The sequence below is a fragment of the Porphyromonas gulae DSM 15663 genome (genome assembly GCF_000378065.1).
Classification (GTDB): domain Bacteria; phylum Bacteroidota; class Bacteroidia; order Bacteroidales; family Porphyromonadaceae; genus Porphyromonas; species Porphyromonas gulae.
Genome location: NZ_KB899157.1, coordinates 1 through 57,671, shown reverse-complemented (window position 1 = coordinate 57,671; position 57,671 = coordinate 1). Strand labels below are relative to the sequence as shown.

Below are 57,671 nucleotides of genomic sequence, written 5' to 3'. Positions count from 1 at the left end.
ACTCCTCATAGAATACCCCCCCTTGTCCGCATGCTGCGATGGCATATGCTTATACAGGCAGGACACGATAGACCTACGACCAAAGGTGTAATATAGGAATCGGAGTACATATCTGTTTTCATTGAGTTGCGAGTAAAGTTTTTTCGTTGATAAATTAGCTTTCTCCAATATATGGACATACATTCATGAGGGTTTTCTCATCGCTCTGCAAAAGTAGCAAAAAAGCTCCATCCCGGCGAATCCGATTCGGATACTCAATCAAGTGTACAAATAAAAACGAACCAATGGCTTTCGCTCTTGGTTCGTATTTTAATGAATTGAGGTCGGTTATATAGCCCGACTACGTCGTTTCGTTTGCTGAAAATATGCCGAGATATGACTCAGCCGATGTCTTCAAATGTTAGCCAAGTCTCGGTTTGTTTCCTGCTATTAGGGCCTGATTCGGCATCAGTAGTGGAATGTGCTTCCTCCGAGGAATTCACGCATCAGAGAGTTGTTCGGGAGCAGACGTGCCGGTATCATGCGGAAACTGCTCAAAAAGCGTAGTAATCTGCGGGCTTCAGCATATTCCGGTTCGTTACGAGGGATTGCCTGTAAGATCGGCTCCGCATAAGCTCGCAAAACAGCTAACTCGTAGAGCATAGCACTATTGAACATGACATGTGCATTCTCTTGGAACGGGAATACCCATTTTTCCTCTCCTCGCCGGACACTCTGCCAACGACGCAATGTATCCAGACCGGAGTAATTGCGATAGCGATAGTCACGCACCAATCGCCTGATCAGTCGGTTGTCTGTACTGGGGATTCGATTGTGTGCATCCAATCCTATTGCTGTGAGAGCACTCACATAGATCTTATACGTACTTGATTCTGGCACACCGGGTATCAGTTCCGGATTCAGTGCATGAATGCCTTCGAGGATTAGGATGTCTCCGTCTTTCAGCTGTATGGTATTTCCTTTGTACACCCTCATGCCGGTTGTGAAGTCATAGGTGGGCAGACTCACTTCCTCGCCGGCGATCATCTGCTTCAGATCCTTATTGAAAAGAGGTAGATCCAATGCGTAGAGCGATTCGAAATCATAGTCTCCGGATTCATCCCGTGGCGTATCCTCGCGGTTGATGAAATAGTCATCAAGCGAAAGTCCGTAGGGGCGAATATAATTGGTCAGGAGCTGCGTTTGCAGTCTTTTGCAGAAAGTGGTTTTACCCGAGGAAGAAGGTCCCGATATCAGTACTACCCTGACGCCTTCCTTATATTTATGTGCTATATCATCAGCTATAGCGGCGATCTGCTTCTCCTGCATAGCTTCCGACACTTGTACCATCGTGGATATGTCGTTTCGGTCGATAGCCTTGTTCAGGCTGCCCACGTGGGTCACTTGCAGAATATCCAAAAGCCGATCGTGGTCGGCGAATACCTGCCTCATCATCGGTTGGGGTACGAATGGAGCCAGCTCCTCCGGCTTGTCTCGTCTCGGAATACGCAGAAGGGCTCCGTCCAAATAAGGCTCCAAGCCGAACAGCCCGATATAGCCGGTCGAGGGAGTGAGGCTACCATAATAATGATCGGGGTAGCCATCCAAATCATAATAACGCGAATAAGGCATACCGCCGGTCTCCAGCAAATCGGCTTTGTCCTGATAACCCATCGAACGGAACATGGCCGCCACCTCTTCGGTGCGCTCGCAATGTGCTTGGAAGGGTATGTCTGCGGCTATAAGCGACTCCATTCGCTCCTTGATCCGCACGATCTCTCCGGGTGTGATGATGTGGGCATTTTTGATCTGACAATAGTAGCCGTTGGACAATGAATGCTCGATGAAGAGCTTACTCCCGGGCAATATGTCTGCAACAGCCTTGCTTAGTATGAAGCTGAGCGTTCGGACGTAAGTTCGCATACCCGATTCGTCCGAAAAAGAGGCGAACAGGACATCGGACGGTTCGTATAGTCTGAAGCCGAGATCTCGGGTACAATGATTGACTTGTGCATTGAAGGGACGAAAGCCCAAATCGTCTTGAAAGTGCTCTGCCACTCGCTCTAAAGATATGCCATGGGGAAACTCTTCGTAGCGATCGAGATTGTCACAGTAGATGCGGATTTTATCCATAATGATTAACTATTTCAGTTATATTTGTGCGTGAAAGGTACGAAATCTGGCGTAACCTTCGACTACTTAGGTAAACCAAACACAAGTTTTATGGCTGTAGAAATAAGAGAAGTATTGGACAAAGCCGAACTGAAGAAATTCGTTCAGTTCAATATAGATCTCTATAGAAATAATCCCTACCACGTGCCGGGGCTGATCGATGATGAGATGATGACCTTGGACAAAGATCGCAATCCGGCTTTTGAGTTCTGCGAAGCCATCTATTTCTTGGCTTATCGTGAAGGGCGGATCGTGGGACGCATCGCCGGTATGATCAATCACCGTGCGAATGAAACTTGGAATCAGAACAACGCTCGCTTCGGATTCGTCGATTTTATCAACGACAATGAGGTCGTAGATGCCCTTTTCCATGCCGTATCCGAGTGGGCGCGCTCCAAGGGAATGGATATGCTGCAAGGGCCAATGGGATTCACTGATATGGACCACCAAGGGATGCTTATCGAAGGCTTTGACCAGCTGGGTACGATGGCTACCATTTACAACTACGCTTATTACCCCAAACAGCTTGAGCGTCTGGGATTCATCAAAGATCAGGATTGGAAGGAGTATAAGATCTTCGTACCATCGGAAATTCCGGAAAAGCACCGTCGCATTTCCGAGATCGTACGCCAAAAGTACGGACTCAAGACACTCAAATTCCGGACACGCAAAGAGGTCATGCCCTATGCCCACCGCATATTCCGCACCCTCAATAAGGCTTATAGTCAGCTTTACGGCTTCTCCGAATTGTCCGAAGCTCAAATAGACTACTATGTCAATATCTATATCCCGATGGTGCGGCTCGACTTCGTGACGGTGATCGTCCGTGAAGAAGACGACGAAGTGATTGCTTTCTCCATCACCATGCCCAATCTCAGCCGAGCACTCAAGAAAGCGAAAGGAAGTCTCTGGCCTTTCGGATTCGTCCATCTGCTCAAAGCTCTCAAGGGTAGACCTCGTGTGGTCGACCTGTACTTGATCGGCGTATTGCCGGAATATCAAAACAAAGGTGTGAATGCCCTTATCTTCGATGATATGATCCCTATCTTCCAAAAGAACGGAGTGGAGTATGCAGAGAGCAATCCCGAATTGGAAACCAATATGGCCGTACAGATGCAGTGGAACTACTTCGAACGTAAACACCACAAAACGCGTCGGGCATTTATCAAACGGCTCTGAAAACACAGGCTGATATGGTGTCGGCAGTTGCCGATGGCAGTATTTTTTGAGGAAGCGGCCGGAAAGGAAATGAACTTTTTGGCTGCTTTTTCGTTTTTATAAGCAAGTAGAACAAGAACAAACTCAAACGAAACAAGATGAAAAAGAACATTTGCACAAAAGCCATCCTCTTGGCTTCTCTGCTGCTCCTCTCAGTCGGGACAATGACTGCATCCTGTACTTCCAAGAATGACACTCGTCAAGAAGAAACCGTCTCTGCCGATAGCAAGGGAGAGAAAGGAGGCAAAATCATCCATATCACGGCTGAATACATGCGCGAACATATATATGATTACACAGCCAATCCCCAAGAATGGGTCTATAAAGGTGATAAGCCTGCTATTATAGACTTCTATGCCGACTGGTGTGGCCCGTGCCGCAGCCTTTCGCCCAAATTGGAAGAGGTGGCCAAGAAATATGCCGGTAAGCTCACCGTCTATAAAATCAATGTGGACAAAGAAAAAGAGTTGGCAGGGATTTTCGGTGTCAGAAGCATTCCGATGGTTCTTTTCGTACCGGTAAAAGGAATACCGACACAAACGATGGGCAATCTGCCGATGGAGAACATCGAAGAGGCTATTGCCAAGATCATGCAATAATCAGAGTCTCACCACAAAGAGACCATAAAGACAAAAGCCTGTCCGTGTATGCCCTATCGGCAAAGCATGGACAGGCTTTTTCGTGGCTAGTCCTCAGCCACCGTTATATGAGATTTATATTCGCAGCTTCTATCTACCCGCCAAAAAGATATATTTTTGCCGATGAAATAATTGTCTCCCCTTTCTTATCTTTTACCACTATGCGTTGGTTCATACTTTGTCTCCGCAAATATGTCGACTTCAAGGGCCGTGCCCGTCGGAAAGAGTTCTGGTTCTTTACCCTGTTTTATCTCATTGCTTTGATTATACCGCTGGCAGTGGCCATCCCTCTTGCTGTCATTTTTCGTCATACGATCGATACAAATCTTGCTGTAAGAATATTCACGGTCGTGGAGGTCTTGGTGTATCTTTCCCTCTTGTTACCGGCTTATGCCGTAACGGTCAGACGTCTGCATGACACGAATAGAAGCGGTCTATGGGTACTGGCATCGATTGCCCCAAGGGTTTTAGCAGAAGGTTTAACTGCAATTTTCGGTCAGCGATGGCTTCTTCAGATTATCGATGGAGAGTTTCCGACCTTGTTGATGATCAACATGTTCCTGGGCCTTACCAATCTTTGCGTCTCTATCCTTATTCTGATCATGATGTGCGAAAAAGGTACAAAAGGTGAAAATCGCTTCGGCCCCGATCCCCTATCGGACGGAAGCGAAGTGCTTATGGAGGCTGAGTCGGGGAAATAGGCCTGCCCCCAATGCAAGAGTATGGCGTTGAAGCTCTTGCAAAGAACAGCCGATACACTCAGCTGCCTCATAATACCATTCCCGAATATCCTTTATATTCTCATCGGTTTCCAGCAGAGCGATACCGGATTCATAAGACAGACGAAGAGCTTCGGGACTGAACCGGCAACCAAAGCTCAGAAATAGACCCGCATGAATAAGCTGCCGGGCCTGTTCTTCTCCTCCCCGAAAACCATGAACGATCCACGGCTGTGAAGGCTTTACCTGCTTTTTGATCGCCAAAAGATCATCCCATGCTCGTACTATGTGCAGTAACACCGGTATGCCAAACTCTTCGCTCAGATCGATTTGATCGAGGAAAGCCTTTCGTTGCCTTTCGTACGGTGTACTGCACACCTTATCCAGCCCACATTCTCCCAGAGCAACAACCTCGCTGCAGCCCAATCCTTCACGAACAGCAACCAACTCTCCGCTATAATCCTCGGATACACTCCACGGATGAATGCCGATGGAGCAAAAAGTATTCGGAGATATGGTTTCATTCGGTTGTAGATTCCGAATTCGAATGATCTCGTTATCATTGCGAGCCGACGAATGGGTATGAATGTCGAGAAATACCATATACCAGAGATTAAGTGAAGAAAACTTTTTACGGAACGGGGTCATAGCCGCTTCCACCCCACGGATGACAGCGGAGAATACGCTTGATGCTCAGCCATAGCCCTTTGCCCGGGCCATATTTGCGTAAGGCTTCGATGGCATAGGACGAACATGAGGGGGTAAACCGGCATGAAGGCGGTGTAAGTGGCGATATAAATCGCTTGTAGAAGAAAATGGGGAGTAGTAAGAGTTGTACGAGCAAAGCCTTGATCAGTCGCATGGTATTTATTCGCTTTTCAATGCCGATGAAGGTATATTTCCGGCAATTCTGATCAGACTCTTTTGCATCGCTCTCTCCACTGTACGAAAGTCGGGAAGCTCATTCGATACTACCATAAATGCAATAGTAGCATAGATCTGTCTCTCCTGGAGGGCATCGTTCAGGAGGTGTTTGTTGAGCCGATACGCCTCCCTGACCAAACGCTTGGCCCTATTGCGCTTCACGGCTCGCTTAAACCTTTTCTTCGCTACGCTTACCAGCATGGAGGAATATGCAGCCCGATACTCCGATCCCAGGCGGTAGACTACGCGTAGGGGATAAACGACAAACGCCTTGCCTTCGCCAAAGACCGTATTGATCTCATCGCGAAGATAGAGGCGTTCGCTTTTGGATAGGCCGAATGTAGCCGGAGAGGTCATTTCCCGTTGAGGTAATCCTCCAATGCCATAGCCATAGAAGGATATTGCTCGGTCGGCGCAGACAGATCGAGCCGCAGACCTGCTTCTTCGACGGCCTTGGCTGTCGTGGGACCGAAAGCTCCGATCTTGGTCTTACCCTGCTCGAATTTGGGGAAGTTTTTCAGCAGGGCCGTAATACCCGAAGGACTGAAAAATAATATCATATCGTGATCCAATGCCTCATCCGGTCCGAAATCATTGCTGACCGTACGATACATAATGGCCGGACTGAAACTTACCTTTTTGGCCGTAAGCATATCCAGCAAGTCGTGCTTATGCTCCTCAGCCAAGGGGACGAAGTAGGTTTCTTTGTTATGTTTGCTGATAACCGTCAGGAGATCTTCCAATTTGCCCGTTGCTCCGAAAAAAATCTTCCTTTTGCGATAGACGATATGCTTCTGCAGATACACTGCTACCGATTCGCTTACGCAGAAGTACTTCATCGTCTCAGGTACGGTGACTCTCAATTCTTCGCACAAACTGAAAAAATGGTCGATAGCTGTACGTGCAGTGAAGATGATGGCCGAATGGTCCAAAATATTCACTTTCTGATTGCGAAATTCTCTGGTACTGACGGATTCTACTTGGATGAAAGGACGAAACACGACCTCACAGCCATGTTTCTGAGCAATATCGTAATAAGGCGACCTACCCGCTACGGGTTGTGGCTGTGAAACGAGTATCTTCTTTACTTTTACTGCCATAGAGCCATTATCTCTTTATTGTTTACCGACCACTCCAATAGGGCAATCAAGTAAACCAACGGTAAAATTTCGTGGGCACAAAGGTACAAAGAAAGGTGGAAAAAACCTACTTCCCTGATCGAGAAGAATCGTATCGTTTTAGCGATAAGCACCAATCTCCACAGTATAAAAATGACTGGTAATAAGTAGCTTAGCCAGTATAATTGTGGCATATAAAGATAGATGACCGCAACGGGAAAAAGGAGTATCCCCCACATCCATTCGAGCAATGTGTAGCCCCCTCTCCAGATCATCTTAGTCTCACGATCTGCAAAGAAATAGCACCACAAGGCATAAAACATCCTCCACAGCCAAAAGAAAAAACAGAACAGGAAGAAGAGCAAAGCCAAGAAAAAAAGACTTTCCCACAAATCTAAATCGGTGAGTTGCCCCTTGTCGTCCAATATAAGGAAACAACAGATCGAGAGCAACAACGTGCTTTGGATACGGCCGATAAAGACGAAAAGTCGATAACTGATATACCGTGGCATACGAGCCAGAAAGACTCGCTCCTGACCATACAAAACGGCATTGGACAAGCGGAGGAAAAAGTGTGGAATACGGGTTGCGACCACGCCCAGAGCACTGAACAGCAAGAGTATCAGGCTGATCAATACGTCGTATATGATCTGTCCGGTCCAAAAAGGTAGTCCTGTCATTGCCTTCTCCTCATTGATTACTCTCCGGCTCAGCTGCCACTCCCTACCGGTTAGGATTCGCCCGCAGCATCGTTGCGATTGTTCCTCTTCCGGATCAGCTCTCCTATAAGACTGGCACCTACGGCTCCGATAGCGATCCAGAGAGCCTCCATCTTGCTGCTCAAAAGGCCTGCCCAAATCAGGATGAGGCCAATGAAAAAGACAAACAATCCAAGGATCAAGGATGCAATCGCATGCGCCAGTATCTTACGTCTTTTGTTCCTGTCCATCTGTTTTTCCGATTTATCCTGTCTCAATCATCCTAAAACTCGGATGTGAAGTGGAAACGTATATCGGGAAAATCCTGCTGTGCCATGTTCAGCACATAGCCCGAGTCCGCCAAATATACATCTCGTCCGGCAATATCTTTCGCCATATACTGCGATTTTCGCTTCTTGAAAGCCTCCAAAGCCTCCGGTTTGTCACTGTCTATCCAGCAGGCTTTGTACAGGCTGATCGGTTCCCAACGACACTGCGCTCCGTATTCATGCAGCAGACGGTATTGGATCACTTCGAACTGCAGCTGCCCCACGGTCCCGATAATCTTGCGTCCGTTGAACTGGTTGGTGAATAGCTGTGCCACGCCTTCGCCCATGAGCTGGTCGATCCCTTTGGCCAACTGCTTGGCTTTCATCGGATCCTGATTTTCAATGTACTTGAATAGCTCCGGCGAGAAGCTTGGCAAACCGCGGAAATGAAGCTCTTCGCCGGCTGTCAGCGTATCCCCAATCTGAAAATTGCCGGTATCGGGCAGACCGATAATATCACCGGCATAGGCTTCGTCCACTGTCTCCTTGCGCTGCGCCATAAAAGCTGTAGGACTGCTGAATCGAAATTGTTTGGCGAGACGGATGTGCTTGTAGTTCGTATTTCGTTCGAACCGACCGGAACAAATCTTCACGAAAGCAATACAGCTGCGATGGTTGGGATCCATGTTGGCATGTATCTTGAAGACAAAACCCGTAAATCCCTCCTCATGCGGATCCACTTTCCTCTCCACGGCAGTCACCGGCTGGGGGGAAGGAGCAATCTCGACGAAACAGTTCAGCAGCTCCTGTACACCGAAGTTGTTGAGTGCTGAGCCGAAGAACACCGGAGCAAGCTGTCCAGCCAGATATTCCTCTTTGTCGAAAGGTGGATAAACGCCATCGATCAATTCGATGTCCGCACGCAACTTATAGGCCTGACTCTCACCGATATATTGTTCCAACTCGGACGAACTCAGATCCTTGAAAGCCACGCTCTCCGTGATGCGCTGCTTGTCCGGGGTAAAGAGATTCAGCTCCTCCTCGTATATGTTGTACACGCCTTTGAATCGGGCACCCATATCGATAGGCCAGGAGAGGGGCCGCACACGGATCTGAAGCTCTTCCTCCACCTCGTCCAGCAGATCGAAGGGATCCTGTCCCTCACGGTCCAGCTTATTGAAGAAGACGATAACGGGAGTCTTGCGCATGCGGCAAACCTCCATCAGCTTGCGCGTCTGCGTCTCGACCCCCTTGGCGCAGTCGATGACGATGATCACACTATCCACAGCAGTAAGCGTACGGAAAGTATCTTCCGCAAAATCTTGGTGGCCGGGCGTATCGAGGATGTTGATTTTGTAGTCCTTGTAGTTGAATCCCATGACGGAAGTTGCCACCGATATACCACGCTGACGCTCTATCTCCATCCAGTCGCTGGTAGCCGTTTTCTTTATCTTGTTGCTTTTGACCGCTCCTGCCACATGGATAGCACCTCCGAAGAGCAAGAGTTTTTCCGTCAGAGTCGTTTTCCCCGCATCCGGATGACTGATAATGGCGAAAGTACGCCGAGCGTTTATTTCTTCCGAGTAAGCACTCATATTTCGGCTGATTCTATATTTAGGTCGCAAAGGTAGTCAAACTTGTCCGTAGGGCAGGAAACGGCTTTTTTATTTTCTCGCAAGGGATGATACCCAAATAGGAAGGGAGGCATCCGAATTGTTCGGTATACCTCCCTTTATTATTATTTTAGGTGTCATAGCCGGTAGTGCATAATTATTTTAGCTTCCCATTTGCGAATTTCATTGATACTCTTTCCATTCTTTCGGTATTTGCAAGTCATAGTTGGATAGTGTAAGGTGAACGGTATCAGGGAAAAGGCTGTTGCGGAACCGGCTTTCGTAGCGTTTCAATTGAGTCGGTTGTCCAATTCCCATTGAAGCTAAATTGCTTGAGTACTGATTGGGTGGAAAATAAACAAACACTTTTTGTCGCGCCTGTGTTGCAAGCTCTATAGCCGGAATCATATCACTGTCGGCGGAAACAACGATAGCCACATTGCAAATCTTTTCATAGGCATCTGCAACAATCTGTGTCGCAATTCTCACATCCGTTTCTTTCTCTTCATACGTATGAATAATGTTCCCACACTTAAAACAGGTGATCTCTTTCTTCAGATATTTACCTAAGATTAAACGGAATTTCGGATTCTCTTTATTTGCTTGAAAGAAAGCATTCTGACGGCGACTCTGTTCCAGATCATCAGGCTTGGCTGAAAAATATTTGACTGCGATCAATTCCTGATTAGGGCGCATGAAACTTTCAAATAACTTGACTATATCAAGCCAATAGTATTTCCGCCACCGTTTGGTGGATTTCAATCCATAGTAAAAGTTGAAACCGTCAATGTAGACAATAACCTTTTGTTTTTCTTCTGTTTCCACAACTATCATAAAAGATAAGCCACCCCATTACTGAGGTGGCGAGCCTTAGTATTTTCCACCTAAGGGCGATAATCTAATGCAAACTTAAACATTTCTTTTTGTTCGGCAAAACTTTACACATGCTATGCAATTTTGCGCAAGTTTAAGAGACATGAGCAAACCTCCGATCTGTTTTGGATTCCCTCGAATGGAGCTTTTTGCTACATTTGTATGCCGATAGCCACTTGCATGCAGCAAGCAGTTATATACACGAATAGAGACTTCGGCTCCCTTGTAAAACTCTTTGATAAATGATTAAATGACAATGAATATCTACACTCAACTCCCATACTCATCCATCACCGGATCCGCTTCCCTGTATAGTTCTGTACGGTCTTGTACTCCTCGTCTCTCATACTTCCAAGAAGGCGATGCTTACCCCCATGATGAATAGCATGGAATAACGTCACTATCATACTCTAAAAGCATAAGGCACGCGCCCAATTCGGCCACGAATCGGGTGCGTGCCTCTTTTATTTCAGCTCCTACATTGGCCCTTCTCAAGCTACAATTTCTATATAAATCATTTCCGATTCATATATTTATTGAAAATAATTTATATATAAAACGAAAAAGATATATATACAAAACGAAAACACTTAATATATAGATTGCTATTCGAACTAATGAAAAAGGCTTTTCGATCTGAAAAAATCTGTTTCCCTTTCTTTTTTGTCTTGCTTTCGGCTTCCTTACGGGTGCTTATTTAGAACCATTCCAAACACTTCTTCGTTGTTGAAAACTTTTTTTGCGCGTGTTTTTGGGGGCAAAACTTATGGCTTTTGAGACCGCCGGATTGTGAACGTAATCCTTGACTTTGACGCTTTTGGGCTTATTCATTATCTTTGGCGGCTCCAATTCCTCCTTATATATAGCAAAAACTGAAAGTAAGGGGGAGTCAATTGCAGAGGTCAGACCTTGCTGTACATCAGTGAAAATACGGATGAGGTAGTTGCCCCTGTCGGTTCGCAAGGCCTTTTTGATGCTTACCGCTTCGATGGGAAAGAGTTTGTCCTCTCCGATAGCAGTTTTAATTAGATACTGTATTATTTTCGTAACAGGTAGTAAAGCGTATTGCTTCATACCGAAAGAGATACTCGTTTTTTCAATACAACATCATATAAAGAGATCAGAGAGATGGTAAGGAATCCGAAAGAAGTACTCGAACAGACCTACAGCATGGCTGCAGGCAAATATGCCAAGACATGGTATCAGATATTTTGGTTGGGCATCATGGCCGGAGCATACATTGCTATCGGAGGTTTTTTGTCCCTGTTGGTAGGCAAAGGTTTTCCCGAGATGGCCGAAGCCAATCCGGGAGTGGCCAAACTGCTGAGTGGGGCGATGTTCCCCGTCGGCTTGATTCTTGTGGTGCTCACCGGAGCCGAGTTGTTCACCAGCAATAATGCCGTACTGATTCCTGCCGCCGTCAAAGGTCGCATCCCACGTCTCTTCCCACTCAAGCTCTGGACGGTGGTCTATGTGGCCAACTTTATCGGTGCTTTCTTTTTCACCTATTTCCTTGTCCATTTGGCCGGCTTCGTCGATGCGGATCCTTGGCATAGTGCCATTGTCCATCTGTCGGAAGACAAAACCTCTCTGCCTTTTCATGTAGCATTTCTTAGAGGAATCGGTGCTAACTGGTTAGTTTGTCTGGCCGTTTGGCTGGGGCTTTCGGCTCATGACTTTACGGGCAAAATGTTCGGTATCTGGTGGCCGGTGATGGCATTCGTGGCTATGGGATTCGAACACTCCATTGCCAATATGTTCTATATTCCGCTCGGCATACTGCAAGGGGCATCCATCAGCTGGGGTAGCTTCGTAATCGACAATCTACTGCCCGTCACCATCGGAAATATTGTCGGCGGTGCACTCTTTGTGGGCTTCTTCCATGTCCATATATTCGATAGAGGAGGAAAGTAGAAAAAAGGCTTTGCTCCAAGTGACATATCAGACAACCATCTTACCTGATGTCTCAAGAGAGGATTGGCTGAAAAAAGCTGATGGCTTACCGGAGCTGTTCTCCTCCGACACGAAAACGAATCGCCCCGGATTCATCGATCAGCAGGAGTTCGAATTCGGCCGATGGTACCGATGGGCGGCAAGTCTCCCAAGATCGTTCGGCAATCTTTCGTAGCAGTCGATCGCTGTCTTCCGCACTCGGCAGTGTCCATAGCTCACGAGCCAAATTCAGACCGTCTATGATGGCATGGATGTCTTCCGAACAACCGGCCTGACGAGCCAGTTCGTGCAGGAAATCCCGATTCATCACCACCTTTTTACTGTGCGTATCCAGATAGCCTTCGGCGAGTTTCACCGCTTTGCCGAGCATGATTCCTACCGTTACCGAGCGGACGGAGGGGAAGGAGGCTACACAGCTGAGTGATTCGCCGACAAAATTGCCATACTGCACAAAGGCCTGTGGAATGAGTGCCGGATAGGCTCCTTTTACATAACGCTCACTCTTGGCTCCCGAATTGAGGACGATATGATCGGCTCCCAAGGCGGTGGCAATGCCCACTTGCTTACGGATGGCACCAACGAATGCTTCGGCCGAAAAAGGTTTCACTACTCCCGATGTTCCTATAATAGAGATGCCGTCCCGTATGCCGAGTCGGGGATTGAATGTCTGGGTGGCAGCCTCTCGGCCTTCGGGTACGCTGATCGTAATATCCACACCTCCCTGTGGATAGAGTCTGCGTACCTCTGCTGTCATCATTTGTCGTGGTACGAGGTTGATAGCCGGACCTCCGACCTCCAGACCGAGGCCGGGGAGCGTCACTACTCCTACACCTTCGCCCTGCAGGAAGCGGACTTCCTCATGTTCGGGATTGAGCCTGACCGTAGTGCATACCGCCATACCATTGGTCACGTCCGGATCATCGCCCGCGTCTTTCAGTACTGTGGCTACGACAGCATCTTCTTCCTCCCGAATTTCCGCTATAGGCAGACTGACTACTTCGCCTAAAGGCAATTCTACGGGAGCTTCGGCGAGAGAGCCGAGCCCCATCAGTCGATGCATGGCTGCTACTACTGCGGCGGTAGCTGTGGTGCCGGTAGTGAATCCGCTTCGGAGTGAAAAGAATCCCGGCACGAGGCGTTCTACCGCCCGTCTCAAACCGACAGGCCCGCCTACGGGAATGAATGAGGGAGGCAAAGCCGGGCGGATGACTGCATATATACGGATACCCACCCGTCGGGCAGCTTCGATCTTTTCTCGGAAGTAGCCACTCTCTCCGCTTTCTTTTGTGATAATGGCATCGGGGCGAACGGCTTGCATCAGCTCTTCGTCCGCATGCGGTTCGAAGAAAACGATGCGCTCCGGAGGAAAGCCGTTCTTCTCTGCCAAAGCGAGCGATTCGTCTCGCTTCAATATGCGGCAAAAGGTGGTGCGTTCTTTCCAAAATGCAGCCAGCTTGGGGATCGTATTCACCCCCGTGAGCATCAGCAGACGCTGCACTCCATCGCCAAGCATCCGTTCGGCAGCCGTATCGTAGTTTGCACACCAGACGATCCCTTCTTCGCGTGGAGGGTATTGTCTCTCGTATCTTACTACGGGGATACCTGTTCGTTCAGCGGCCTCTGCCACTGAAGTGTGCAATTCTTCGGCGAAAGGATGAGCGGCGTCCACGATCAGCCGGATCTCTTCTTTCCGACAAAACGAAACCATGTCGGCAACCGTCATGGCACCCGTCAGACGATGGCCGTGGCTGCACCGGATCTCTTGCAGATTACCTTTGGTGGAGTAGAAAAACGGACTTCCCGCTTCATCCAGCACGCGAGCTGCCGCACGGCCTTCCGTGGTACCGCCGAAGAGTAGGATCATGTGCGGAATAGGTGTTTGAATTCATCGGCATACAGCCGTGACAGCCCTTCGCGGTTGTTTATGGCTTCTCCCACGACTATCATCGTTGTCAGGGTCAGGTTGTTTCCTTTTACGATCTCCGCCAAGTTCCGGAGCGCGCCTCGGAAGATTTTTTCATCCGGCCAGGTCAGTCGATAGCAGGCCGCTACCGGCGTGTCGGGTGGATAATGCATCATCAGTTCGCGCTGTACATCGTCCACTATGCCGGCACTAAGGAAGATGCACATGGTGCTTTGGGACTGTGCCAGCAGATGGAGTTTTTCTTTCTCTGGCATGGGAGTGCGCCCTTCGCCACGGGTGAGGATAATGGTTTGTGTACGTTCGGGAATGGTAAACTGTGAGCGCAGAGCTGCAGCCGCCGCCTGGAACGAGGAGATACCCGGCGTGATATGATAGCGCATACCGTAGTGGTCGAAGAGTGCCATTTGCTCTTGGATAGCTCCGTAGATGCAGGGGTCGCCCGTATGCAGGCGTACCACTAATTTGCCTCGGCGGTAAAAGTCCGACATGATCTCGAACTGCTGTTGCAGATTCATCGCAGCCGAACTTCTGACCGTGGCACCGGCTTTGGCACAAGCAGTCAGTTCGCGAGGGACAAGGCTGCCGGCATAGAGAATCAGATCGGCCTTTTCCAAGAACTGCCTGCCCCGCACCGATACCAGATCGGGATCGCCCGGACCTGCTCCCACTATTTCGATATGGCCGGTACGGGCGGAGTCGGCTGACTGTGCTACTGCAAAGGTAAAATCGTTGCCCTCCGATAGCTGTCCTTTCTGCTTCTCTATCACAAGGCTTCCCATATCCGCTGCTTTCCGTGCCGAGGCTTCGGCTACTCCGTAGCAACCCGTAACGGCAAATACCTTTTCCGATGGGTTGGTCACTTCCACCGGCTGTAGATCCTGTCCCGTATATATATGTAGCGGTATCCCTCCGAGACGATGTACAAGATCGGCCACAAGCGGCTCTTCGGCTTTGATGTCGATCGTGGCTATCCGACCGATGGCTTCGGGAGCATAACCTGACTGCCGTATTTCGGAGAAGACGTGCTCGGCAATACCTTCGGGGGCGCATAGCCTGCGACAACCTACTCCGATCGTAAGAACAGGAGGATAGTAGCAGATCATCGGCAACCGGCTCTCCAAGTACCGGGCAGAAACAACCAAAAGGAGGTCGAACTCCGCCTGATCGACCGCTTCGAATGAGTAGAAAAGGCTGACATGAGGCGGACAAGACCTTTCCAAAAAATCTTCTCCTCGTCCCGAAGTCTCCAATACCAATGCCGTACGTGCTCCCCCCACGAAGAGCGAAATGGGACGATTCATGTCGCCTGTATTGGAAACGGCTTTCCATCCATAGGTCGAAGCCAGCGTGTCCAATGCCCAGAATCCCGTTCGGTCGCTTTGGGTGGTAACCACCGGTTCGCCACCGATAGCAGAGGCGATCAGCCGCGTCAGATCGTTAGCTCCACCCACATGACCGCTCAGGACGGAAACCACGTACCTGCCCGTGCTATCTACGTTCACCACGGCCGGATCGTGATGTTTGTCCGCCACGTAGGGAGCGATGCTCCTTATACAGATTCCCATGGCACCGATGAAAACCCAAGCATCGTATCGGGCAAAAGATTCGGCCATCAGCTCCGCAATGGAAGAGATGCAGGAAACATCCTCCGTGCAGTCGGTAAAATTCGTGCCGATGGCAAAAATCTCTTTCTCTCCCGAAAGTTCGGATGCAATGATCCGCGCCAATGCCAGACCGGCAGCGGATACACAGATTATGGCAGTATGATTCGGTTTCGACATGATTGGGTAGTGTCTATTCTTTTTTTCTTGCTTGGAGTATGTCGATAGGGTTGTTGCCGTCAGCCGTCAGTCGGACGGATGAGAGCAGCTCCATCCCGCAGGCTTCTATTCCGGTGAGGAAGAGGTGTCGACTCTCTTCCGATACAGAGTTGAATACCAGCAGGCCGCCCTTTGTCATAACGCTGTGCACCTTGGCAATCATTTCTACAAGACGGCCTCCGTGGCCACCGATAAAAACGGCATCAGGCGGAGTGAGGGAAGAGAGGTCCTCTTCCATAAAATCTCCGATCCGGTAGGCTATACCGGGTGCACCGAAGCGGCGGCTGTTCACAGACATCAGTTCGGCACCTTCGGGACGGATCTCGAATGCAGTGATATGCAAATGAGGAAAGTTCAATTTGGCTTCGATGGAAACAGATCCTGTACAAAAGCCTATATCCCAGAAGGAAGTAGCGCGGTGCAGCTCCAGACAGCTGAGAGAAACGAGCCGGAACGGCATCTTCGTAATCATCTTCGTTCGCCCATTGAGCGGCATGAAAGCACTTTCGGACAGTCCGAGCGGAGCACGACTGCAAGCGAATGGCCGAGTAGCCGAGAGTATCACGCAGTTGGGGCGTTCGAAGTCGCGAGCGGCTGCCTCCTGTAGGGAGAGCGTGTCCAAGCGTTGCTCTTTGGGGTTTCCCATCCGAGTGCCTATGGACATGGTATAGTCCTCGTAGCCATAATCGAGCATTCGCATTGCGATAGCCGAAGGGGTATGCTCGTGGTCGGTCAGAATACCGATCTTCTCCGTCCGCTCGATCAGTGCGCGGTCGAACTCATGCCACGGCCTGCCCGTAAGCGATACGATCCGCATATCGTGGTACGGCATACGAAGAGTATGGGCAAGCATCTGCAAACTGTTGAACGTAGGGTAGACCGTAACCTCGGCATCGGGCAGCCGATTCATCACCGTATTGGCAAAGCCGAAGAAGAGCGGATCCCCCGAAGCGAAAACGACTATCTCCTCAAACGCCCGATAACGGGCAAATACATCGTCCAGCGGTACTGTAATATCTATCCACTCGGCATCCGCAGGGAGTAGCTCGCGCACGATCTCATGATGCCGTTTGCCTCCGCTGAATACCTTGCCGGAAGCAATAGCCGCCATCGCTGCAGGTGGGAAAAACGGATGAGGGTCATCGCTCATCCCGAGTATGACGAATCGCTGTCGCCGTATCTGAGGAGACACTCCTCCGTAAGTAGCTTCACACATCGCGTCCCGGTCTGAGTTGTTCGGCATCGTTATAGCAGAGTATGGCATTGACCAGCGTGGCGGCCAGATTGCTACCGCCTTTGCGGCCTTCGACGATAATCTTCGGAATGGAGCGGAACGGCTTCACGGCATGTTTGGATTCCTGTACGTGGACGAATCCGACCGGTGCCGCAATGATCCCGGCCGGAGAGGCTTTGCCCCGACGGATCAGATCGGCCAGTTCCTGTAAGGCTGTGGGAGCGTTGCCGAAGGCGAAAAGAGCATCGGGGTGCTCCTCCACGGCCAGGCGTATGCCTGCCTGCGTCCGGGTGATGCTGTGACGAGCGGCCGGTTCTGCCACGCGCGGATCATGCAGATAGCATTTGGCCTCCACGCCCAGACGCTCCAGTGCCCCCTTGCGAATACCGGAGGTAACCATGGTCACATCTGTGACAATCGTGCGCAGCCGTCCGGCTTCGATCATTTCATGCAGGGAAGCCACCGCACCGGCATCCGTGTAGAGTATATTCTCCATGTCGAAGTCTGCTGTGGTATGAATGGCATGGAGCAAAGCCCACTTATGGTCTAATGGCCAGTCCTGACGGCGCAGCTCTTTCTCGATCGTGCGGAAACTCTTGATCATAATCTCCTGTCCGATGCCTTTGGCTTCGATCTCTTCTTCGGGGTAGTAGCCACGAGGGGTGATAAAGTGCCCTTCGTAGCAGTAAGACTGCGAATTGCCTACGAGTACGACGGTGAACATATCCACCACTTCGGGATCGAACTCGCCGAGAGTCGTCACCGTCGCCTGCTCTTCCTCCCGGCCTGCCTGACGGACAAGTCCGACAGGTGTATCGGCCGAACGATACTGCATGAAGATCTCTACGAAACGATAGAGCTGCCAGTATCGGCCCTCGCTCTTAGGATTGTATATAGCTGTGACGAAGTCCGCGGAGGCTGCTGCCACTATGCGCTTTTCGATGATCGGCCAGGGGGTCATCAGATCGCTCAGCGAGATCAGGCAGAGGTCGTGACCGATGGGAGCACCCAGTAGCGAAGCCGCTTTCTGAAAAGCACTGATGCCAGGCAGCACTTCGATGTCCATCTCCACGCCTTTGGCTCGTTTCATTTCGTATATAAGAGGAGCCATGCCGTAGATGCCGGCATCGCCGGAGCTGATCACGCAGACCGTCTTGCCACTGAGGGCATACCCGAACGCTTCTTCGGCACGCTGCCGCTCCTTCTTCATGCCGGTGTCCACGCAGTGGGTCTCCGGACGGAGATAAGGCGCGATAAAACGAAAATAGTATTTATAGCCGACGACTACGTCGGACCGGCCGATGGCCGACAGTACGGCAGGAGTAATATCCGATGCTCCTCCCGGGCCTATGCCGGCTACGATGATTCGTGCTCGATTCATTTTGCTGAAAGCGGATAAAGGTATTGGATGAATGGAGATAGCGAGCGAATGGTGTTCGCCTGCGCTCCCTACAAAAGTAAAGAAATAAGACATGCAGCCATAACGCCCCGACATCGATCCGATCGCACCCATGTCTGTAACCTGCTGGCATGGAAACACGAACCAAAAATGCTCCGATTGTGGCGCGCGTTTTCTCAGAAAATGGCGCGAGAAATTTTTCGTTGTGGCGCGAGAATTTTTCAGTTCCCGAACCAAAAGCGAAAAGTTTACGCGCCACGTTTTGAGGAACGACGAATACAAAAAATCCGGCGCGTAAACCGATCCCTGTATAAGCCGATGTGCCAATGTTTTGCAGTTTGAGTTCGATAGCGGAAGGAAGTAATAGCTGTATTGGATGAGGTGTCGCTTCGGATCGGCGATGGGTGGGTTGAAAGGATGAGATTCAGGGGAACGGCAAAAAAAATGTGCCATCGGATGACAGATTTCGGTTTGTTCTGCGTCTCGTAAATAAAGACCTTTGCAACGGAGGTTTTGTCCCGATTACTTAGCATGGAAGTAGAAGCATTCGCCCATAGCGTAGCCCCTTTGGCTCCTCGGCTCAAACGAGTGGCATATAGCATCCTCGACGACGAGGAAGCTGCGGCCGATGTGTCGCAAGAGGCTCTGATGCGTCTGTGGATCAACCGAGAGCGGCTGGGCGAATACGACAGCATCGAAGCAGTGGCTGTGACCACTGCTCGGCGAATAGCCTTGGATATGCTCCGCAAAGAAGGACGGATGGAACCGCTGCCGGACAATCTGCCTTTCTCCGATCATGCCCCTACGCCCCAGGGCGTACTGGAGCAGTCCGAGACCATGCGTCTGGTGGAAGCCGCCATCGAAGCGTTGCCTCCGTTGCAGCGAATGACTTTCCGGCTGAAAGAGATCGATGGCTACGAAAGCGAGGTAATCGCCCGGCTCGTGGGCGTGAAGGTCGAAGCCGTTTATACCAACTTGAGCCGTGCCCGACGTGCACTGCGTACAGCTCTGGCTCTCCAACTCAAACGATGATGAAACGAATAGGGTTCAATAGAAAAGCTATCCCGACCGAAGCGGAAATAGGCCGGTTGTTAGATAAGTACTTCGACGGGCTTACCTCCGGTGCAGAAGAGGATCGCCTCCGTCGCTACTTCGCGACGGCCCGGCTGCCCGAGCAGTGGGAGCACTTGCGCCCCCTCTTCGGTTATGTCAGTTGCAGGCGTGCCGTGGATGGACGTTTCCTTTCCGACACTCCGAAATCTACCGGTCGGAGCCTGCCGGCAAAGCACTTCCTGTGGAGTGTGGGAGGAGCTTCCGTAGCAGCGGCTATCGCTCTGACGATCGCTCTCCGATCGCCTCATGTGGCGGATCAGCCACTGCCGACTACCGGCTCCTTCGCCATGGTGAACGGCGAGCGCGTGAACGATCCCGATCTGGTACGGCAGTATGCACAGGAAGCCTTCGAAGCCGTATCCATCGATAGAGAGGAGCTGGCACAGGAGCTTTTCGACCTTTGACGGATGTACAAGCGAACACACAATCGGAATAAAACAGTATCAGCAAAAAAAGATAATGAAACAGTACAAACTATATCTGCTCACCCTGCTCCTGTGCCTGACGGCCCTTGCTTCGGCATACGGACAGAGTCCGGCGCAGCCCCATGTACAGGGGGTATTCGACCGCTACGGCCGAGCCAAAGATGTGACGATGGTAGTAATGAACAGGGAGATGTTGGTCGAATACGACATCCATCTGTACAAGAGTCTGACCATGCGCGATCCGGGCAAACGCCTGCAGAAGATACAGGATGCGGTATCCGCTGATCGAAAGTCTGCCAAAAGTATCAAGGAGGTGATAGACTCCGGTATCCTGACTTCGGGCTACTATGAATTGCCTCCGGCCAACGGTCTGAACCGATATATACTCTATCGCTACAATCCTAAACGCGGTATCACACTCATCTACATCGAGGGTAAGATCGGTTCCGAGGATCTGGTATCGCTCCTGATGCAAAACAAGAATTGATAAACAACTAACACATAAAATACAGAATCACTCATGAAAAAAGCATTTCTCTTTGGCCTCGCCGGTATCTTCTTCGTGCAGATGGCTATTGCCGGCAAGCCCGCGCAGGTTTCTCTCGACACGACTGTCCGAATCGATGACAAGGTAGTCGTCATCAACGAAACCGAGGACGACATCGACATCACGCTCTACCGCTACAATGCCGACGGCACGCGCGGACGGAGCGAACAGGTATTCAAAGGAGTGTATCTCAAAGGGCGGAGCATCGAGCAGCGTTTCCGCAATACGATCTTCGATGTACCTCTCAACCTTACGAGAAGCAGCAAGTGCACCGGCGACAAACGGATTCGTTCCATTGGGTTGGGTTCTTTCAAACTCGGATTTGTAAACCTCACGGGCTCTGCAGGCGAGCATGTCAATGCCAGCTCTTCGCTCCGCTATACGCTGGGTTTGATGAGCGTCTCGTACCGACTCAATGACTGGCTGGTGATCGCCCCCAATCTGGACATCGAGTTCAACTCCATTCACCTGAAGAACAATCATTCATTTCAGGATGTAGAGGGGCTTACCCAAGTGCTCCCGGCTGCCGAAGGAATCACTTACGACAACAGCCGACTGCACATTACCTATATGAACGTCGCCGTACCGTTTATGATGAAGAAGTGCCGCAGCTCCTTTTCTCTCTATGCCGCTCCGGTGCTGAAGTTCAAGACGGCTTCCAGCTCTAAGGTGTGGTTGCCGGACAACAAGAGTCATCAGAAACACGGTCGCGATCTGAACCTGAATCCTATCGTCCTCGAAGCCCGTGTCGGTATCAATTACAGTGCTTTCAATCTCTATGGTTCTTATACGCTTACACCCCTGTTCCGCAGCGGAAAAGGGCCTGATACACGCATGTTCGCCATCGGCTTCGGTTTTGGCTTCTAAAAACAAAAAAGCAATGAAACGTTTCTTTTTGACCACCGCTATACTGCTGTCCTCCGTGCTTGCCTCTTACGCCGACAGCCTTCCTTCGGCCGTTCGCGATACGGTGATTCGTGCCGGGGAGAAAACCATTATGATCAAGGATGGTGAGGACGATTTCGAGGTAATTATACAGGAGTCCATGCCTTCGGGAGATACGATCCGAAACGAAAAGATATTCAGAGGTGTCTATCGCAATGGTCGCAGCATCGAACAACGCTTTCGGAATACTTTGATCAATCGGCCGAACAGGGATAAGGAAATGCCCGTTTGGGGTACCTACGGTTTCGGCTCTTTCGAATGGGGTGAGTTGAAGGTCGATGACTCTCATTCCGACATAGGTCGGAGTCATTCCTACCGTGGTTCGATTCAGTTCTTCGGAGACATCTACCGTCTGAACAAGTATCTGGTGCTTACTTATGCCCTCGGTTGGGATGCCGACATTTACCGCATCACCGACTCCAAAACGCTGAAGAATATCGACGGAGTGACTACCGTAGTGGACGTGCCCGGCCGAGCCGAATGTACACTCACTGCTGCATATCTGAAAGCCATGCCGGCATTGGCATTCAATGGGGTAGGTTCTAACTTGACTGTCTATATAGCTCCTGTATTGAGAGCCAAAGTATATTCTGCTGCTACGACCGATGGCCCCGATGGCCGGCTGGAAAAGTTGAGGAGGGTCAATCTGAACACCTTCTCGGTCGAAGCCCGTGCCGGTATCAACTATCGCAACGCAGGGATTTTCTTCACCTACTCGCTGACACCGCTTTTCCGAAGCGGCAAAGGCCCCAAGCTGCATCCTTACACAATCGGTTTCTCCTTGAGCTTGTAAATACTCGCCCATATCTATTCGGACAAACCGTCTCAAAAACGGATGCGGGACAGAATAAGGTTTTTAATACCTCATCTGTCCCGCATGTTATCTATTGATACACAGGTATCCAATAAAAATAGATCGAAAGCTCTACGCTTTTCGGACACCGATCATACCGGAATGATCAAAACGCACTCATCATCCTGCCCTGATAACGAAAGGGCCGTACCGCGTGAAAGAATCCCACAAGTACAGCCCTTTTTCGTCGTTTCTATGTTTTTAGATAGTTTTTCTCATTATCATTTTTATTCGCTTTTACTTTGTCTTGATTGTGTCTTAGTAGAATCTTGTCCTGGAGAGCTAAGTGTATCTCCAATTATTTTGAGCACTGCTCCTGCTATCTTTACAATGGTCGCTTTGGTTTCTTGTTTCATGAAAATTCGATTGCTTTTATTTTGTTTTCTTCTCTTCTTTCTTTTTCCCGAAATATTTTCTTGCTGCTCCCCAAATATCAGGAGCTTTTTCTATGAGAATTGGAATAGCTATTTTAGCTGCAGTTTTTCCAGCGGATATTAATGTCTTGGGATTCATTTTTATGCTTATTATTTGTTTAGTGGCTTGATTTTTAACCTATTATCTCCACATCGAGGTCTACGGTGTTCAGCGCACCGGCTCGTTTGAGGTCTACTCCGTAGATACGCATGAAGGCATCAGCTACCATCTGTCCGCCATTGGTGGTTAGGGGATTGTAGAAGTATTTGCTTAGCACTTCGACGCTCATACCGGCTTCGAGCAGTATGCCATTGGAGTTTTTTCTGCGTCTGACCGAAATTTTATAGAGCGGCATGATGATTGTCCTTCATTGAAAGAATAGACTCAAATACAATCTATTTACTTGTAAGTAACTTTTACAATAGTCTTTCCTTCACTACCTATTCCCGTTTTGATGTTTACACCTTTTATCGGCACATCGAGATGCAATCCTGTGCGATCCTCCATAATGATTTCCATTTCTTTTACTCCGTTCAATTTTCCTTGTTTGATAAGTTCTTCCGCGGTTTGTTTCTGCTTTTTTCTGCTTGGATTGAATTTGGCCAAAATGTATAGTAACACAGCCGTGAGAGTAATTAACTGAAAGTCTTGGATCGCAATTTTGTATCCCTCTTTATTCGTCAAATCATATTTTTTCATCAGATAATTTTTCATGAGATAATCGGATTGTTATTTCTTATTGATTTTATTCTTTACTGATAATGGGTAGGGATCACTCCCCCGAAGTCCATGGCCGGGCTTCGAGGGAGTGGTGGTACGGACATCAGAGGCCGCCGCCTCCGCTGTCTTGTTCGCCGCCGCCTTCGCTCGGAGTGGAGGGAGAGGTGGTGTCATCTACTTTCTGACCGTTGCGATAGACGGCGAAGCGGATGTTCTCGGCTACGGCCGAGAGCGTGCGATTGATGTAAAACTGTATTTTGGGCTTTTTGAGGATGGAGGCATTGACCTCTTTCTCCGTCTCCACGTACTTGGAGGGAACGGCCACGCGGAAGGTGCCGATCTGTCCGAGCTTGACGGTATTACCCTCGGTGAGTTCGCGCTGGAGGTAGTAGGCGAGTCGGTCGATGGCATTGCGCACATCGCCTGTGGTCAGGGAGGACATCTCTGCAATGTCTTTGATGACGTCCTCGTACTCGATTACTCGGGGTTTGTCCACTTGGGCATAGTACATGGTCTTGCCTTTGTGCTTGCCGATCTTCATGATCTGGCTCTTGACTGATAAGTTCAGCATAGGAATAATTGTTAAAGGATTAATATGATAATGAAATGTTGTCAGTCGAAGAAGACCCCCGAGGGATCCCTCCCGAGACCCCTGAGGAGTCTCCTATGGGATCTCTAAGGAGTATCTGGTGGGACCCCTTAGGGGTCTCAGGAGGGATCCCTGAGGGGTCTTGGAGGAGATCCCTCAGGGGTGTGCATCCCGAAAGAAAGGAGAAGGGGTATGAGGTATGCCGCAAGACTTCCCGATGGAGACCTTGCAAAGGTTGTAACAGACTGTTTGTCAGTTGTTTACAAATGTAAAATGGGGGGGGGGGGGGTAAAATGCCTTTATTCGGCACTCCGACGGCCGCTACGGGGCTATCGTCAGTAGTAAGGATTTGAGGGGATTTCAAACGGAAAAAGCGCAGGGAGCGACTTGGTATGCAGTCGCCCACGAAGGTGGTTTTCTTTGCTTTTATGTCCCGATACATGGTTCCCGATAAATGTGATTGAGAGAGCACCAAAGGTAGAAAATATATTCATACGATTGAGTTCTTTTCGGTCTTTTTTTGTGTAAAGTGGGAGTATCGGCTCTTTTGGATTGTGAAAAAACATGGGCACTCGCATACAAGCCGGTCTTTATATTATAGAAATGCTTGTAGCGCGCAATGGATAAAAGAGGGGCATGAGGCTTCATGCCGGTTTTCTACAAGAGCTTCAGGGCGATGGCGGCACAGGCTTCTGCATCTGCCAGGGCTTGGTGGTGTTGTGCCAATATATATCCGCAGCATTGGGCTACGGTGGGCAGACGATGATCGCTGAGGTGTCGCAGTTGGCGGCGTGCTGCTTGGAGCGTGCAGAAGAACGGGTAGTCGGGGTAGTCCATTCGGTACATCCTGAATACCGCCTTGAGGCAACCTTCGTCGAACGGCTTGTTGTGTGCCACGAGCGGAAGCCCTGCGATCAGAGGCTCCACCTCGGCCCACACGTCCGGAAAGATCCGTGCCGACTCGGTGTCGGCAGCGGTCAGTCCGTGTACGCGTGTATTGTGGTAATTGTAATAGTCCGGTTCGGGGCGAATCAGGCTGTAATAACGGTGTACGATCTCGCCACCTCGTACAACGATGATGCCCACGCTGCAGACGCTCGTCCGCTCGGCATTGGCCGTCTCGAAGTCTATGGCAGCAAAGTCCAGCATCGCTTACTTCTGCAAGGCTTCGTTCATCGTCTCGATGATCTTGACGATATTGCCGGTGAAGAACTTCACCGAGATGGCAAGCAGAATGACACCGAAGAATTTGCGCAGGATGTATATACCGCCCTTGCCGAAGAAACGCTCCAGCTGGTTTACGAAACGGAGCATCAGGTAGATCATAGCCACGTTGATCAGGATGGCAATGGCGATGTTGGTCATCGCTATACCATCGGCACGCAGCGTGAGGATGGTGGTAAACGTTGCCGCACCGGCAAAGAGAGGAAATACCAGCGGCACGATGGTGGCACTGCCGGCAGGCCCGTCGTCCTTGAATATCTGCACGCCGAATATCATCTCCACGGCCATTACGAAGAGGACGATAGCCCCTGCTACAGCGAAGGAAGAGACGTCCACGCCGAAGAAGTTCAGCATAGGCTCTCCGATGAAGAGGAAAGCGAGCATCATGACGCAGGAGAAAGTGGTGGCCTTGCCGCTATGGAAGGACTGGCCTCTGTCCTTGAGGCTAAGCACCACGGGAATAGCACCGATAATATCGATTGCCACGAATAGAATCACGAAGGAGCCTATGATCTCTTTCAGGTCGATAAGGCTCAAGTCCTGTAACACTTTGTCTAAAAAATCCATCGTTTCTAATTTGTTTAAGTAGTTAAGGTTCGAAGGTCAGGTTGGTTGTCACGATCTTGACAGTCGCAAAATTAACGTTTTTCACCCTATCGAAAGATAACCATCGGCGAAAAAGATACTGCCGGCACAGTATCGCGAAGGATGACTGTACCGGCAGCAAACACCGAGTAATGGTGTGGAGGATCAGAGGCGGCGGATCACCTGCATCATCTGCTCGCCCAGACCGATCGTATAGCCCTGACGGACGAATACGACCCGACCGAACGAATCGGCGATAATGACGATCGGCAGGTTGGTCGCATTAGGCAGGTTCGCAGCCTCCCGTATCATGGCAGCATTGCGGCCTTGTATATCGAGTCCGAATACGGCTGTCTCAGGCAGGGAGGGGAAGTCTGCCGGTTTGTAGCGTTTATATCCGTCGGCATCGGGGAAGAGGAGGATCAGCTTGCGTCCCCACTGCTCGAAGTCGGCTTTCACCTTCTCCAAGTCTTTCAGGGCGTGGTTGGTAGGCTCCTGACCGGCTCCGAGTATGGCCATCGCGAAGTAGCCGCGTCCTGTGGTAGAGAGGAGCGAGCGGTCTTCCGCATGGGAGAGATCGTGATAGAGCTGTTCGGCATTGATGGAGCCGATCACCTGAATGTCAGTCGAGTCGTGTAGCAGTTCGAGTGGCTGGCGAGCAGTCTTGCCGGCTTCTACCGTGAACTTCCTCATGCGGCACAATACGCTACCGCTGGCCATACGCGTACCGGTAACGAGGAAGTAATGACCTGCATTCATCTCCTTGGGGCGGTCGAAGAGCGTCTTCAGGTCTGTCGGCTCGTTTTCATCATAATAGAGCGTGCGGATGATACCCGAGGGTTGCATCTCGGCCACTGTGAAGCGGCTGTAGTAGTTGGGGTTGGGAGCCAGTGCTGTCGGCGTATAATCCAGTGCGAGCGAACCTTGCTCCTTGAGGGCCGTCTTGCTCTCACGCAGATTCACGTCGCTCCAACGCAGCGGCATCAGCTGCTTGCTGTATTGGATCTTGCCCGTCACCTCGTCGTACCGGGCCGGTATGCCGAGTGTGCGTGCCATGGCTACGAAGAAGATCCCCATCGAGCGGAGGTCTGCTCGTTTGGCTCGCCATACACCGGCCGGAGTGATGGTGGTGTACTGCGTATTGTAGAGGGTATCCAGACGGATGTTCGAGCTTACCCAGCGAACCAGTTCGGCCGGATCTTGGCGCATGGCTTCCTGCTCCTCTGTGGAGAGGATGCCGCGAAGTGCAGGGACGAATGAGCTGAGCATCTCCGTATAGATACGAGGCGATGCCACATAGCGCAGGTGGTGCCGGTACGCTTCGCCGCTTGCCGCTTCGGGAGCCGGCTCGGCCATGTCGCGGAAGAGTGCTTTGAGGAGCGACTCCGGCGTGTCGGTCAGGTCCTTGGGCGAAACGGTCTGTAGCAGATCCATTGCTCTTTGGCGTGCTTTTCCGGCTTCTATGGAGCGCAAGAAACCTTCGATGTCGGCATGGTTGCCGCGGCTCGTTTGCAAGATGCCTGTCAGTGCAGATGCATCCACACCCAACTCGGCAGACAGTGCTGCGGACTGCTCGGCTGTGGCGAATGTGGCTTCGTAGGCTGCGCGAATGGAATCCTCACGCAGGAGACGGGCATCGTTCGTGCTGATCTGCTGCGGAGAGCAGGTCGTGGGGATGGGATCCCCTTCAGGTGGCACGATTTTGAAATCGGCCCATTCGGGCTGTGCTTCGAAGCTGTCCAGTGCGATGGTCAGCGGTTTGCGATCGTCGGCCTTGGACAGGGCATAACCGAAGAGTCCGTCCTTGGCAGCCCAGATGAACATGTCGCCTTTGCCTACGCGCAGGGAAGCCTGCCCTTGGGCATCGGATTGCTTCGTCACCACGGGATAGAACTCCGAATAGTTATAGATGCAGAAACGAATATCGGCCCCTTCCACCACGGCACCGGAGCGGTCGGTGACTTTGACTTCGATCATTTCCGTCGGGGCATAGTTGTCGATACAGTTGATCTCCGTGTAGTTGGCCGTGCGGAGCAATTTCTCCTCCGGACCTTCGTAACGGCCGAAGACTCGCGTATGCGTTAGCATGGCGCGGACAACGGAGCTGTTGAACCAAGCATCGTTCAGCTCGGCTGCCGGTTCGCAGGCTCCGATGAAGTACCATTTGCCGTCTACCCATACCTCCACCCATGCGTGGTTGTCGTCCGTATGTGCCCAACGCGGCGTATAAACCTGTCTGGCCGGAATACCTACCGATCGCAGGGCAGCCACCGTGAAAGTGGATTCCTCTCCGCAGCGTCCGAGGGCATTCTTCACCGTTGCAAGCGGAGAGCGAGTACGCGGGTCGCTGGGGCTGTAGGTAGCCTTCTCGTGGCACCAGTGGTTCACCTCCAGAGCGGCCTCCTTCATGCTCATACCTTTCACTCGCTCTTTCAGTTCGGCATAGAACACCATGCGGCTGCTGTCGAGGTTCTCATTGTTCACGCGTATAGGCAGCACGAAGTGGCGGAAGAGCAGTTCGGGCACTTCCTTACCCCACGACATTTCCTCCCTTGCGCGGAAGCTCTCGCGTACATTCTGCAAGTAGAAGTCGCCCGAGTAGTCCACGATGTCCGGCAGTGTCATGTAGGCATACAGGAACTCCAGTGCTTCGCGCTCTTCGGTACGGAGCGAATCGCGCTCCAGCACTTCGAAGAGATTGCCTTCGGATAGAGCTTCTCGTTTTACTCTCAGATCTTCCTGCACCTGTTTGCGGAAGTCTGCATCGGTGATAAAATGGGTGTCGCTCCCCTTGCATCCTGTGAGCATGAGGGCGACGATCGCAAGTATCCCGATGCGGAATAGTTTGTTCTCTTTCATATTACTTATATGTTTTTGGAAATTGTAGCTCTCCTTGGCATGTATTCTCTCCGATCTTTCTATTCTCTTCCTTTGGAAAATAGATGGCGAAAGGCTTCCTCCACCTTTCTGACCGGCACGAGTCGAATACCGAAGCGACCGGCATCCTCCTGCCGGAAGTTATCGGCCGGCACCAATATCTCTTTGAACCCTATGCGCCGTGCTTCCGTAATGCGCTGTTCGATGCGACTCACGGGCCGTATCTCTCCGGAGAGTCCGACCTCGCCCGTCATGCATACGGCCGGTGGGATAACGATGTCCAGACTCGATGCCAACACCGCTGAGATGACGGCCAGATCGGTAGCCGGATCCGCTATTTTGATACCTCCGGCAATGTTCAGAAACACATCTTTCTGTATGAGCTTGAAGCCGGCACGTTTCTCCAGTACGGCTAAGAGCATATTCATCCGCCGAATGTCGAAGCCCGTGGCCGAACGCTGCGGATTGGCATAAATGGCCGAGCTGACCAAAGCCTGCGCCTCGATGAGTATCGGGCGAATGCCCTCCATCGCTACGGCTATGGCTATGCCGCTGAGGTCTTCCCTGTTGCGTGTGATGAGGTGCTCGCTCGGATTCTCCACGCCACGCAGACCGTCTTGCCGCATCTCGTATATCCCCAGCTCGGAAGTGCTGCCATAGCGGTTCTTTTGTCCCCGAAGTATCCGGTAGAGATGATGCTTGTCCCCATCGAAAAGGAGCACCGTATCCACTATATGCTCCAGCACCTTCGGTCCGGCTATGCTACCTTCTTTGGTGATGTGTCCGATGACGATAACGGGGATACCCGTAGTCTTGCAGTATTTGAGTAGCAAGGCAGCACATTCGCGGATCTGCCCCACGCTGCCGGCCGAGCTTTCCATTTCCTCGGTATAGACCGTCTGTATAGAGTCTATCACGAGGAGATCGGGTGTGAGTTCTTCTGCACGGGAGAGTATCCTCTCTATATTCGTTTCGCAGTATACGTAGCACTCATTCATGGCTTGCCCCAGTCGTTCGGCGCGCATCTTCAGCTGTCGGGCACTTTCTTCGCCCGACACATAGAGCGTGCGCAACCGGGGCAGACGCAGCACCGTCTGGAGGATAAGCGTGGACTTGCCGATCCCCGGCTCACCGCCAAGCAGGACAAATGCTCCCTTGACGATTCCTCCTCCCAATACGCGGTCGAACTCCTCATCGCCGAGGCGGATGCGCTCTTCATCGCCGGACTGCACGTCCTGTAAGAGTCTTGGCCGGTTGTCCTGCTCCCGTGGCATGAAGCTCTTGGCTGCATGCTTGCCCGATACAGGTGCCGACACCTTTTCCTCGTCGATGCAGTTCCATTCTCCACAGGCATTGCAGTTGCCTTGCCATTTGGCGTATTTGGTTCCGCACGAACGGCAGACGTAGATCGTTTTCTCCTTAGCCATGCTTCAGTTGCTGTCGTAGGGTGTGCTATATAGAGAAGAGGTCGATTTATTCGCGCACCAGTGGCATCGTGGAGCAGCGGAGCAGTCCGCCCTGCTTGGAGATCTCCGCGTAGGGCACTTCCTCTACGGTCATCCCCCATGCCTCACGCAGGTGGTTGTTCAGACGGACGAAGTTCCGTTCGCTTATTACTGTGTCGGGACTGATGGAGAATATATTGGTATTCATCATATAGGCTTCTTCGGGCGTAATCTCGAACAGGTTGTCCCGGCCGCCGAATATCTCCGTGATCAGACCGAAGCTCTCAGGGTGCAGGAATCCTTGCCGATAGACTATGGCACGGCCACGACCTATGGGCTGGAAGGCGCAGTCGAGGTGGAGCACCGAGCGCATAGGATCGGTGTCGTGCTTGATCAGCTCTATCGGTATGATGGTTTTGTGAGGAAAAAATTCGCGGAAGAAGTCCACAGCCCGTGCATTGGTTCGGGCCGTCTTGAAGGAAGGATAATCCTTCTGAAGGTAGGTGCCTATGAAAAGAATATCATCATATAGCAGGATGTCTCCTCCTTCGGCATGAATATCTTCGCTAAGGCGTACCAGATGGCTCTCCCCGACGCAATCCCAAATAGGCGAAAAGGCTTCGGACTCACGGGCACGATCGGCTATCAGGTTCGAGACGAAGAGTTTGTCATCGATGGTAAAAGCCACATCGCGGGCAAATATCTGGTTGTAGTTTTCTATCGGCTCGGGACGGAGCACCTCTATGCCTTGACGTACCAATACATCGAGTACGGCATCCATCTCTATCTTGATATTCTCGTCCGAAGGATAAGTGCCCCGTAGCACGGATTCATAGCTCTTGGCATCGTAAGTATCGGCGAGAGCAGGTGCTCCGCCGGTCGAATCCGGCAACCCCAGTACGACGGTGCGCAAGGGAGCCGTTTCGTTGGTAACGTGTGGTAGTATCTTCATTATTAGGATTGCCTGCAAGGATTAAAAAGGTCAGGCTTCCGACAAAGATAATAAAGAGAACAGAGTATTCCGCGCCGGAATTGCTAATAAACTCGAATCCGGCTATACTATCGGGCATAGACTTTTTTCTCCTAAAGGTCGACCTAAAACGATTGGAACGACTTCTTTCGGTCGGAAAATTATGAACCAAAAATGCTCCGATTATGGCGCGTGTTTCCTGCAAAAGTGGCGCAGGAATTTTTTCGCTGCGGCGCGTAAAAATTTTACTTCCCGAACCAAAACGAAAATTTTCTCGCGCCACGTTTTTGGGAGCCATATCCCTGTTTTTTCCCGAACGACATAGAGAAAAGCTGTATACCTGCCATCGGTAACTACAGACACACGGCGGACACCTCGGCGTGTAGACCAAAAATGCCTACCTTTGGGGCAGTTGTAAAAACTAAATATCAATATCTAACAAAGAGGATACAGCGATGAAATTCTTTATCGACACAGCTAATTTGGATCAGATTCGCGAGGCGAACGACATGGGTGTCTTGGACGGCGTTACTACCAATCCGTCTCTGATGGCGAAAGAGGGTATTAGTGGGAAGGATAATTGCATGAGGCACTACTTGGCTATCTGTGAGATCGTCGATGGAGATGTGAGTGCCGAAGTGATAGCTACGGACTACGAAGGTATGATTCGCGAGGGCGAGGAGTTGGCCGCTCTGCATCCGCAGATCGTGGTTAAGGTGCCTTGCACGGCCGAAGGTATCAAGGCTATCAAATACTTCAGCGATAAGGGTATCCGTACCAACTGTACGCTCGTCTTTACCGTAGGCCAGGCCCTGCTCGCCGCCAAAGCCGGAGCTTCGTATGTGTCGCCGTTCGTGGGCCGATTGGACGACATCGCCAGCGATGGCGTCAAGCTGGTGGAGAATATCGTAGCGATGTTCGGATTCTATCGTTACGAGACGGAGGTACTTGCTGCCAGCATCCGCCATACGCAGCACATTATTCAGTGCCTCGAAGCCGGTGCCGATGTGGCTACCTGCCCACTCAACGCCATAAAGGGTCTGCTCAAGCACCCTCTTACGGATAGTGGATTGAAAGCTTTCTTGGAAGATCATCGACGAGTAAACGAAGGCAAATGATCGCTCGCTTTTCCCGGAAATATTCTATCGCATTAGCCTGCATCAGCGGGCTAATGTCGTTTTCAGCCCATACCGGTTGCCAAGTTGCAGGGGCAGCGCATTCATCGAGGAGTGAGGAGGTCAGGAGTCAGACTGCTGATTCGGAGCCGGAGATTTCAGCGCCGACTCCGAGAGAGGAGGTGCGAGTAGTTGTCGGCGCGGAGAGGACAGAGCTGCTCCTGCCTCTTCTCAGAGGCAAGCGCGTGGCACTGGTGGCTAATGCTACGAGCGTGGTGGGCACAGAACGGGAACATCTTCTTGACAATCTGCTTCGGCAGGGAGTCAATATCGTCAAGGTCTTAGGGCCTGAACACGGCTTCCGTGGAGATGCCGACGCCGGGGCAGCGGTCAAGGATGAACGGGATGTCAAGACAGGGATTCCTATCGTTTCGCTCTACGGCAAAAATAAGAAGCCTACTCCTCGCATGTTGGCCGACGTCGATGTGCTGCTATTCGATATGCAGGATGTCGGGACTCGCTTCTTTACTTATATCAGTACGCTGCACTATGTGATGGAGGCTTGTGCCGAGGAGCGGAAAAAGCTGATCGTCACAGATCGGCCGAACCCGAACGACTATGTGGATGGCCCCATCTTACAAGATAATTGCCGTTCGTTTGTCGGAGTGGATCCGCTGCCTATTCTTCATGGACTGACGATAGGAGAGCTGGCCGATATGATCAACGGCGAGGGCTGGCTGGGCAGGAAGGGAATGAAGTGCGATCTGACAGTGGTTCCGATGCTGGGCTGGAAGCATGGACAGGAGTACACCTTGCCGGTGAAGCCGAGTCCCAATCTGCCGACGGCCAATGCCATAGCTTGGTATCCTTCGCTCTGCCTGTTCGAGGCTACGATCATGAGTGTCGGGCGAGGTACGGATTTCCCTTTTGAAGTTTTGGGTTATCCGAATAAAAGGTTCGGGTCTTTTGTTTTCGTCCCACGACCTATTCGCGGTATGGATAGCAATCCTCTCTATAAAGGAAGAAGCTGTTACGGAGTGGATCTCCGGAGTGAAAAAGCTCCGCAGGGCTTGTCTCTACAGCTGCTGATCCGTTACTATCGGACTGCTCAGCAGGATGGGATAAAATTGGTAAACAGGAGACAGATGTTCAACCTCCTGGCCGGAACGAAGGAGTTGGCCGCACAGATCGAAAAAGGCTGGACAGAGGAGCGGATCAGAGCTTCATGGCAACCGGATCTCGACAAATACCGCAAAATGCGAAAGAAGTATCTGCTCTACCCTACATCGGCCGAATAATGCCGGATTTGTTCACACGAAGACAAAAGAAAAGGGATGCCCGGCCGGGCATCCCTTTCTTGTATGGAGGCTTTTCGGATTATCCGATATGGATCTTTTCCGTGCGAGTCGCTTTCTTCGTCTTGATGCTGATGGTGTAGATACCTTCAGACAGTGCTGACAGATCTATCGTCGAGCGAAGCTCGTTGGGGTTGGTTTTGAGCACAGTTCGTCCGTTAATATCGTAGAGAACAATCGCTTTGATAGGAGTGTTAGCCTCTATGACGATTTGCTTCGTTCCGTTTTGCGGACGGATGATGATACCGGTTTTCGCCACTACGTCCTGAATGGCGTCGTTAACGATAACCTCGATGTAGTCTTCTGCTTTCTTTACATTGCTTCCGCCCTCGTTGGTAGCCGTCAGCTGTACATCGTACTTACCTGTTTCATTGTAGGTGATCACCGGATTTTGCTCTGTACTGGTGGCAGGAGAACCCCCTTCGAACACCCAAAGCCACGATGTGGGATTGTTCGTGGAAAGGTCTTTGAAAGAAACTGTCTCTCCTTTCTTTATTTTTCGAGGCGTTCCTTCGAAGTTGGCTACCGGAGCAGGGACCGGAGCTTTCTTGACCTTGATGTATTTGGGCTTCTTCTTCACTGTTTCACCGGAAGGATTGATGGCCTTGAGGGTTACATCATATTGGCCGGCTTTGCTGTAAAGCACAGTCGGGTTTTCTTCTTCACTGGTAGCGGGAGTGCCGCCATCGAATATCCATACGTAGTTGGTGGCGTTGGTGGATTGGTTTTGGAAAGATACCGTCTGACCCTCTTCTATTTCCGTCGGGGTACCGACGAATTCAGCTACAGGCATAACGACATTGACAGTAATGAATTTTTCTTTCGTAATCGTGTTGGAACCATTTGTATTCCACACTTTGAGCGTAACATCGTACTGACCGGGATGATTATAGGACACGAGCGGATTTTGCTCTGTACTCATGGCAGGCTGTCCGCCTTCAAACGTCCACTCCCAATTCGTGGGGTTATTTGTCGTTAGATCCTGGAATTGGACGGTTTCGCCTACCGAGATGGTCATAGGAGAAGCAGTGAAATCAGGTACGGGCAGAGGAGCCGAGTTACCCAATGCAACGTCCATGATGACGGTCTCTTTGTCTTTGATAGTAATGGTACGGGTCGCTTCAGGATAACCCTCGGCTTTGTATTTCACCGTATAAGTACCGGCTTTGATAGGACGTGCGTAGTAGCCCGTGGTAGCGTCCGAATATACATCGGAGTTGCGCTTGTCATGGTTTTCTATCATGATCTGGCATTTGAGAGGCTGTCCGTTCACGGCGGAAGTCACTGTACCATGTATCCCGTACATAGCCTCTTCGATCAATGCGAGCAGTGCTTCCTTGTTGTAGTTCCAATACTTTGGAAGTTGAGAGGCCGGCACCAATTTGGTGTTGCTGATTTCAAGGGTAATTTCTCGCAGGCGATGGAAATAGTTCGCATTGTCCTGACGGCTTCCTCGAATCATATACCAGTCTGAACCGTTGATGATTCCCGAATTGGTTTCGGAGGTCATGTAGCCGGGGGAAATACTCTGACAAGCGGCTGCGTAGTTGCGACTGATCAGTTTGTACCACTCATCGTCTGCATGTCTTTCTTTTTTATTATCCCATGGATAGTTTACCACCTCGGTACCGCCATGTATATTGGTGCCAAGAACAAAAGGAACCCTCGCTTCCAAATCCATGAATGCGATTGCCTCCGGCTGCCAGGGTTTTCCATCGGGGTGATCGCCGGCTACATCATCCTTGAAGTTACGGTTCAAATCGACATTGTTTGCATTGTAGCGAGTAGCACCCTGGACTGTATGATTTCCTTTTCTGTATGCTCCGTCGGGGTTGGTCAAAGGGCAGATCCATACTTCCGTTTTATCCAGAATGTTCTTAATCCTCGGATCGGATTCGTAGTTCGACAGCAGATGGTCTATGAGTCGGAGCAGTACCACATATCCGGTCGTTTCGTCTCCGTGCATCGTAGAAGTATAGAGCACGCGAGGCTTTTTCCCTGTATTGGCAGAGGACGTCAGCTTGCAAATCATCAGTTTACGATCCTTTACGGACTTGCCAATGACGGAAGTAGTACAAAGTGATGGATACTTTGTTTGGAACTCTTCCATCATGCTGATATAGGCTTCATAGGTGGGGTAAGCATTCCATTCGTATTTTTCTCCTGAGCGGTAGTCGAACATCTCGACAGCGCGCTGCATGGATGGAGGAGTCAAGAATGTAGGCTTGAGCCCATAGCGCAGGAATGCTTCGAACTCCTCTTCGCTGGCATAGGCAATGGCTTCATTGGTTACGGGGTCAAACTCGTCGATGGACATGATCAGAGCCAGCTCTTGTAGAACGGCCCTATCAGGCACTTTGAATGAGAAGTAGGCTTCGCCCCGTTCGTCAAAGTTGAAATAATCTTTGGCCTGTTGTGCCTGCATGCTGCCGATGAAAGTCAGCAAAGCAACGAAAATGCCAAGAAGCAAAAAATTCTTTTTCTTCATAAATAGGATAATTATAGTTGTTGTTTATATGCACCCAGTATCCTTTTGCGGGAAAAAGGTGCTTATATTTAGCACAAAGCTATGGCATTGCGGAGCATTTTTTCTGGCTAAGTTGAGTCGCAAAGATAAAAATATTCTTATCCCATTATCCTTTTAAGTCCTAAAATCGATCGCTATCCTGTCCGAATGAAGCAAGGGCGAGAATACTCTCCGAAGGAGTACCTCGCCCTATTGCTGCTCGCGTCTATGAAAAGTTCTAAACTATGGTGCTATTATTTCCTTCAAGGGACTGTGCTAAAAGAGGAAGAGCGACTGACCCGGTACACACCGATCGCAGGCCGACCATAGCATACGAAACCGGCCGATCCTGACAGGTTGATATCCAATTTTTCGGCAACTGCGAGTTTACCATCGCCACTACCATGGATCCTCACGTCGGCTTGGCGAGCAAGGAGATGGCGACACTCGAGGTCTCCGCTTCCATTGCATTGGAGTGCAGCATAAGCCGTCTCCCCTTTTATCTTGATATCTCCGCTTCCGCTGAGATTGGCCCGAACACTTTGAGGAAGGCCCAGCGAAACGTCTATGTCACCCGAACCGGTCAGAGAAAGGACAGCATTCCTACCGGCAAAGATTTTGCCCCGCACATCGCCGCTTCCCCTAAGACTGATGTCTAGATCGTTAGCTATCGTAGCATTGGCAAAAGTGATGTCGCCGCTTCCGAACAGTCCGATTCGCAGGGATCGCTGGCGGAACAAACCGGAGAAAATAATGTCGCCGCTTCCGTGCAACTCTGCTTCTGTGAGATGTGGAGTAGTCACTCTGATTCGGACACCCTTATTAATGGAGATAGATGCCGTCGATTTCATTTTGATGATGAGCACACCATCTTCTACCGCGGTCACTACCAGCGGTAGGATGTTGGACTCTGCTTCTACTGTCAGGGGCTGCGCCGATGGCCCTTGCTGTACCTTTACCTCCATGCTACCCTTGACAATAAGCCGATCGAATCGGTCTATATGCCGCTCTTCTATCTGTACTTTTTTATTACCCTTGATGCGTTTCCATGACAGGAACTGAGCAGAAGCAAAGTTGAAGCTTGCTGCCGTCATCAGAAGAAAGAGAAGTCTTTTTGTCCACATGATCAATTAGTTTTTAGTTAGTCGTTCTATGAGTAAGACGAACAAGTCCCCGAAATGTTACATCCCGGGCCGCTTTTTCTCAATCTCTCATCCGAACACAAGCAAAAAGATTACGTCCAAAAGGGGAAAATCATTCCTTCTTCATTCTCATCATGAACTAAACACAAAAAGAAGAGTCAGGAAGCAAAAACTGCAACCTGACTCTTTCCGGCTCTTCGTCCTTACCCTAATCTAGCGAGGGCGTAAGTAGCTATTGAGCTAAGAGGTAACGACTTACGGTTGCATCCTGAATGAAGAGGAGCGCCCGATTTTGTAAGAGCCAATCTTGGCCTTTCCATGGCAGGTGAAGCCGGCGGATCCTGATAGATTGACGCTGATTTTCTTCGTCACACTAAGGCGGCCACCGCCGCTTCCGCTCATTTTTATATCGGCATGGTCTGTCGTCAGGCTCTGGCAGTCGAACATTCCGCTTCCTGAACTCCTAAGCGTCGTGTTCGAAGCTTTTCCGGTGAGCTGAATACCTCCGCTACCTTTCATATTAGCCCGAATCGTCTTGGTGTCACCGACGGAAAGGATGATATTACCGGATCCTTTCAGGTTCATGCGTATGTCCTTATAGGCAAAAATGCTGCCGCGAAGGTCGCCACTGCCATTGACCGTGATGTCCAACTGCTCCACTTTTGTGTCGATGAAGTTTATGCTTCCGCTTCCATTAAGGGTCGCTTCGAGGGAGGATTGGTCAAAGCCCGATCCGAAAATCAAATTGCCGCTACCGTCCAGCGTAATCGTTTTTAGCTCCGGCACGCTGATAATGACCCGTACTGGTCCATTGGGCGATATGGAACGTCTTTTCTCGAATTCGATGTATAGGATCCCTTTCTTTACACTCGTTTTGATCAGGGGAACGATATTCGATTCGGCTTCTATGCGGAGGGGTGCTTGTATCGAAGAGTATTTGATCTGAATGTCGATACTGCCCGATGCGAAAAGGCCGTTGAAAGCTTCTGCCAAACGATCTTCCGTTACGACTTGCTCGTTCCCTTTGACACGCTTTTGAAGGTCAAGTCCCAGCGAGGCCTGCATGGCGCATAGCGCAATGATCGCCAATAGAAAAAATCTTTTTGTCTTCATAATTGACTGTTTTAAGTTAATGATTCTGTTCGATCGGCACACATAATGATTACATATTCGCACCATCCGACAGATTCTCGTCTCTTGCATTTAAACAGAATTCACCGGATTAAGTTCCCATTCGGATACGTCCGATACGAAAGCTCTACGCCCCTTCGGTGTCCTCTGATAGACGAAAAAGAGCAAAGGGGAAAGGGAACAGTTCATTTTTCCTTTTCATGCGCCGAAAAACAATCGAAATACATCCCTAAAAATATGGCTTGGTAGTTTTTTGAAAGTCGCGCCAAAAGGAAAAAATTCCCGAGCGTAAACGTTTTTGTTTTGGTTCGATTTTTCAGATTTTTTGGAACCATATTTCACTTGATTTTGCCTCCACTTTCTAGCTGCCTCATCTTGCCTTCCGGACTTTTCCGGACGATCATTAAGTTCCACCTCGAGTACGGAGATAGGGATATTTCCTACCTTTGTTAGGAAACTAACACTAAGAACATAGCGTATTAGAATATGAAAACTTGGAAAATCGGAGCGGCATTACTTGCCGCTGCCCTCATGGCCGGCTGTTCTTCCTCCGGCCCGAAAGATGCTGTAAAGAACTTTTCGGAGAACATGGCCAAACAGAAATATGAAGAGGCCAAGAAGTATTGTACGGAACGCACAAATAAACTTGTCGATCTGTATAGTGCTTTGGGCGGAGAAGCCAAACCGAACTACAAATTCACCTTCATCAAGGATAGCATTGTTAACAAGGAAGCTTGGGTCACCTATCTGGATTTCGAAGATGATACAACCACGGTGCATGTGGTGAATATCGACAACAAATGGCTTGTCGATGAAGCGATCGGGAAATAAGCCTCCCTTCGGATTTACAGTTTTGCATCTTAACGCATTCGTTACCCGATGCATTCTCTCCCTTTCTTTCCTGCTCTGTCTGAGTGCATGCTCACAGGGCAGGAAGGAAAGGCTTTTTGTACCTGCCTTCCCCGAGGAAACGGATTTGCGCGATGGCGACCTCATTTGTCGCTTAGGCACTTCGTGGTATTCCGGTCTTTTCAGGAAAAAGGCTTCTTCGGCACAAGAATATAGCCATATCGGCATCATTCTTTATGCCGGTACGGATAGTTGTTCGGTAATCCATACCGAAGAAGATCCGAGCAGTGGACATGGGGGAGTCGCCTTGGAATCCCTTTCGTCATTCCTTGCACATTCGCGGCGTGCAGGTATCTATCGTCTCCATCTTCCTGATTCCGTCCTGTTGCACTTTGTCAGAGCTGCTCTCGACTATCGCGAACGTCAAGTTCCTTTCGATTTTGCTTTTGACTCGGCCTCCGATGCCGAGCTGTACTGTAGCGAATTAGTGGCTGCCGCTTTGCTCAAAGCGGATTCTCTGCTGCCGATTCGTCCTTCCACCTCTGTAGCAGGGCGGCGTGTCTATTCTTTGGACGATCTTCTTCTGTTCCCCGGTACGGAGTGCATTGCTCTCACGAATTGAGAGGCAGTGGGCTTTGCCAATATCCTTTTTTTGACCTTATTCTACCTGCTGTTCGCTGTACCGGCGGAAGTATTTTTCGAAAAATAAGATCTGATAATCTATGGCATTGTGCCAATAGGCTCTGTTGTGCCCTCCCGGGCGGATGGTAAAATCATGATCGATTTGCCTTGTCAAAAGCGAAGCGTGCAGCTCTTTGTTGACATCCAGAAAGAAATCCTCCACTCCGCAATCTATTAGGATAGCAAGTGCTTCGCTTCTCAAACTGTCGAGGTTGTTGATCACAGTGTACTCATCCCATAGCTTCGGATTCTCGGCCAAAGAGCCAAGCCGTCTGCTTATCTCCCAGTTTTTCGGGAAAGGACGAATATCCGTACAACCGCTCATGCTGCCACAGGCTCCGAATGTCTCCTGATGCCGAAAGGCAATCCATAAGGCACCGTGCCCACCCATGCTGAGTCCGGTGATGGCACGACCCTCTCTGTCGGTAACGGTCTTGTAATGGAGGTCTACATATTCGACCAGCTCGGAAGCGACAAACGTCTCGTAACGGAATGCCGGATCGATCGGACTATCCCAATACCAGCTGTTCCGGGCATCGGGACAAACGAAGATGATTCCTTTTTGATCTGCTATCTGCGGTAGGTCCGGCTTAATGGTTAGCCACGTTTCGGCATTTCCTCCATAACCATGCAGCAGGTACACCACGGGGCAATCTCCGCCCTCGCTCGCCAAGGCTATATCCGGAAGCACTATGAGTACAGGGATCTCCTTATTCATCGACGCACTTGGCACCGACAGTCTTTCCACACCGGCAGCAAATCCCTGAACCGCCAATGCCAAAAGCAATAGGGCTATCTGTAGTGTTCTCTTTTTCATTCCTCGGTATCGTTTAGGATGTTTCATACAGGCTATCTTTTCTTTGTTGCAAAGGTATCTATTTGCCAATCCTCTTGTCAGAAAATACGAGGCCGTACCAATTTCAAAGAATTTGGTGTATACGTTTTCTTATCTTTGTCTCTGTTCAACATTTTTAATTTATGAAAAGAGCTCTCATCCTTCTTTTTCTTTTGAGTTCCATCGTTTCCACTCTTGTGGCACAGCAAGTGCATCAGTTACGGGGAACTGTGATCGACAAATCGAGTAGAAAACCGCTGGAGTATGTCAATGTGATTATTTTAGGCCTGAGCAAAGGTGCCATCACCGATGCCGAGGGCAAGTTTACGATCGAGAATGTTCCTCCCGGCATTTATTCTCTGCAGGTTACGGCCGTAGGCTACATTTCAGTTGTTACGCCGGAATACATGTTGTCCAACAAAGATCTGAATATCTCTGTGGAGATGGAGGAGGATTTGACCGAGCTTAAGAGTATCACCGTGACGGCATCGACTTTCCGACGCAGTGCGGAAAGCCCTGTCAGCCTGCGAGTCATCGGATTGCAGGAGATCGAGAAAAGCCCCGGAGCCAACAGGGATATTTCCCGTGTGGTACAGTCGTATCCCGGCGTTGCCTTCTCTCCCATAGGTTATCGCAACGATCTCATTGTTCGTGGAGGTGCTCCTTCGGAAAATCGCTACTACCTCGACGGAGTGGAAATTCCCAATATCAATCACTTCAGCACGCAGGGAGCTTCCGGAGGACCGGTCGGAATCCTGAATGCAGACCTGATTCGGGAAGTGAAATTCTATACCGGCTCCTTCCCGGCAGACAGGAGCAATGCTCTCAGCTCGGTTCTGGACTTCAGGCTTCGCGATGGAGAGCTGGATGCCAATTCCATCAAAGCCACAGTCGGAGCATCGGAGGTTTCTCTGGCTTCCACCGGATATATCGGACAGAAGACATCCTATCTCGTTTCTGTTCGGCAATCCTACCTCCAGTTCCTGTTCGATGCGCTCGGCCTGCCTTTCTTGCCGACCTTTACCGATGCTCAATTCAAACTCAAAACCCGCTTTGATGCTACACACGAGCTTACTGTATTGGGACTGGGAGGCTTGGATAATATGAAGCTCAATACCGATGCCGATAGCGAGCAGAATGAGTATATCCTGAGCTATTTCCCTAAAATCCAGCAAAAAACATTCACCTTGGGTGCCGTCTATCGCCACTATGCAGGGGTGCACATCCGATCTGCGATTCTCAGCCACAGCTACATGAACAATCGGAATACGAAATACTGGCAGAACAACGAAAGCTCTCCGGAGAATCTGATGCTTCGTCTGCGCTCCTCCGAGCAGGAGACGAAATTCCGTTTCGAGAATCTGACCACACTGCGAAAATGGAAGATCAACTTCGGTGCCAATTTGGAACACAGCCATTACACGAATACTACCTTCCAGCGCGTATTTACCGGCCAGGCACAAACCTATGACTACGATACAAACCTCAACTTTGTTCGCTGGGGGCTTTTCGGCACGGTCAGTTCGACGATGATGGGCGGACGTGTTTCAGCTTCATTCGGTTTGAGAACCGATGCCAACAACTATTCATCCTTGATGAATGACCTGACCAAACAGCTATCGCCTCGCCTCTCTCTGTCGTACAACCTGACACGCGAACTGTCGTTGAGCGGCAATGCAGGCATATTCTACCAATTGCCTGCATACACGGCTTTGGGCTTTAAGGACAAAGCCGGGGAGTTTGTCAATAAAAACAGCCTGCGCTATATGAAGGTCAGCCAAGGAACAGTCGGACTTAGCTGGCGAAAAGGCAATACCCTCGAAGTTTCGATGGAGGGCTTCTACAAAGGTTATAGCCGGATGCCTCTCTCGGTTGTAGACGGTATTCCGCTCAACTGCAAAGGCAATGACTACGGAGTCGTCGGCAATGAACAACTGGTCTCTACTGCTGAAGGACGTTCATATGGAGCGGAACTGATGATGAAGTGGATCATAGCTAAGAAACTGAATCTGGCCTCCTCCTTTACTCTCTTCAAGAGCGAATACCGCAATGATGCTTCTGCAGCGTATCTTCCTTCTGCGTGGGACAGCCGCTACATCTTCAACCTCCGAGGTACCTATACTCTTCCCTATGACTGGAGCATAGGTATGAAAGTGAGTTGTATCGGAGGTGCGCCCTATACTCCATACGATGAGGAGAAATCCTCTCTTGTATCGGCCTGGAATGCTCAGGGCAAACCTTACTTCGACTATTCGCGATACAATCAGGAGCGTCTTCGCCCTTTCGGTCAGGTCGATATTCGTATAGACAAGATGTTCTATTGGGATAAGTGTACCCTCGGTCTCTATCTCGATTTGCAGAATGTAACGGTCAGCAAGCTCAAGCAACCGGATGTGCTCCTAAGTACGGGCATCATTGAGAATCCCGATGCACCTCTCGCAGAACAACGATATAAAATGAAATGGCTCAAACAGTCAACCGGCGTCCTGCTACCCACTTTGGGTATCACGTTCCAGTACTAAGAGCGGTGAGCTTGTTCTGTGGAAGAGTCGTCTTATTCGGATAATCATAGTACAGCGTGCACGGCCTGAAAGCATCATAGCTTTCCATTGATCCGGTATCCCGGCCTGCAACCTGTGATGAAGGAAACACGAACCAAAAATGATCCGATTGTCGTCCGTGTTTTCCGGAAAAACGGCGCGAGATTTTTTTCGTTTTGGCGCGAGAACTTTTCACTTCTCGCGCCAAAACAGAAAAGTTTACGCGCCGCATTTTGTGGGACTATAAGTGAGATAATTTCGGCGCGGGAGCCGACCGGAATAGAGATAAAGCGTCCTGCAATTCGGGGCAAGTTTGTGCCGGAAGATGGCAATGCCTGTTAGCAGTCTTTTGTCGTGCTTACCTTAATACTTTTCCATCCCGACCTAAGAAACAGGGCAGGATCAGGAAGATCATCAGTGTAGAGAAGAGCAGTCCGAATATCACCCCCATCGAAAGCGAGTGCCAAAAGAGCGAAGCTCCCCGATCGACGACGAATGGGACGAAGCCGAGAATAGTGGACACTACTGTCAGCACTATGGCGAACGTTTTGTTGCAGACGGCGCGCTTATAAGCGTCGAGGAAGGTGACGGAAGGATGCTTGCGGCACTGGTGCAGATAGTCGTTGATCAGATAAATGGATGCATTGACCGTTATCCCACAGAGGAGAATCATGGCTGCGAAACCACCCTCCTCGAAGGGAAGTCGAAAGGCCGAAAAAACGATGAAGATGCCTATGAATGAGATGGGAATGATGCTGACTACGACCCAAGCGTAGTACAAAGAATCGAACAGAATACTCGTGATGAAGAAAATCAGTACGATAATGCCGATCAAAGCCCAAATCGACCGTCCTCTCTCATCCTCCCATTCTTCGTATTCCGGCTCCATCGCCTTGTATCCTATGGGTAGTTCGGCATTGAGCCGTTGTATTTCCTTTTCTTTGAAAGCCTCTGATTGTCTGAATGTACCCATGTGATCGTACAAGAGGTACAGGACGTAGTTCTTATTTTCCCTCACGATAGCTTGCGGTTGTGGCACTACTTGCATCTCGCCATAGTCTTTGAGCTTTATCGTTTTGCCTCCGACATATAAGGGGCTATTCTCCAGCATCCATTTGCTGCCGGCATGGTAGGTTCGTGCTGCCATGGCTAATTGTACGGGCTGCCCGTCAAGGAAGATTTCCGGCAGAGGCTGTTCCGTCCGGCTCTGTTCATTGACGGCCGCCACCAAGTCGTGCGGACTGATGCCGTGAGACGCATGACTTCCTCCATAGGGGCTGAGGTGTAGCTCCTGCTCCTCGGACAGAGAGTAGCGGTTCGGAGCAATGCTGACATTGCGTATTGCCGCTTTGGCGGACAGTCGTGTAGCTTCGAGTCGTGCCTGAGCGAGCAGGACATCGTAGTTGTACCCCGTGAGCTTGATAGCATTCGAGCCGTATTCTTTCTCACGGATGTTGCTGAAAGACACATTTTCCAGTCCATACGTCCTGCAATAACCACCCCCGATACTCAATATCCGACCGACGAGCCCTTGGTGCAGATCGTAAGGGTAATTGCCTTGAGCGTGGCTGTCTTTGAAATGGATGCCGATCGATGCCGCTCTCTCCCCTGTCACCGAGGCTTCGAAGTAAGAAATCCCGTTGGCTTGAGCGAGGAATCGTTCCAGCTTGGTCACATACTCGTTCGTAGCATCGGCGGTACTGCCTACCGGCATTTTCACATTTACTTGGATCACGGGCTTCTCCCATTTCTTTTCCGATCCGGAGGATATTTGCATGAGGAAAGGGCGGAGAAATCCTCCCAATACAACATCAGTATAAGGGCGGATTTTCCTGTAAGCAGTAGAGCCTATCGTATCGTTGTATAGTCGGGCTAAGTCGGTACCGCCCTCTAATTCTTTAGGAAGCAGAAAAAGGGGAAGACCGAAGAGGAAGACAAATCCGATGAAAACCCATCTTCTGCGTCGATACAAGAAAGAGGAGAGAGTGCTGTAAAACGAAAGCATACGAATGGTTCCGACTTTCTTTTGTGGGGAGCGACTTGTTCGTCGGGAAGAGAAAGAGAGACGTTCGAACAGGGCCGGAACGAGGAAGAGAGCTACGATGATGGATACACAGAGGTTGATGATAATGACGCGAGCAAAATCTCCGAGGTTCTTCTGCTGTGCTTCGGGCAGGAAGAAGACGATAATCATAGCCGAGACGGTAGTAAGCGTAGCCGCCAATATGGCTGTGATGGCCGACCTGTCGCCTCTCCGAAGGAGGTGCTCGATCATGACAATGCTGTTGTCTATGATAAAACTCAAAGAGATCGTAATGGCAGCAAGCGTATATAGCTGTATTTCCAAGCCGAAAAGGTAATAGAAAGCAAAGGCTATGGCTACGTTGGCGATCAGGCTGATGGTCACCGTAGCCATATAGCGCACGTTGCGCGTGGTGATCAGTGTGAACAGCAGTAGGAGGAGGATGGTGATACCGGATCGCACAAATATATTGTTCAGTTCCAGGGTGATACTCTCGGCCGAATCGAAAAGTTTGGTTATCCGATAACCTGGAGGAAGTTCCCTTCGGATATCATCCATGATTCGGTCTATTTGCTTGGAGAGTGCTATCTGATTGGCGGACGAAGAAGATAGGATTCGAAGATAGATGCTATTCAGCCCATTTACTCTGTAATATTCCCGTCGGGGAATCTCTTTCTGTCTTACCGTCAGCAGCCGACTGATCGGAATCAGAGAATTGTCCTTGGCAAGAACGAAAATACGGGAGAGATCGAAAGTGTCGTTCGCCTCTTCTAACAGGCGGATGCGGATATGGCTCTCTCCTCCGACGGAGTCGGGTATTCCGGCCAAACCGATGAAATCGTTTCGAAAGTGCGAGCCGATAGCCGTAGCTATGTCATCGGGACTGATCCCTAAGACTCTGATTTGTTCGGGATCGTAGGCCAAAAGGTACTCTTGTTTCCGGCCGCCGGTAAGAATGATGTCGCCTATACCATCCACCTCCCTGAGCAGAGGAAGGATGTGTCTGTCCACTTCTGCCTCAATATCCGAGGAGGCATGAGGTGCGCCTATGGAATAGGATAGAACGGTTTTGGCATCTTGGTCGGAGGTGCGCCCCGTGCGAATCGTGGGATAGCCGGCCGTATGAGGCAATTCGGACCGGATCGAACGGATACGGGTAGAGGCCTCGAAACGCGCTCTTTCAATATCCGCATATTTGTCGAATCTCAACCGTATCACACCCATCCCATCGCTCGAATGGGAGGATATGCCCGTAAGACCAGCAACACCGGACAAAGCTTTTTCAAGAGGAGAGGTAAGTTCGGATTCCACCAGAGAGGCCGATGCTTTCGGCATACTGAAAGAGATCGTTAGCTCCGGCATACTATGATCCGGATGGAGTTTGACAGGAAGCAGGCTGCCCAACGCCAGTCCTATCAACGTCAAGCATACGAAGACGACTATGACGGTGAATGAAGAGGTTTTGCGTGCAGACTCTTTCATCTTTTTCTTCTCTTCTCCTTTTCTTCGATCGCCCGGTGACTACTCTTCCGATACGGGTGCAGTCAGATCCAGTCCGTCGATGAAGTCATACAGCGTCAGCATCCTTAGTTTGTAGTAGCTGAGCCAGAAGTTTTTCATCGATAGAATCGCATTTTTGCGAGCCTCGGCATTTCTGCTTCGCGCCAAGAGCATATCGTTCAGGCTCCCTTTGCCGAGGACAAATCGCTCCCGGGCATAGGAGTACGACTCCTTTGCCAGCTGCACAGCCTCCTCTGCGGCTTTGAATAGGTCGGTCTCCATTTCGATCTCGTCGATGGTGATGGCTATGTCGCGGAGGAGATCTGTTTCTTTCAATCGCATGTCGGATAGAGCTACGCGGTAGTCGCTTTTGGCCATATTATATCTCCCTCTTTTCATGCCCCAGTCGATGAGAGGAATACTCAGAGATATGGAGACCATGTCTTGTCGCAACGGATGTTTGTAGACACCGGCGAAGGCTTCCGACACCTGATTGAAGCCGATACCGGCTGATAAGTCTACACTGAACCATCGCTCCAATGATGCCTTTGTCACCGATTGTTCACACCGGATCAGATTATTCGTGGCCTGCAATAGCTCCGGATTGTTCTTGCGTGCCGATTCGATTGCCTGCTCTCGCGAGATCCTGAGTTCAGGTACGGATGCAGGCAGCATCGGATCTATTTCGGTATCCTCCGGCAAGCCCAATAGATTGATCAGAGAAGAATAGCTCTTTCTGAGTGCCGTTCGGGCATGTAGCAGGCTGTTGCCTGCATTGAGTTTGTCGAGTTTGAGAGCCAGCAAGTCCGATTTGGAAATGGAGGCTATGGCAAAACGCTTTTCCCCCAGTCTGTAGAGCGTATCGCTATTGCTCACGTTTTCCATAGCCATGGCATATTCTTCTTTTGCCATAGCTACGTCGAAGTAGGCGGCCAGTATCTTGTAGGTGTTCTCTTCCAGCGTTTTGACAAAGGTCTTGTCAGCTTCTTTGTAGCGCAGCGGAGCCAGTCTTTTCTCCCACTTGAATTCGTTATATCCCAGTAGGCTTTGGCTGTATCTGATAGCTACGGGAACGGCATTGTATTGTTTGTAGCCGGGATCTCCTATATTCTTCATGTAGGACAAATCGCTACTGAGAGAGAAAGTACCGCCAAGGAAGTCGATGTTTTGCTCCAAATTGATCCCTACCGAAGAGTTCCAAGTGGTGGATGGGCGGTATTCGTCTATATTCAATGCAGAGTTGTATCGTTTGATGTAGCTCCTGCTGTAAGAAACTGGTATGGATTCGAGAGAAACCCGTGGCTTTCGGTTGGCAAGGAATTGGCGGTATGTCCAGTATTCGGACAGAAACCGGTTGCGAGCTTGCTGTTCCCCGGGGGTATTGTGTCGACTCATTGTCACTATGTCATCTATGCTTACTTGTAGTACACCCGACCTCTGTCCCCAAGCCAAGAGCGGAGTACAAAACAAGAGGAATAGAAGGGAGAGCTTACTTTTCTTCACTGATCTCATGCGAGCGTTTGCTATAGATGAAAGCATAAATATGCGGAATTACAAAAAGACTGACGAGTGTGCCGAAAAACATGGCACTGATAAGAGCGATAACCAGAGGTCTCTGTAACGAAGAGCCGAAGTCCGAAGCGAAGAGCGTGGGCACCAGGGCAATGATTGTGGTCAAGCTGGTCATGACGATGGAGCGGAGCCGTCTCGCTCCTGCCGTATGGATGGCTTCTTGGAGGGGCATACCCTGTCGTCTCAGATTATTGATCATGTCGAGTTTCAAAACGGAGTCATTGACGATGATCCCGCATGCGACTACGATACCGATGTCACTCATGAGATTGAGCGTATTGCCCGTGAGTATAAGAACAAGCAGGGTAAGAGCTATATCGATCGGTATCTCCATCAGGACGATTACAGGTTGTAGCAAACTCTCAAACTGAGCGGCCAAAATGAAGTACATGAGCAGTAGAGAGAGCAGCAAAACGAAGCTCAGCTCTCGAAGCATTTGCCTGTTGCTGAAAAATGATCCTGCGAAGTCTACATGCCAGCCTTTCTCCTTATCGATGATGTCCCGGGTTTGCTGCATAATTTTCTCCGGTCTGTTCGGACTCTCATAGGCCAATGGCAGATATTCACCGCCCTTGCCTCCTGCAATCTCTTTCAGCCCTTTGCTCCGGTTTACGGTCATTAGAGATGCAAGTGGAATGGAGGACTCGCTTTTCTTGTCCGGGGAAAAACCCCGAACGAAGGTCATTCGCAAAATATCCTCTATGGGTTGCGATTTGTCCGTCAGGATGACGGGCAGATGCTGCTTGGAAGCCGTCAGTTCGATGATTTCATTTTGGTGAAAAGCCGTCTGCAAGGCTTGCTTCACAGATGACATATCTATGCCGTAGAGGTGTAGCAGACGCATGTCGATGGACAGATCTATTTGGTCGCTTATGCGGATGGGAGCAGCCGATTCCTTCGTGGCTGAACCTATCGATCGGGTGAGCTGCTGCACCTTCTCGACAGTCAGTTCCTCTTTCGAAGCAGGGTAAAGGCGTGCAAGCAGTTCGGGTTCGCGAGTATCGAAGATGCGGTCGAATATGGATGCCGCAGGCGTTATCTCTAACTGTGCCTTAGGATATTTACCGCCGATATGCTTGCGCAGTTCTGCTTCTGCTCGCTCGATGCCTTTTTCGTCCTCTGCTTTGAGATGAAGTACCGTTTCGGTATCTGCGATGTCTTGGCTGCCATTGAATAGAAACTGTTGTTCCCCGGCATAGGCAGCACCTTGACGCAGGAAGGGTTGCATCCGGGCAAGCAGTTCCTCGCTACGCTGCCTATTCAACTGCGCGCTTACGGGTTCTCCCCAGTCGATGGTAGCCGTTGTCTCTGTGTGAGGGAGTGCCGGCATTTGTTTCTTTTCGATCAAAAAGAAAAGTCCGGCGCAGAGGGGTATGGCTACCACGAACAAGATCAGCGGTATAGTGCTATGCCTCTGAAAAAAGGAGTGTCCCGAATCGTAGAATCGATTGAGGCCCGTGTTGGATGCAGTCGTTATACGATACAACAATGTCTCCTTTCTATCACGATAGGCGAAGGGATAGAATAGTTTGTAATTGACCGGCAAGAGGATGATGGCTGTTATGTACGAAGTGAACAGCCCGACGGAAACGGCTATGGCTTCGTCCAGAAACAACACGCCGGCCACTCCACTAAGAAATACAAGGGGGAGGAAAATCGCTATGGTGGTGAGTCCCGAACTGAGGAGTGGGGTGATTACCTCTTTTGTCCCTTTCACGCAGGCATCTTCGGTAGACAGTCCCGTTCGGCGGTAATATGTGATCGTATCGGTGACGACTATACTGTTGTCTATCATCAATCCTAATGCCATGATCAGCCCCGACAGGGAAATGATATTCAGTGTTCGGCCGAAGAGGTACAGGAAGAACAGGCTGCATACCAGCGCGACGAACATATTGATGCCGATCACCGCCGAAGAGCGAAAATCTCCCATGAACAGGAGCGTCACTGCACAGACAAGGAAGAAGCCGATCAGCAGACTGCCGGACAGATTGGAAATCGTATAATCCAGCAGTTCCGTCTGATCCCGATTGATGTCGAATACCATATCGGGATGCTTCGCCTGCAGCTCACCTGTCAATACCGATACGGCCTTGCGCAAACTCTGCATCGAGGCATCGGACTGCTTGATCACTGCAAGGGAAATAGCACGCCTACCGTCTATGATGGAGTAGCCACGAGGTTGTGCTACCTCTTCGCGGATGTCTGCCAACATGTGCAGCGGCACAAAGCGATCGCCATGATGGACATATAGTGTACGTATGTCATCGATACTGCCGAGCTTGTTGTTCAGATTCACTCTGAAGACCAGTTGCCTGTCCTCTATTTGCATCTGCGCGGCAGAGAAATTGCCTCCTCTTATAGCCCCCTCTATATCGCTAAGGGTAAAGCCGAGAGAGAGCAGTTTCGGACGATCCGGGATGATCCTCAGTTCTCTGCTTACGGTGCCGGTCATATCCGTCATGGCTACTTCGGGGAGTTGCTCCAAACGGTGGCGAACCACTTCTTCCACGAATTCGCTTAGCTGTTGGAATCCGACTTCTTCGTCAGCGCCATCGCGCAAGGATATATTCAGGTAGAAAACGGGGATGTCCGAGGCATTTTCTTTGAGCACAACGGGACGCTTGATCCTGTTGCCGAGTGCTCCCATAGCTGCATCCACTTTCTCGTTCACTTCGATCAGGGCAAGATCCGTATCCACTCCGTAATTCATCCTTAAGCGAATGAAGGCATGGTCATCCCTGCTTACGCTCCTGATGTCCGACAGCCCACCTACTTGGAGCAGGCGGTTGCGTAGTGGACTGACTGCTGCATCTTCTATCTCTCTTGCCGAATGTCCCGGGCTGTCGATCCTGACCGTTATCTCCGGAATAGCGATGTCCGGAAGTAGGGAAACCGGCAAGAAGAAATAAGCCGCCACTCCTAATATGAAACATAGGAGGAAGGACATGATGACGGAGACGGGATGCTTGACTAAAAAGCGTATCACGTAGGTATGGAGCTTTTACGATTAGTCTTCTTCTCTATCGGCGGAGTGCCACAGGAGTCTTGTGTGCCAGATTGGTGTTGCCGTCTACAACTATCATCTCACCCGGCTTGAGCGTCTTGCTTACGATACAATAGCTCTCGGCATTCTCAGCTTCTATATCCACATAGTTCCATGCAGCAGTGCCATTACGAACGGAAAATACTACCGGCTTGTCCGAACGGAGTACCACGGCACTCTTAGGAATTACCATACGCTCCTCCATACGCTGATTGATCCGTACTTCTACATTCATGCCGTCGAAAAGGCTCTTGGAAGGATTCCCCAGGCCGGCGGATACCTGTACCATACCACGATCGTCTACGGAAGGATTGATCTCTTGTAAAACGCCTTCGGCCGTTACGTCCCTCAAAGCTACGGGACGGATTTCCACTCGTTCACCTGTTCGGATGGCACTAAGCTCGCTCTCCAACACCTCGAAGACTACCTCGAAACCACTGTCTCCGATGATGCGACAGAGGGGTTTGCCGGATTCGGGTATGGTATGCTCCTGTGCATGCAGATCGGCGACCACACCGCTGATGGGTGCAGTCAGACATACATGCTTTAGTCGGAGTTGGGCTTGTTCGTAGTTGCTTTCGGCTATGTTGTATCCGCTTTTGATGCAGGCCAGGGCCAATTTGTCCGCAGGAATATCGGATTTGTCATGGGGAGAATAACCCATGCCGACCAATACATCCTGCAAATCCAGCTCGCGCTGCTTGAATTCGTCTTCACTCTTTTGCACCTCGAGCAAAGCTCTACGATCGTCGATGGCAGCTATTTTTTGCCCTTGCACTACATGCTGCCCGTTGCGGACATAGAGCCGATGGAGCGGTTGCCGGCTGTCCTCGAACTGCAAGACAGCTGTTTCGTGAGCACGCAGTTTTCCATGGCTCACTATTTGTCTGTCGAAAGGCCCGAGCTTGAGTTCGGTGATCTGCACATCGATGGTATCTCCACCCGAGGTGAATAGTTCCATATCCTCACCTGATGATGTATCGGCAGTCTTTTTCTTGCCACCATTACATCCTACTACGCTCAGTGCCATCAAGAATATAAATGGCAACCATACTACTCTGTATCCGGATAGCTGCATGGCTTTTTTTGTACTTTCTTATTTGATGTCGTATCTGTAGACCTCTGTTCCCTCTTCGTCCTGAATCAGCACATAGAGCTTGCTATCTTGATTGTCGACAGTAAAAGAACTACCCGATCGTGGAAGCTTATATCGCTTCACGGGGCGTCCTTCCCAATTGAATACGTAGATTTCTTTTTGCTCCCAATCCCCCATCATCGCATTTGGGCGATTAGTGCTACCCACATACACGTATCGTTCTGTTCCTGCTATTCCCCATACATAGGAAACCCTATCTCCTTCTGCGGCTTTCTCCGGTTCAATTTTGCTGTTAAGATAAAAGTTGCGGACCCCACGGCTTTCCGTATCGATCAGATCTATACGGGGGAAGTAGAGGTTGGCAGCAAACAAGGTATGCTTAATGCTACTATATACATGTGTAGTTTGCGTCATATAAAGCGATGCCCTCTGGAGAGATTCGGGTAACCTCACAGGCGTCAATAACAGATCGGTCTCTTGCAACTGCTTGTCCGGCACAAGCGAATACAGCCCGAACGTCATCCCTTCCAAGATATAAGCTGGATAGGGTGAACGTGTGCCAAATACACGAAATACGGCTTTCCCTGTTTTCGCAAAACTCGTTTGCGCTTCCACGACAGTCTCTTTCTGAGCCGCACTGGCAGCAATATCTATTATGGAGAGTCTCGATCTATCTCGTTCCATCAGAGTCAGTGTATTCTCGTCCGCATTGTAAGTGACACTGGGAGACAAATACTCTTCCGGCCCTTCTCCCTGTGGGCACAATCCTGTCACGATAGAGAGATCAGCCTTATCAAGTAGATAATAGTGATAAGGCCTGTCCGGCACCATAGCAAGCAAATAATCGCCCACATCATCCAATGCATAGGCGGTAAACAAAGAATCCGGCAATACAAATTTTACCCCTCCTTCAAGGCTTCCCATAGTGAAGTCCTCGGCAGTAACTAATTCCTCCACCTCAGGTTTAGCTGTACATGAAAAAAGCACTGTTTGGAGCAATAAAGCAAATAGGATGTATTTTCCTTTTATTTCTTTCAACATATGCATAGCAAACGTAATCCGTAACACTTGAGATTCGATGGATTAAATCTAAGAATCAAAATACTCGGTTTGGTTTTGATATTCATAAACACATCATTTTTGTACGTTATTCAAACGTATCCCGAAAGGTATAAAAAATAAATGAGAAATTCCCTATTTAATATCGTACACGCTGATGGAGTTCGGTTGGGTCTCGCTTTCGTTTAGGGTATAGAGTTTCTTGCCGTCTTGACTTACGGCAAAACTTTTTGCCGGAATTGGAAGCACGAGATGCTTAACGGGATTGCCTTCCCAGTCGAATACGAGGATATGTGTCCGTTCCAATTCTTCTTCCTCATCCATCCTCTCTTCCAATGCATAGCCCAAATAAATATACTCTTTAGTAGATGCAATCTCCCAAGCGTAACTTTGATACATTTTCTCCATCATTTCTGCAGATTCGTCGGGTGTCCTCTTTTCATTGAAGTAGAACGTATTCAGCAAGCCCTTCTCTATATTGATAAGATCGAACCGACGCATATTGTAATAAGAAATAAAAGCGACTCCTTTTTCTGGATTAAAAGTTGGAAGGCTCTGCGTCATATATAAAACCTTGGGTTCGTATCGTTCGGCCAGTTCTATCCGCGTTGAGCGCAAGTTCTCTTCATTTAATATTTCCTCCGGCCGTATTTCCCAATAGGAAAAATAATCACCTTCTAAAATATAACCCAACCGCTTCCCTGAATTGGCAACAAAAAGTCTTTGAATACGTTTGCCACATTTCCTGTATGAAATCTGTCCTTGGACTACGGTATTGCCTGTACGCAGACTTTCGTCAATATTAACTTCTCGCAAGAGGGATTTGTCCGATTCCAAGATCAACACATTGCCTGTTGCGTAATTGTATTCGCAATCCGTAGGATGAAGAAACTCTTCCGGTCCTTCCCCTCGAGGACAGATAGAATCCACTACTTGAAAATCAGACTTACGTATCAATTTAAAGGCATGGGTATCATCGGAAGACATTCGTGTCAGTAGATAATCCCCGCAATCAGTCAGCCCATATAAAGAACTTTTGTCGACAAGGCTGTCTTTTTGCACAGGTACAAGCACCACAGGAGAGCCGAAATCTTGTACGGTGAGGATTTCTTTGGGTTTGTCACTCTGACGGCCACAAGCCGGAATGAATAGAAAGGCTGTAAAGACAAGGAGCAAAGTGAATACGGCTGATGGATTTTTCTGTTTCATTGTTATTGAGGTTTGAAAATAGATTGGTTCTTTATTGTCTTGTGTTGAAGAAACGTGTGAGATGTCAAATATCATACGCGCTGGTGGAGTTCAGCTCGGTTTCGCTTTCATTTAGGGTGTAGAGCTTCTTGCCGTCTTGGCTTAGGGTAAAACTCCTTGCCGGAATTGGAAGTACGAGATGCTTGACGGGATTGCCCTCCCAGTCGAATACGAGGATATGTGTCTGTTCCAACTCTTCCTCCTCGCTCTTCCTCTCTTCCAATGCATAACCCAGGTAGATATGTTCTTTAGTAGATCCGATCCCCCAAGGATACCACTGATACATTTCGCTCATTGCTTCAGCGGTTTCATTAGCCGATTTCTTCTCATTGAAGTAGAGTGTATTCAGCAAGCCCTTCTCTACGCTGATAAGATCGAATCGACGCATATTGGCATAAGAGACGAAAGCAACTCCTTTTTCGGGATTAAAGGCCGAAAGACTCTGCGTGATGTATGGGGTATTCGGCTTGAGTGATTCGGCAAGCTCTATCGGAGCCGAGCGCAGGTGCTCTTCTTTTATTGGCTCTCCCGGCTGTATCTCGTAATAAGAAAAAGAGCCATCGTTTATTGTACAAGCCAACTGTCTGCCCGAATTAGCGACATATAAACTCCACAAACGTCTGCCTGATTTTGCGTACGAACGCTCTCCTTTGACTACGGTGCTACCTGTGTGTACACTTTCATCGATATTGATTTCTCTCAAAAGAGATTTATCGGACTCCAGAACGAACAGATTACCGGTGGAATAGTCGTACCTGCAAATTTCTAATCCAAGATATTCTTCCGGCCCTTCTCCAAGAGGACAGATGGAATCCTGCACCTGAAAATCCGATTTGCGTATCAGCTTAATGGCATGTGTTTCGCCGGATGTATAGGCTAACAGGTATTCATCACAATCTGTTAGCCCATAGAGACGTCGGTCATTGGCAACGTTGCCGCTTTGGATAGGGACAAGCTCCACGGGAGAGCCGAAATCTTGCACGGTGAGGACTTCTTTGGGTTTGTCACTCTGACGGCCACAAGCCGGAATGGATAGAAAGGCTGTAAAGACAAGTAGCAAAGTGAATACGGCTGATGGTGTTTTCTGTTTCATCGTTATATGAGGTTTGAAAAATAGATTAGCCCTTGATCGTACTTTGCTAAAGAAACGTGCGAGAGGTCATGTATCGTATACGTTGATCAAAAAAATCCGGGTGTTGCCGGATGAAAGACCTCGGGAGAAGTACGGAATCCGCGTAATCTTCTGTAATCGATCGAAATAAGGGAAAAATGTTATGTTTGTACCGAGCGTCTATATGACTATCAAACAATGAGTTGGGGAAATCCCGACAGTGTTCATCATAGTATGCAGGTAAGGTTTAACATTATTCATTCATCATTAACAACGAAAAGATTATGAAGAAGATCGTTTTGTTTTCTGCTACAATGGCAATGCTTGTAGCATGTGGCAACCAAACTACGCAGACCAAATCCGACACTCCTACCGCCGCCGTAGAGGAACGGATCAGCGAGGTGCTCACGCAAGACATTCAGCAAGGACTGACTCCCGAAGCTGTTCTTACAGGCTTGCAGGAGGGCAATGCCCGATATGTGGCCAACAAACAGCTCCCTCGTGACCTCAATGCTCAAGCCGTGGCCGGTCTCGAAGGGCAATTCCCCGAAGCCATCATCCTCTCCTGTATCGACAGCCGCGTACCGGTGGAATACATTTTCGACAAGGGGATCGGAGACCTGTTCGTCGGTCGTGTGGCCGGCAATGTCGTAGACGACCATATGCTTGGCAGTTTGGAATACGCGTGCGAAGTGTCGGGCTCTAAAGTGCTGCTCGTGCTGGGGCATCAGGACTGTGGTGCCATCAAGTCTGCTATCAAAGGAGTCGAGATGGGCAACATTACTTCTCTGATGGAGGAGATCAAGCCCTCTGTCGAAGCTACTCAGTACACGGGTGAGCGCACCTATGCCAACAAGGAGTTCGCCGATGCAGTGGTCAAGGAAAATGTGATCCAAACCATGGACGAAATCCGTCGGGATAGTCCGATCCTCAAGAAACTGGAAGATGAGGGTAAGATCAAGATCTGCGGAGCCATCTACGAAATGTCCACCGGTAAAGTACACTTCCTCTAAAACCGGCATAGGTTCCCTCCGATAAGAGGAATATAATCGCATAAGGATGTAGAATCCCTCTCATCCCAATGCAAACGGATAAGGCACCCGCCGAAGTTCACAATCGAACTCAGGCGGGTGCCTCTTTTATATCGACTGTCAATGTTTTATAGCACACGAGAGTATCGTTCGTCAATTTTGTCGAGTATGGCTCCGCAAAACGTGGCGCGAGATTTTTTTCGTTTTGGCGCGAGAATTTTTTTGTTCTCACGCCAAAACGAAATTTTTTACGCGCGTGTTTTCAGGATTTCCGGAACCATTGACGTGTACTGAAAAAAGTTGACAGTTGGGCGGGATCGTTCTACAATTGGTTTACTGGTTCTTTCTATAATTCTACTTTAGGTTGACAGCCCTTACCCTTAGGTCTAATTTCGGTTGACACGAGCAAAGTTAGCTTTTTGTCTGACATTCATTCTTCGGTATAGCTCGGGGGCAATCTCCGGCCAATGTTCGATCCTTGCCAGTAAGGGATTTTCAGACTCCGGTGTAATGACTTGCATAGGCGTTTTCGCCCTTAGAGCTTGATGTGGACGCGCCTCGTTGTACATGCGC

General features: G+C 49.9%; 54 protein-coding genes and 3 pseudogenes. 18 read left to right on the top strand and 39 right to left on the bottom strand.

The features are described 5' to 3' along the window. Positions 1-447 precede the first annotated feature (447 nt). A complete protein-coding gene (locus F452_RS0104805; RefSeq protein ID WP_018965104.1) occupies positions 448-2,112 on the bottom strand; it encodes a nucleoside kinase in 1,665 nt (554 codons plus the stop codon). A 90-nt stretch (positions 2,113-2,202) separates the two neighbouring features. On the opposite strand from F452_RS0104805, the gene F452_RS0104800 reads away from it, so the two are divergent. The 3 genes from F452_RS0104800 (at position 2,203) to F452_RS0104790 (ending at position 4,708) form a co-directional block, all read left to right on the top strand. Continuing rightward, positions 2,203-3,330, top strand: coding sequence for a hypothetical protein (locus tag F452_RS0104800; protein ID WP_018965103.1), 1,128 nt, complete (start codon positions 2,203-2,205; stop codon positions 3,328-3,330). Between the two features lie 137 nt (positions 3,331-3,467). Beyond that, a complete protein-coding gene (locus F452_RS0104795) occupies positions 3,468-3,968 on the top strand; it encodes a thioredoxin family protein (RefSeq protein ID WP_026292198.1) in 501 nt (166 codons plus the stop codon). A 107-nt stretch (positions 3,969-4,075) separates the two neighbouring features. After that, positions 4,076-4,708, top strand: coding sequence for a DUF805 domain-containing protein (locus tag F452_RS0104790; protein ID WP_230587323.1), 633 nt, complete (start codon positions 4,076-4,078; stop codon positions 4,706-4,708). Here F452_RS0104790 and F452_RS0104785 read toward each other — a convergent pair. The 9 genes from F452_RS0104785 to F452_RS0104745 all read right to left on the bottom strand — a co-directional run bounded on the left by F452_RS0104785 (position 4,661) and on the right by F452_RS0104745 (position 11,295). After that, a complete protein-coding gene (locus tag F452_RS0104785) occupies positions 4,661-5,374 on the bottom strand; it encodes a TatD family hydrolase (protein ID WP_026292197.1) in 714 nt (237 codons plus the stop codon). The genes F452_RS0104790 and F452_RS0104785 overlap by 48 nt on opposite strands. Continuing rightward, positions 5,358-5,588, bottom strand: a complete 231-nt coding sequence (yidD, locus tag F452_RS11410; RefSeq protein WP_080637687.1) for a membrane protein insertion efficiency factor YidD — start codon at positions 5,586-5,588, stop codon at positions 5,358-5,360. Before yidD ends, F452_RS0104785 begins: the two co-directional genes overlap by 17 nt. 5 nt (positions 5,589-5,593) lie before the next feature. Next, positions 5,594-6,007: a ribonuclease P protein component gene (gene rnpA, locus F452_RS0104775; protein ID WP_018965099.1), complete on the bottom strand. Its 414-nt coding sequence runs from the start codon at positions 6,005-6,007 to the stop codon at positions 5,594-5,596. Continuing rightward, positions 6,004-6,750, bottom strand: coding sequence for a uroporphyrinogen-III synthase (locus tag F452_RS0104770; protein WP_026292195.1), 747 nt, complete (start codon positions 6,748-6,750; stop codon positions 6,004-6,006). The genes rnpA and F452_RS0104770 overlap by 4 nt, the downstream gene beginning before the upstream one ends. Continuing rightward, positions 6,741-7,448 carry a DUF4271 domain-containing protein gene (locus tag F452_RS0104765; RefSeq protein WP_026292194.1) on the bottom strand — a complete coding sequence of 236 codons (708 nt, stop codon included), beginning with the start codon at positions 7,446-7,448 and terminating at the stop codon, positions 6,741-6,743. Before F452_RS0104765 ends, F452_RS0104770 begins: the two co-directional genes overlap by 10 nt. Positions 7,449-7,498: 50 nt before the next feature. Beyond that, the gene (locus F452_RS0104760) at positions 7,499-7,717 is read right to left on the bottom strand and encodes a hypothetical protein (RefSeq protein WP_018965096.1); all 219 of its coding nucleotides are present in this window, start codon (positions 7,715-7,717) and stop codon (positions 7,499-7,501) included. A gap of 32 nt (positions 7,718-7,749) precedes the next feature. Further along, entirely contained in the window at positions 7,750-9,330 is a 1,581-nt protein-coding gene (locus F452_RS0104755) for a peptide chain release factor 3 (protein WP_018965095.1), read from the bottom strand. Between the two features lie 201 nt (positions 9,331-9,531). Continuing rightward, complete coding sequence (locus F452_RS0104750; protein WP_018965094.1) at positions 9,532-10,182, bottom strand: NYN domain-containing protein; 651 nt, start codon at positions 10,180-10,182, stop codon at positions 9,532-9,534. Between the two features lie 732 nt (positions 10,183-10,914). Then, positions 10,915-11,295 (bottom strand): hypothetical protein, encoded by a 381-nt coding sequence (locus F452_RS0104745; RefSeq protein ID WP_018965093.1) that lies wholly within the window; start codon positions 11,293-11,295, stop codon positions 10,915-10,917. Positions 11,296-11,349: 54 nt separating this feature from the next. On the opposite strand from F452_RS0104745, the gene F452_RS0104740 reads away from it, so the two are divergent. Continuing rightward, positions 11,350-12,135, top strand: a complete 786-nt coding sequence (locus tag F452_RS0104740) for a formate/nitrite transporter family protein (protein ID WP_026292193.1) — start codon at positions 11,350-11,352, stop codon at positions 12,133-12,135. Between the two features lie 85 nt (positions 12,136-12,220). On the opposite strand, the gene cbiD is transcribed toward F452_RS0104740, so the two are convergent. From cbiD to cobJ, 4 genes are read right to left on the bottom strand one after another with little or no spacing between them, the layout of a single operon-like run. Then, positions 12,221-14,038, bottom strand: coding sequence for a cobalt-precorrin-5B (C(1))-methyltransferase CbiD (gene cbiD, locus F452_RS0104735; RefSeq protein WP_018965091.1), 1,818 nt, complete (start codon positions 14,036-14,038; stop codon positions 12,221-12,223). Continuing rightward, a complete protein-coding gene (cobM, locus tag F452_RS0104730) occupies positions 14,035-15,879 on the bottom strand; it encodes a precorrin-4 C(11)-methyltransferase (protein ID WP_018965090.1) in 1,845 nt (614 codons plus the stop codon). Before cobM ends, cbiD begins: the two co-directional genes overlap by 4 nt. A 13-nt stretch (positions 15,880-15,892) precedes the next feature. Beyond that, positions 15,893-17,134 (bottom strand): bifunctional cobalt-precorrin-7 (C(5))-methyltransferase/cobalt-precorrin-6B (C(15))-methyltransferase, encoded by a 1,242-nt coding sequence (locus tag F452_RS0104725; RefSeq protein ID WP_026292192.1) that lies wholly within the window; start codon positions 17,132-17,134, stop codon positions 15,893-15,895. Beyond that, positions 17,127-18,533 carry a precorrin-3B C(17)-methyltransferase gene (gene cobJ, locus F452_RS0104720; RefSeq protein ID WP_026292191.1) on the bottom strand — a complete coding sequence of 469 codons (1,407 nt, stop codon included), beginning with the start codon at positions 18,531-18,533 and terminating at the stop codon, positions 17,127-17,129. The genes F452_RS0104725 and cobJ overlap by 8 nt, the downstream gene beginning before the upstream one ends. Before the next feature lie 223 nt (positions 18,534-18,756). Here cobJ and F452_RS13295 point away from each other — a divergent pair, with 223 nt between their 5' ends. The 6 genes from F452_RS13295 (at position 18,757) to F452_RS0104695 (ending at position 22,374) form a co-directional block, all read left to right on the top strand. Then, on the top strand, positions 18,757-18,849 hold the full coding sequence (locus tag F452_RS13295) for a DUF1661 domain-containing protein (protein WP_161781409.1): 93 nt from the start codon (positions 18,757-18,759) through the stop codon (positions 18,847-18,849). A 233-nt stretch (positions 18,850-19,082) separates the two neighbouring features. Next, positions 19,083-19,583 carry an RNA polymerase sigma factor gene (locus F452_RS0104715; protein WP_018965087.1) on the top strand — a complete coding sequence of 167 codons (501 nt, stop codon included), beginning with the start codon at positions 19,083-19,085 and terminating at the stop codon, positions 19,581-19,583. After that, complete coding sequence (locus F452_RS0104710) at positions 19,580-20,068, top strand: hypothetical protein (RefSeq protein WP_018965086.1); 489 nt, start codon at positions 19,580-19,582, stop codon at positions 20,066-20,068. The genes F452_RS0104715 and F452_RS0104710 overlap by 4 nt, the downstream gene beginning before the upstream one ends. 55 nt (positions 20,069-20,123) lie before the next feature. Continuing rightward, positions 20,124-20,576: a DUF6108 family protein gene (locus F452_RS0104705; RefSeq protein WP_018965085.1), complete on the top strand. Its 453-nt coding sequence runs from the start codon at positions 20,124-20,126 to the stop codon at positions 20,574-20,576. Between the two features lie 33 nt (positions 20,577-20,609). After that, positions 20,610-21,503, top strand: a complete 894-nt coding sequence (locus tag F452_RS0104700; protein WP_018965084.1) for a hypothetical protein — start codon at positions 20,610-20,612, stop codon at positions 21,501-21,503. A gap of 13 nt (positions 21,504-21,516) precedes the next feature. Next, complete coding sequence (locus F452_RS0104695) at positions 21,517-22,374, top strand: hypothetical protein (protein ID WP_018965083.1); 858 nt, start codon at positions 21,517-21,519, stop codon at positions 22,372-22,374. 287 nt (positions 22,375-22,661) lie between these two features. Here F452_RS0104695 and F452_RS13020 read toward each other — a convergent pair whose 3' ends face one another. The 11 genes from F452_RS13020 to F452_RS11955 all read right to left on the bottom strand — a co-directional run bounded on the left by F452_RS13020 (position 22,662) and on the right by F452_RS11955 (position 31,519). Beyond that, positions 22,662-22,790: a hypothetical protein gene (locus F452_RS13020; RefSeq protein ID WP_262497942.1), complete on the bottom strand. Its 129-nt coding sequence runs from the start codon at positions 22,788-22,790 to the stop codon at positions 22,662-22,664. A 16-nt stretch (positions 22,791-22,806) separates the two neighbouring features. Further along, complete coding sequence (locus F452_RS11960; protein ID WP_155259038.1) at positions 22,807-22,947, bottom strand: hypothetical protein; 141 nt, start codon at positions 22,945-22,947, stop codon at positions 22,807-22,809. Positions 22,948-22,981: 34 nt separating this feature from the next. Further along, positions 22,982-23,203: a DUF6140 family protein gene (locus F452_RS0104685; RefSeq protein WP_018965082.1), complete on the bottom strand. Its 222-nt coding sequence runs from the start codon at positions 23,201-23,203 to the stop codon at positions 22,982-22,984. A gap of 44 nt (positions 23,204-23,247) precedes the next feature. Further along, complete coding sequence (locus F452_RS0104680; protein ID WP_018965081.1) at positions 23,248-23,562, bottom strand: hypothetical protein; 315 nt, start codon at positions 23,560-23,562, stop codon at positions 23,248-23,250. 109 nt (positions 23,563-23,671) lie between these two features. Continuing rightward, a complete protein-coding gene (locus tag F452_RS0104675) occupies positions 23,672-24,139 on the bottom strand; it encodes an HU family DNA-binding protein (RefSeq protein WP_018965080.1) in 468 nt (155 codons plus the stop codon). Positions 24,140-24,814: 675 nt separating this feature from the next. Then, the gene (locus tag F452_RS0104670) at positions 24,815-25,306 is read right to left on the bottom strand and encodes a 3'-5' exonuclease (protein ID WP_013815458.1); all 492 of its coding nucleotides are present in this window, start codon (positions 25,304-25,306) and stop codon (positions 24,815-24,817) included. Between the two features lie 3 nt (positions 25,307-25,309). After that, complete coding sequence (locus F452_RS0104665) at positions 25,310-25,948, bottom strand: MarC family protein (protein WP_018965079.1); 639 nt, start codon at positions 25,946-25,948, stop codon at positions 25,310-25,312. Positions 25,949-26,131: 183 nt separating this feature from the next. Further along, on the bottom strand, positions 26,132-28,825 hold the full coding sequence (locus tag F452_RS0104660; protein WP_018965078.1) for a transglutaminase domain-containing protein: 2,694 nt from the start codon (positions 28,823-28,825) through the stop codon (positions 26,132-26,134). A 59-nt stretch (positions 28,826-28,884) separates the two neighbouring features. After that, a complete protein-coding gene (radA, locus tag F452_RS0104655) occupies positions 28,885-30,270 on the bottom strand; it encodes a DNA repair protein RadA (RefSeq protein ID WP_018965077.1) in 1,386 nt (461 codons plus the stop codon). A gap of 46 nt (positions 30,271-30,316) precedes the next feature. After that, entirely contained in the window at positions 30,317-31,240 is a 924-nt protein-coding gene (locus tag F452_RS0104650) for an arginine deiminase family protein (protein ID WP_018965076.1), read from the bottom strand. 201 nt (positions 31,241-31,441) lie between these two features. Then, a complete protein-coding gene (locus F452_RS11955; protein ID WP_152567053.1) occupies positions 31,442-31,519 on the bottom strand; it encodes a DUF1661 domain-containing protein in 78 nt (25 codons plus the stop codon). Between F452_RS11955 and F452_RS13290 the strand changes: the two are divergent. The 3 genes and pseudogenes from F452_RS13290 to F452_RS0104640 all read left to right on the top strand — a co-directional run. Next, a pseudogene (locus F452_RS13290) lies at positions 31,518-31,583 on the top strand (hypothetical protein); the annotation flags it as partial. The gene F452_RS11955 and the pseudogene F452_RS13290 overlap by 2 nt on opposite strands. A 130-nt stretch (positions 31,584-31,713) precedes the next feature. Beyond that, positions 31,714-32,376, top strand: coding sequence for a fructose-6-phosphate aldolase (fsa, locus tag F452_RS0104645; RefSeq protein WP_018965075.1), 663 nt, complete (start codon positions 31,714-31,716; stop codon positions 32,374-32,376). Continuing rightward, positions 32,373-33,671, top strand: coding sequence for an exo-beta-N-acetylmuramidase NamZ family protein (locus F452_RS0104640; protein WP_026292188.1), 1,299 nt, complete (start codon positions 32,373-32,375; stop codon positions 33,669-33,671). Before fsa ends, F452_RS0104640 begins: the two co-directional genes overlap by 4 nt. Before the next feature lie 79 nt (positions 33,672-33,750). Here F452_RS0104640 and F452_RS0104635 read toward each other — a convergent pair whose 3' ends face one another. The 3 genes from F452_RS0104635 to F452_RS0104625 form a co-directional block, all read right to left on the bottom strand. After that, entirely contained in the window at positions 33,751-36,216 is a 2,466-nt protein-coding gene (locus F452_RS0104635) for a M14 family metallopeptidase (RefSeq protein ID WP_018965073.1), read from the bottom strand. Between the two features lie 281 nt (positions 36,217-36,497). Next, positions 36,498-37,358, bottom strand: a complete 861-nt coding sequence (locus tag F452_RS0104630; protein WP_026292187.1) for a head GIN domain-containing protein — start codon at positions 37,356-37,358, stop codon at positions 36,498-36,500. A gap of 273 nt (positions 37,359-37,631) precedes the next feature. Continuing rightward, positions 37,632-38,489 carry a GIN domain-containing protein gene (locus F452_RS0104625; protein WP_026292186.1) on the bottom strand — a complete coding sequence of 286 codons (858 nt, stop codon included), beginning with the start codon at positions 38,487-38,489 and terminating at the stop codon, positions 37,632-37,634. A 504-nt stretch (positions 38,490-38,993) separates the two neighbouring features. Between F452_RS0104625 and F452_RS0104620 the strand changes: the two genes are divergently transcribed. Next, on the top strand, positions 38,994-39,338 hold the full coding sequence (locus F452_RS0104620) for a nuclear transport factor 2 family protein (protein WP_018965069.1): 345 nt from the start codon (positions 38,994-38,996) through the stop codon (positions 39,336-39,338). Then, positions 39,319-39,978 carry a YiiX/YebB-like N1pC/P60 family cysteine hydrolase gene (locus F452_RS0104615; protein ID WP_018965068.1) on the top strand — a complete coding sequence of 220 codons (660 nt, stop codon included), beginning with the start codon at positions 39,319-39,321 and terminating at the stop codon, positions 39,976-39,978. The genes F452_RS0104620 and F452_RS0104615 overlap by 20 nt, the downstream gene beginning before the upstream one ends. A gap of 36 nt (positions 39,979-40,014) precedes the next feature. On the opposite strand, the gene F452_RS0104610 is transcribed toward F452_RS0104615, so the two are convergent. Further along, complete coding sequence (locus F452_RS0104610) at positions 40,015-40,854, bottom strand: alpha/beta hydrolase (RefSeq protein ID WP_026292185.1); 840 nt, start codon at positions 40,852-40,854, stop codon at positions 40,015-40,017. A gap of 161 nt (positions 40,855-41,015) precedes the next feature. Between F452_RS0104610 and F452_RS0104605 the strand changes: the two genes are divergently transcribed. Next, positions 41,016-43,394 carry a TonB-dependent receptor gene (locus F452_RS0104605; RefSeq protein WP_018965066.1) on the top strand — a complete coding sequence of 793 codons (2,379 nt, stop codon included), beginning with the start codon at positions 41,016-41,018 and terminating at the stop codon, positions 43,392-43,394. Here the strand turns inward: F452_RS0104605 and F452_RS11385 are convergent. Continuing rightward, the gene (locus F452_RS11385; protein ID WP_394358156.1) at positions 43,378-43,608 is read right to left on the bottom strand and encodes a DUF1661 domain-containing protein; all 231 of its coding nucleotides are present in this window, start codon (positions 43,606-43,608) and stop codon (positions 43,378-43,380) included. The two genes, F452_RS0104605 and F452_RS11385, sit on opposite strands and share 17 nt — an antisense overlap. Between F452_RS11385 and F452_RS13285 the strand changes: the two genes are divergently transcribed. Next, entirely contained in the window at positions 43,589-43,663 is a 75-nt protein-coding gene (locus F452_RS13285; RefSeq protein ID WP_235290048.1) for a DUF1661 domain-containing protein, read from the top strand. The genes F452_RS11385 and F452_RS13285 overlap by 20 nt on opposite strands. A gap of 107 nt (positions 43,664-43,770) precedes the next feature. On the opposite strand, the gene F452_RS10715 is transcribed toward F452_RS13285, so the two are convergent. The 7 genes from F452_RS10715 to F452_RS0104565 form a co-directional block, all read right to left on the bottom strand. Then, positions 43,771-46,917, bottom strand: a complete 3,147-nt coding sequence (locus F452_RS10715) for an efflux RND transporter permease subunit (RefSeq protein WP_018965064.1) — start codon at positions 46,915-46,917, stop codon at positions 43,771-43,773. Positions 46,918-46,956: 39 nt separating this feature from the next. After that, complete coding sequence (locus F452_RS0104590; protein WP_050563583.1) at positions 46,957-48,330, bottom strand: TolC family protein; 1,374 nt, start codon at positions 48,328-48,330, stop codon at positions 46,957-46,959. A 94-nt stretch (positions 48,331-48,424) separates the two neighbouring features. Further along, the gene (locus tag F452_RS0104585) at positions 48,425-51,496 is read right to left on the bottom strand and encodes an efflux RND transporter permease subunit (protein WP_026292184.1); all 3,072 of its coding nucleotides are present in this window, start codon (positions 51,494-51,496) and stop codon (positions 48,425-48,427) included. A gap of 34 nt (positions 51,497-51,530) precedes the next feature. Then, positions 51,531-52,631 (bottom strand): efflux RND transporter periplasmic adaptor subunit, encoded by a 1,101-nt coding sequence (locus F452_RS0104580; protein ID WP_026292183.1) that lies wholly within the window; start codon positions 52,629-52,631, stop codon positions 51,531-51,533. Between the two features lie 18 nt (positions 52,632-52,649). Further along, entirely contained in the window at positions 52,650-53,690 is a 1,041-nt protein-coding gene (locus F452_RS0104575) for a TolB-like 6-bladed beta-propeller domain-containing protein (RefSeq protein ID WP_026292182.1), read from the bottom strand. Positions 53,691-53,843: 153 nt separating this feature from the next. Beyond that, entirely contained in the window at positions 53,844-54,992 is a 1,149-nt protein-coding gene (locus tag F452_RS0104570) for a BF3164 family lipoprotein (protein ID WP_235317522.1), read from the bottom strand. Continuing rightward, entirely contained in the window at positions 54,982-56,049 is a 1,068-nt protein-coding gene (locus F452_RS0104565) for a BF3164 family lipoprotein (RefSeq protein WP_018965058.1), read from the bottom strand. The genes F452_RS0104570 and F452_RS0104565 overlap by 11 nt, the downstream gene beginning before the upstream one ends. Before the next feature lie 302 nt (positions 56,050-56,351). On the opposite strand from F452_RS0104565, the gene F452_RS0104560 reads away from it, so the two are divergent. After that, positions 56,352-57,080 (top strand): carbonic anhydrase family protein, encoded by a 729-nt coding sequence (locus tag F452_RS0104560; protein ID WP_018965057.1) that lies wholly within the window; start codon positions 56,352-56,354, stop codon positions 57,078-57,080. Positions 57,081-57,251: 171 nt separating this feature from the next. Here F452_RS0104560 and F452_RS13280 read toward each other — a convergent pair. Continuing rightward, positions 57,252-57,317 (bottom strand): annotated as a pseudogene (locus F452_RS13280) (DUF1661 domain-containing protein); the annotation flags it as partial. A 167-nt stretch (positions 57,318-57,484) separates the two neighbouring features. Further along, a pseudogene (locus F452_RS10710) lies at positions 57,485-57,671 on the bottom strand (IS3-like element ISPg5 family transposase); the annotation flags it as partial.

What these genes read in the sequence shown, in the direction of transcription:
- cobM (WP_018965090.1), bottom strand. Translation starts at nt 15,879, where the DNA reads ATGTCGAAACCGAATCATACTGCCATAATCTGTGTATCCGCTGCCGGT.
- F452_RS0104700 (WP_018965084.1), top strand. Translation starts at nt 20,610, where the DNA reads ATGAAAAAAGCATTTCTCTTTGGCCTCGCCGGTATCTTCTTCGTGCAG.
- F452_RS0104560 (WP_018965057.1), top strand. Translation starts at nt 56,352, where the DNA reads ATGAAGAAGATCGTTTTGTTTTCTGCTACAATGGCAATGCTTGTAGCA.
- F452_RS0104675 (WP_018965080.1), bottom strand. Translation starts at nt 24,139, where the DNA reads ATGCTGAACTTATCAGTCAAGAGCCAGATCATGAAGATCGGCAAGCAC.
- cobJ (WP_026292191.1), bottom strand. Translation starts at nt 18,533, where the DNA reads ATGAATCGAGCACGAATCATCGTAGCCGGCATAGGCCCGGGAGGAGCA.
- F452_RS0104770 (WP_026292195.1), bottom strand. Translation starts at nt 6,750, where the DNA reads ATGGCAGTAAAAGTAAAGAAGATACTCGTTTCACAGCCACAACCCGTA.
- F452_RS0104740 (WP_026292193.1), top strand. Translation starts at nt 11,350, where the DNA reads ATGGTAAGGAATCCGAAAGAAGTACTCGAACAGACCTACAGCATGGCT.
- F452_RS0104605 (WP_018965066.1), top strand. Translation starts at nt 41,016, where the DNA reads ATGAAAAGAGCTCTCATCCTTCTTTTTCTTTTGAGTTCCATCGTTTCC.
- F452_RS0104680 (WP_018965081.1), bottom strand. Translation starts at nt 23,562, where the DNA reads ATGAAAAATTATCTGATGAAAAAATATGATTTGACGAATAAAGAGGGA.
- fsa (WP_018965075.1), top strand. Translation starts at nt 31,714, where the DNA reads ATGAAATTCTTTATCGACACAGCTAATTTGGATCAGATTCGCGAGGCG.
- F452_RS0104610 (WP_026292185.1), bottom strand. Translation starts at nt 40,854, where the DNA reads ATGAAAAAGAGAACACTACAGATAGCCCTATTGCTTTTGGCATTGGCG.
- F452_RS0104670 (WP_013815458.1), bottom strand. Translation starts at nt 25,306, where the DNA reads ATGCTGGACTTTGCTGCCATAGACTTCGAGACGGCCAATGCCGAGCGG.
- F452_RS0104760 (WP_018965096.1), bottom strand. Translation starts at nt 7,717, where the DNA reads ATGGACAGGAACAAAAGACGTAAGATACTGGCGCATGCGATTGCATCC.
- F452_RS0104695 (WP_018965083.1), top strand. Translation starts at nt 21,517, where the DNA reads ATGAAACGTTTCTTTTTGACCACCGCTATACTGCTGTCCTCCGTGCTT.
- F452_RS0104665 (WP_018965079.1), bottom strand. Translation starts at nt 25,948, where the DNA reads ATGGATTTTTTAGACAAAGTGTTACAGGACTTGAGCCTTATCGACCTG.
- F452_RS0104805 (WP_018965104.1), bottom strand. Translation starts at nt 2,112, where the DNA reads ATGGATAAAATCCGCATCTACTGTGACAATCTCGATCGCTACGAAGAG.
- F452_RS0104575 (WP_026292182.1), bottom strand. Translation starts at nt 53,690, where the DNA reads ATGTTGAAAGAAATAAAAGGAAAATACATCCTATTTGCTTTATTGCTC.
- F452_RS13020 (WP_262497942.1), bottom strand. Translation starts at nt 22,790, where the DNA reads ATGAAACAAGAAACCAAAGCGACCATTGTAAAGATAGCAGGAGCAGTG.
- F452_RS0104685 (WP_018965082.1), bottom strand. Translation starts at nt 23,203, where the DNA reads ATGCCGCTCTATAAAATTTCGGTCAGACGCAGAAAAAACTCCAATGGC.
- F452_RS0104800 (WP_018965103.1), top strand. Translation starts at nt 2,203, where the DNA reads ATGGCTGTAGAAATAAGAGAAGTATTGGACAAAGCCGAACTGAAGAAA.
- F452_RS0104635 (WP_018965073.1), bottom strand. Translation starts at nt 36,216, where the DNA reads ATGAAGAAAAAGAATTTTTTGCTTCTTGGCATTTTCGTTGCTTTGCTG.
- F452_RS0104660 (WP_018965078.1), bottom strand. Translation starts at nt 28,825, where the DNA reads ATGAAAGAGAACAAACTATTCCGCATCGGGATACTTGCGATCGTCGCC.
- F452_RS0104620 (WP_018965069.1), top strand. Translation starts at nt 38,994, where the DNA reads ATGAAAACTTGGAAAATCGGAGCGGCATTACTTGCCGCTGCCCTCATG.
- F452_RS0104580 (WP_026292183.1), bottom strand. Translation starts at nt 52,631, where the DNA reads ATGCAGCTATCCGGATACAGAGTAGTATGGTTGCCATTTATATTCTTG.
- F452_RS0104630 (WP_026292187.1), bottom strand. Translation starts at nt 37,358, where the DNA reads ATGTGGACAAAAAGACTTCTCTTTCTTCTGATGACGGCAGCAAGCTTC.
- F452_RS0104705 (WP_018965085.1), top strand. Translation starts at nt 20,124, where the DNA reads ATGAAACAGTACAAACTATATCTGCTCACCCTGCTCCTGTGCCTGACG.
- F452_RS0104715 (WP_018965087.1), top strand. Translation starts at nt 19,083, where the DNA reads ATGGAAGTAGAAGCATTCGCCCATAGCGTAGCCCCTTTGGCTCCTCGG.
- F452_RS0104750 (WP_018965094.1), bottom strand. Translation starts at nt 10,182, where the DNA reads ATGATAGTTGTGGAAACAGAAGAAAAACAAAAGGTTATTGTCTACATT.
- F452_RS0104785 (WP_026292197.1), bottom strand. Translation starts at nt 5,374, where the DNA reads ATGACCCCGTTCCGTAAAAAGTTTTCTTCACTTAATCTCTGGTATATG.
- F452_RS0104790 (WP_230587323.1), top strand. Translation starts at nt 4,076, where the DNA reads ATGAGATTTATATTCGCAGCTTCTATCTACCCGCCAAAAAGATATATT.
- F452_RS0104745 (WP_018965093.1), bottom strand. Translation starts at nt 11,295, where the DNA reads ATGAAGCAATACGCTTTACTACCTGTTACGAAAATAATACAGTATCTA.
- F452_RS0104625 (WP_026292186.1), bottom strand. Translation starts at nt 38,489, where the DNA reads ATGAAGACAAAAAGATTTTTTCTATTGGCGATCATTGCGCTATGCGCC.
- F452_RS0104590 (WP_050563583.1), bottom strand. Translation starts at nt 48,330, where the DNA reads ATGAGTCGACACAATACCCCCGGGGAACAGCAAGCTCGCAACCGGTTT.
- F452_RS0104725 (WP_026292192.1), bottom strand. Translation starts at nt 17,134, where the DNA reads ATGTGTGAAGCTACTTACGGAGGAGTGTCTCCTCAGATACGGCGACAG.
- F452_RS0104755 (WP_018965095.1), bottom strand. Translation starts at nt 9,330, where the DNA reads ATGAGTGCTTACTCGGAAGAAATAAACGCTCGGCGTACTTTCGCCATT.
- F452_RS0104640 (WP_026292188.1), top strand. Translation starts at nt 32,373, where the DNA reads ATGATCGCTCGCTTTTCCCGGAAATATTCTATCGCATTAGCCTGCATC.
- F452_RS0104565 (WP_018965058.1), bottom strand. Translation starts at nt 56,049, where the DNA reads ATGAAACAGAAAACACCATCAGCCGTATTCACTTTGCTACTTGTCTTT.
- F452_RS10715 (WP_018965064.1), bottom strand. Translation starts at nt 46,917, where the DNA reads ATGAAAGAGTCTGCACGCAAAACCTCTTCATTCACCGTCATAGTCGTC.
- F452_RS0104650 (WP_018965076.1), bottom strand. Translation starts at nt 31,240, where the DNA reads ATGAAGATACTACCACACGTTACCAACGAAACGGCTCCCTTGCGCACC.
- F452_RS0104570 (WP_235317522.1), bottom strand. Translation starts at nt 54,992, where the DNA reads ATGATATTTGACATCTCACACGTTTCTTCAACACAAGACAATAAAGAA.
- F452_RS0104710 (WP_018965086.1), top strand. Translation starts at nt 19,580, where the DNA reads ATGATGAAACGAATAGGGTTCAATAGAAAAGCTATCCCGACCGAAGCG.
- F452_RS0104765 (WP_026292194.1), bottom strand. Translation starts at nt 7,448, where the DNA reads ATGACAGGACTACCTTTTTGGACCGGACAGATCATATACGACGTATTG.
- cbiD (WP_018965091.1), bottom strand. Translation starts at nt 14,038, where the DNA reads ATGATCCTACTCTTCGGCGGTACCACGGAAGGCCGTGCGGCAGCTCGC.
- F452_RS11960 (WP_155259038.1), bottom strand. Translation starts at nt 22,947, where the DNA reads ATGAATCCCAAGACATTAATATCCGCTGGAAAAACTGCAGCTAAAATA.
- F452_RS0104615 (WP_018965068.1), top strand. Translation starts at nt 39,319, where the DNA reads ATGAAGCGATCGGGAAATAAGCCTCCCTTCGGATTTACAGTTTTGCAT.
- rnpA (WP_018965099.1), bottom strand. Translation starts at nt 6,007, where the DNA reads ATGACCTCTCCGGCTACATTCGGCCTATCCAAAAGCGAACGCCTCTAT.
- F452_RS0104795 (WP_026292198.1), top strand. Translation starts at nt 3,468, where the DNA reads ATGAAAAAGAACATTTGCACAAAAGCCATCCTCTTGGCTTCTCTGCTG.
- yidD (WP_080637687.1), bottom strand. Translation starts at nt 5,588, where the DNA reads ATGCGACTGATCAAGGCTTTGCTCGTACAACTCTTACTACTCCCCATT.
- radA (WP_018965077.1), bottom strand. Translation starts at nt 30,270, where the DNA reads ATGGCTAAGGAGAAAACGATCTACGTCTGCCGTTCGTGCGGAACCAAA.